Annotated in this window: 48 protein-coding genes and 6 pseudogenes (2 of these 54 only partly in view); 30 read left to right on the top strand and 24 right to left on the bottom strand. The window is 61.9% G+C overall.

The window, feature by feature from the left end:
* Positions 1-745, top strand: partial view of a glycosyl transferase family 90 gene (locus K2U94_RS14260; protein ID WP_243067835.1) — the 3' portion only. The gene continues 218 nt to the left of window position 1, outside the view; the window shows 745 of its 963 coding nt (coding positions 219-963); the start codon falls outside the window, past its left edge; the stop codon is at positions 743-745.
* Between the two features lie 29 nt (positions 746-774).
* Here the strand turns inward: K2U94_RS14260 and K2U94_RS14255 are convergent, their stop codons facing one another.
* The 4 genes and pseudogenes from K2U94_RS14255 to K2U94_RS14240 all read right to left on the bottom strand — a co-directional run.
* The gene (locus tag K2U94_RS14255; RefSeq protein WP_243067834.1) at positions 775-1725 is read right to left on the bottom strand and encodes a sulfotransferase family 2 domain-containing protein; all 951 of its coding nucleotides are present in this window, start codon (positions 1723-1725) and stop codon (positions 775-777) included.
* Between the two features lie 229 nt (positions 1726-1954).
* On the bottom strand, positions 1955-2413 hold the full coding sequence (locus tag K2U94_RS14250; RefSeq protein ID WP_243067833.1) for a hypothetical protein: 459 nt from the start codon (positions 2411-2413) through the stop codon (positions 1955-1957).
* 201 nt (positions 2414-2614) lie between these two features.
* A complete protein-coding gene (locus K2U94_RS14245; RefSeq protein ID WP_243067832.1) occupies positions 2615-6802 on the bottom strand; it encodes a glycosyltransferase family 9 protein in 4188 nt (1395 codons plus the stop codon).
* Between the two features lie 267 nt (positions 6803-7069).
* Positions 7070-7324: pseudogene (locus K2U94_RS14240) on the bottom strand (transposase); the annotation flags it as partial.
* Positions 7325-7399: 75 nt separating this feature from the next.
* On the opposite strand from K2U94_RS14240, the gene K2U94_RS14235 reads away from it, so the two are divergent.
* Entirely contained in the window at positions 7400-8425 is a 1026-nt protein-coding gene (locus tag K2U94_RS14235; protein ID WP_243067831.1) for an IS110 family RNA-guided transposase, read from the top strand.
* A 553-nt stretch (positions 8426-8978) separates the two neighbouring features.
* On the opposite strand, the gene K2U94_RS14230 is transcribed toward K2U94_RS14235, so the two are convergent.
* The 7 genes and pseudogenes from K2U94_RS14230 to K2U94_RS14210 form a co-directional block, all read right to left on the bottom strand.
* Complete coding sequence (locus K2U94_RS14230; protein WP_243067830.1) at positions 8979-9377, bottom strand: transposase; 399 nt, start codon at positions 9375-9377, stop codon at positions 8979-8981.
* A 34-nt stretch (positions 9378-9411) separates the two neighbouring features.
* A pseudogene (locus K2U94_RS20835) lies at positions 9412-9588 on the bottom strand (IS3 family transposase); the annotation flags it as partial.
* Positions 9589-9697: 109 nt separating this feature from the next.
* A pseudogene (locus K2U94_RS20830) lies at positions 9698-10195 on the bottom strand (IS3 family transposase); the annotation flags it as partial.
* 74 nt (positions 10196-10269) lie between these two features.
* Entirely contained in the window at positions 10270-10674 is a 405-nt protein-coding gene (locus K2U94_RS20825; RefSeq protein ID WP_425332526.1) for a transposase, read from the bottom strand.
* A 42-nt stretch (positions 10675-10716) separates the two neighbouring features.
* On the bottom strand, positions 10717-11556 hold the full coding sequence (locus K2U94_RS14220; RefSeq protein WP_243065792.1) for an IS5 family transposase: 840 nt from the start codon (positions 11554-11556) through the stop codon (positions 10717-10719).
* Between the two features lie 541 nt (positions 11557-12097).
* Positions 12098-12239 (bottom strand): annotated as a pseudogene (locus K2U94_RS14215) (IS701 family transposase); the annotation flags it as partial.
* Positions 12240-12323: 84 nt separating this feature from the next.
* Complete coding sequence (locus tag K2U94_RS14210) at positions 12324-13133, bottom strand: CatB-related O-acetyltransferase (RefSeq protein ID WP_243067829.1); 810 nt, start codon at positions 13131-13133, stop codon at positions 12324-12326.
* A gap of 224 nt (positions 13134-13357) precedes the next feature.
* Between K2U94_RS14210 and K2U94_RS20880 the strand changes: the two genes are divergently transcribed.
* Positions 13358-13747: a hypothetical protein gene (locus K2U94_RS20880; protein ID WP_336606167.1), complete on the top strand. Its 390-nt coding sequence runs from the start codon at positions 13358-13360 to the stop codon at positions 13745-13747.
* Here K2U94_RS20880 and K2U94_RS14200 read toward each other — a convergent pair.
* A complete protein-coding gene (locus K2U94_RS14200; protein ID WP_243067828.1) occupies positions 13744-14952 on the bottom strand; it encodes a sulfotransferase in 1209 nt (402 codons plus the stop codon). The two genes, K2U94_RS20880 and K2U94_RS14200, sit on opposite strands and share 4 nt — an antisense overlap.
* Positions 14953-15241: 289 nt before the next feature.
* Here K2U94_RS14200 and K2U94_RS20815 point away from each other — a divergent pair.
* Positions 15242-16048 (top strand): annotated as a pseudogene (locus K2U94_RS20815) (tetratricopeptide repeat protein); the annotation flags it as partial.
* Positions 16049-16069: 21 nt separating this feature from the next.
* On the top strand, positions 16070-18772 hold the full coding sequence (locus K2U94_RS14190) for a tetratricopeptide repeat protein (RefSeq protein ID WP_243067826.1): 2703 nt from the start codon (positions 16070-16072) through the stop codon (positions 18770-18772).
* A gap of 111 nt (positions 18773-18883) precedes the next feature.
* Here K2U94_RS14190 and K2U94_RS14185 read toward each other — a convergent pair whose 3' ends face one another.
* Both K2U94_RS14185 and K2U94_RS20575 read right to left on the bottom strand, forming a co-directional pair.
* Positions 18884-20557: a Hint domain-containing protein gene (locus tag K2U94_RS14185; RefSeq protein WP_243067825.1), complete on the bottom strand. Its 1674-nt coding sequence runs from the start codon at positions 20555-20557 to the stop codon at positions 18884-18886.
* Positions 20558-20951: 394 nt separating this feature from the next.
* Positions 20952-21845 (bottom strand): Hint domain-containing protein, encoded by an 894-nt coding sequence (locus K2U94_RS20575; protein WP_272884870.1) that lies wholly within the window; start codon positions 21843-21845, stop codon positions 20952-20954.
* 590 nt (positions 21846-22435) lie between these two features.
* On the opposite strand from K2U94_RS20575, the gene K2U94_RS14175 reads away from it, so the two are divergent.
* From K2U94_RS14175 to K2U94_RS14160, 4 genes are all read left to right on the top strand, one after another.
* A complete protein-coding gene (locus tag K2U94_RS14175; protein WP_243067823.1) occupies positions 22436-23506 on the top strand; it encodes a helix-turn-helix domain-containing protein in 1071 nt (356 codons plus the stop codon).
* 218 nt (positions 23507-23724) lie between these two features.
* On the top strand, positions 23725-24567 hold the full coding sequence (locus K2U94_RS14170) for a hypothetical protein (protein WP_243067822.1): 843 nt from the start codon (positions 23725-23727) through the stop codon (positions 24565-24567).
* 110 nt (positions 24568-24677) lie between these two features.
* Positions 24678-25535, top strand: a complete 858-nt coding sequence (locus K2U94_RS14165) for a phosphatase PAP2 family protein (protein WP_243067821.1) — start codon at positions 24678-24680, stop codon at positions 25533-25535.
* 18 nt (positions 25536-25553) lie between these two features.
* A complete protein-coding gene (locus K2U94_RS14160) occupies positions 25554-26105 on the top strand; it encodes a GNAT family N-acetyltransferase (RefSeq protein WP_243067820.1) in 552 nt (183 codons plus the stop codon).
* On the opposite strand, the gene metC is transcribed toward K2U94_RS14160, so the two are convergent.
* Positions 26056-27246, bottom strand: coding sequence for a cystathionine beta-lyase (metC, locus tag K2U94_RS14155; protein WP_243067819.1), 1191 nt, complete (start codon positions 27244-27246; stop codon positions 26056-26058). The genes K2U94_RS14160 and metC overlap by 50 nt on opposite strands.
* A 257-nt stretch (positions 27247-27503) precedes the next feature.
* On the opposite strand from metC, the gene K2U94_RS14150 reads away from it, so the two are divergent.
* Both K2U94_RS14150 and K2U94_RS14145 read left to right on the top strand, forming a co-directional pair.
* Positions 27504-27794, top strand: a complete 291-nt coding sequence (locus tag K2U94_RS14150; RefSeq protein WP_243067818.1) for a hypothetical protein — start codon at positions 27504-27506, stop codon at positions 27792-27794.
* A 166-nt stretch (positions 27795-27960) separates the two neighbouring features.
* A complete protein-coding gene (locus K2U94_RS14145; protein WP_243067817.1) occupies positions 27961-28227 on the top strand; it encodes a cysteine rich repeat-containing protein in 267 nt (88 codons plus the stop codon).
* A gap of 32 nt (positions 28228-28259) precedes the next feature.
* Here the strand turns inward: K2U94_RS14145 and K2U94_RS20570 are convergent, their stop codons facing one another.
* The gene (locus K2U94_RS20570; protein WP_272884869.1) at positions 28260-28766 is read right to left on the bottom strand and encodes a methylated-DNA--[protein]-cysteine S-methyltransferase; all 507 of its coding nucleotides are present in this window, start codon (positions 28764-28766) and stop codon (positions 28260-28262) included.
* Between the two features lie 115 nt (positions 28767-28881).
* Between K2U94_RS20570 and K2U94_RS20660 the strand changes: the two genes are divergently transcribed.
* From K2U94_RS20660 to K2U94_RS20565, 5 genes are all read left to right on the top strand, one after another.
* The gene (locus tag K2U94_RS20660) at positions 28882-30363 is read left to right on the top strand and encodes a DNA-3-methyladenine glycosylase 2 family protein (protein ID WP_336606166.1); all 1482 of its coding nucleotides are present in this window, start codon (positions 28882-28884) and stop codon (positions 30361-30363) included.
* A gap of 260 nt (positions 30364-30623) precedes the next feature.
* The gene (gene eat / locus K2U94_RS14125; RefSeq protein ID WP_243067816.1) at positions 30624-32081 is read left to right on the top strand and encodes an ethanolamine permease; all 1458 of its coding nucleotides are present in this window, start codon (positions 30624-30626) and stop codon (positions 32079-32081) included.
* Between the two features lie 25 nt (positions 32082-32106).
* Complete coding sequence (locus K2U94_RS14120) at positions 32107-33495, top strand: ethanolamine ammonia-lyase subunit EutB (RefSeq protein ID WP_243067815.1); 1389 nt, start codon at positions 32107-32109, stop codon at positions 33493-33495.
* Positions 33496-33506: 11 nt separating this feature from the next.
* Positions 33507-34337, top strand: coding sequence for an ethanolamine ammonia-lyase subunit EutC (eutC, locus tag K2U94_RS14115; RefSeq protein ID WP_243067814.1), 831 nt, complete (start codon positions 33507-33509; stop codon positions 34335-34337).
* A 35-nt stretch (positions 34338-34372) separates the two neighbouring features.
* Positions 34373-35377: a helix-turn-helix domain-containing protein gene (locus tag K2U94_RS20565; protein ID WP_272884868.1), complete on the top strand. Its 1005-nt coding sequence runs from the start codon at positions 34373-34375 to the stop codon at positions 35375-35377.
* 9 nt (positions 35378-35386) lie between these two features.
* On the opposite strand, the gene K2U94_RS14105 is transcribed toward K2U94_RS20565, so the two are convergent.
* Positions 35387-35713 carry a hypothetical protein gene (locus tag K2U94_RS14105; protein WP_243067813.1) on the bottom strand — a complete coding sequence of 109 codons (327 nt, stop codon included), beginning with the start codon at positions 35711-35713 and terminating at the stop codon, positions 35387-35389.
* Between the two features lie 260 nt (positions 35714-35973).
* On the opposite strand from K2U94_RS14105, the gene K2U94_RS14100 reads away from it, so the two are divergent.
* The 5 genes and pseudogenes from K2U94_RS14100 to K2U94_RS14080 all read left to right on the top strand — a co-directional run bounded on the left by K2U94_RS14100 (position 35974) and on the right by K2U94_RS14080 (position 41399).
* The gene (locus K2U94_RS14100; protein ID WP_243067812.1) at positions 35974-36501 is read left to right on the top strand and encodes a dihydrofolate reductase; all 528 of its coding nucleotides are present in this window, start codon (positions 35974-35976) and stop codon (positions 36499-36501) included.
* A gap of 85 nt (positions 36502-36586) precedes the next feature.
* Positions 36587-37777, top strand: a complete 1191-nt coding sequence (gene hflK, locus K2U94_RS14095; protein WP_243067811.1) for an FtsH protease activity modulator HflK — start codon at positions 36587-36589, stop codon at positions 37775-37777.
* On the top strand, positions 37774-38664 hold the full coding sequence (gene hflC, locus K2U94_RS14090) for a protease modulator HflC (protein ID WP_243067810.1): 891 nt from the start codon (positions 37774-37776) through the stop codon (positions 38662-38664). Before hflK ends, hflC begins: the two co-directional genes overlap by 4 nt.
* 20 nt (positions 38665-38684) lie before the next feature.
* A complete protein-coding gene (locus K2U94_RS14085; protein WP_243067809.1) occupies positions 38685-40169 on the top strand; it encodes a Do family serine endopeptidase in 1485 nt (494 codons plus the stop codon).
* Positions 40170-40450: 281 nt separating this feature from the next.
* Positions 40451-41399: pseudogene (locus K2U94_RS14080) on the top strand (sialate O-acetylesterase).
* Positions 41400-41680: 281 nt separating this feature from the next.
* On the opposite strand, the gene K2U94_RS14075 reads toward K2U94_RS14080, so the two are convergent.
* The 3 genes from K2U94_RS14075 to K2U94_RS14065 are packed head-to-tail and all read right to left on the bottom strand — an operon-like array spanning position 41681 to position 43747.
* Positions 41681-42202: a chromate transporter gene (locus tag K2U94_RS14075; RefSeq protein WP_243067808.1), complete on the bottom strand. Its 522-nt coding sequence runs from the start codon at positions 42200-42202 to the stop codon at positions 41681-41683.
* On the bottom strand, positions 42199-42783 hold the full coding sequence (locus K2U94_RS14070; RefSeq protein WP_243067807.1) for a chromate transporter: 585 nt from the start codon (positions 42781-42783) through the stop codon (positions 42199-42201). The genes K2U94_RS14075 and K2U94_RS14070 overlap by 4 nt, the downstream gene beginning before the upstream one ends.
* Positions 42776-43747, bottom strand: a complete 972-nt coding sequence (locus K2U94_RS14065) for a hypothetical protein (RefSeq protein WP_243067806.1) — start codon at positions 43745-43747, stop codon at positions 42776-42778. Before K2U94_RS14065 ends, K2U94_RS14070 begins: the two co-directional genes overlap by 8 nt.
* A gap of 326 nt (positions 43748-44073) precedes the next feature.
* Between K2U94_RS14065 and scpA the strand changes: the two genes are divergently transcribed.
* Genes scpA through K2U94_RS20655 form a run of 3 tightly spaced genes read left to right on the top strand, consistent with a single transcriptional unit; the run spans position 44074 to position 47992 of the window.
* Complete coding sequence (gene scpA, locus K2U94_RS14060) at positions 44074-46233, top strand: methylmalonyl-CoA mutase (RefSeq protein ID WP_243067805.1); 2160 nt, start codon at positions 44074-44076, stop codon at positions 46231-46233.
* On the top strand, positions 46230-46703 hold the full coding sequence (locus tag K2U94_RS14055) for a GNAT family N-acetyltransferase (protein WP_243067804.1): 474 nt from the start codon (positions 46230-46232) through the stop codon (positions 46701-46703). Before scpA ends, K2U94_RS14055 begins: the two co-directional genes overlap by 4 nt.
* Complete coding sequence (locus K2U94_RS20655) at positions 46700-47992, top strand: glycosyltransferase family 61 protein (protein WP_243067803.1); 1293 nt, start codon at positions 46700-46702, stop codon at positions 47990-47992. The genes K2U94_RS14055 and K2U94_RS20655 overlap by 4 nt, the downstream gene beginning before the upstream one ends.
* Positions 47993-47999: 7 nt before the next feature.
* Here K2U94_RS20655 and K2U94_RS14045 read toward each other — a convergent pair whose 3' ends face one another.
* A complete protein-coding gene (locus K2U94_RS14045) occupies positions 48000-48572 on the bottom strand; it encodes an HXXEE domain-containing protein (RefSeq protein WP_243067802.1) in 573 nt (190 codons plus the stop codon).
* 129 nt (positions 48573-48701) lie between these two features.
* Positions 48702-49301: a superoxide dismutase gene (locus K2U94_RS14040; RefSeq protein WP_243067801.1), complete on the bottom strand. Its 600-nt coding sequence runs from the start codon at positions 49299-49301 to the stop codon at positions 48702-48704.
* Between the two features lie 197 nt (positions 49302-49498).
* Between K2U94_RS14040 and K2U94_RS14035 the strand changes: the two genes are divergently transcribed.
* Complete coding sequence (locus K2U94_RS14035) at positions 49499-50575, top strand: hypothetical protein (RefSeq protein WP_243067800.1); 1077 nt, start codon at positions 49499-49501, stop codon at positions 50573-50575.
* Position 50576: 1 nt separating this feature from the next.
* On the opposite strand, the gene K2U94_RS14030 is transcribed toward K2U94_RS14035, so the two are convergent.
* The gene (locus tag K2U94_RS14030; protein WP_243067799.1) at positions 50577-52682 is read right to left on the bottom strand and encodes a S9 family peptidase; all 2106 of its coding nucleotides are present in this window, start codon (positions 52680-52682) and stop codon (positions 50577-50579) included.
* Between K2U94_RS14030 and K2U94_RS14025 the strand changes: the two genes are divergently transcribed.
* Together K2U94_RS14025 and K2U94_RS14020 are read left to right on the top strand one after the other, a co-directional pair.
* Complete coding sequence (locus tag K2U94_RS14025; protein WP_243067798.1) at positions 52681-52917, top strand: hypothetical protein; 237 nt, start codon at positions 52681-52683, stop codon at positions 52915-52917. The two genes, K2U94_RS14030 and K2U94_RS14025, sit on opposite strands and share 2 nt — an antisense overlap.
* Positions 52918-53115: 198 nt before the next feature.
* Positions 53116-53532: a Ros/MucR family transcriptional regulator gene (locus tag K2U94_RS14020; RefSeq protein ID WP_243067797.1), complete on the top strand. Its 417-nt coding sequence runs from the start codon at positions 53116-53118 to the stop codon at positions 53530-53532.
* Positions 53533-53867: 335 nt separating this feature from the next.
* On the opposite strand, the gene K2U94_RS14015 is transcribed toward K2U94_RS14020, so the two are convergent.
* Complete coding sequence (locus tag K2U94_RS14015; RefSeq protein WP_243067796.1) at positions 53868-54161, bottom strand: hypothetical protein; 294 nt, start codon at positions 54159-54161, stop codon at positions 53868-53870.
* Positions 54162-54514: 353 nt separating this feature from the next.
* Between K2U94_RS14015 and K2U94_RS14010 the strand changes: the two genes are divergently transcribed.
* The 3 genes in view from K2U94_RS14010 to K2U94_RS14000 are tightly spaced (at most 22 nt apart) and all read left to right on the top strand, a layout consistent with a single transcriptional unit that may run on beyond the window.
* Complete coding sequence (locus K2U94_RS14010) at positions 54515-56329, top strand: sensor histidine kinase (RefSeq protein WP_243067795.1); 1815 nt, start codon at positions 54515-54517, stop codon at positions 56327-56329.
* Complete coding sequence (locus tag K2U94_RS14005; protein ID WP_243067794.1) at positions 56322-57050, top strand: peptidoglycan-binding domain-containing protein; 729 nt, start codon at positions 56322-56324, stop codon at positions 57048-57050. The genes K2U94_RS14010 and K2U94_RS14005 overlap by 8 nt, the downstream gene beginning before the upstream one ends.
* A gap of 22 nt (positions 57051-57072) precedes the next feature.
* Positions 57073-57253: the 5' portion of a DUF1491 family protein gene (locus K2U94_RS14000; RefSeq protein WP_243067793.1), read on the top strand. The gene runs 155 nt beyond the window's last position; the window shows 181 of its 336 coding nt (coding positions 1-181); the start codon lies at positions 57073-57075; its stop codon lies off the right edge, out of view.

The raw sequence follows: 57253 nt of genomic DNA, 5'->3' as shown, positions 1-57253 counted from the left end.
TGAGGAGGTTTATTCGCAAACACCGCTACAATTAACCAGTACCATTATCCAGCTCAACTTGGATGATATTCCTTCTCCAAAGGGCGTCGCCTTCGTTTCTGGTGATGGTGGCGACAATTTTTTGATACCCGATCCAAATTTCATTAGAACCGAGGCATATGCGGCACTGAAAGCCGCTTATGCCAACGTTATTCCTTGGCAGGAACGATTGCCCGTTGTTTTTTGGCGCGGAGGAACTTCGGGGCGGCAGCTCGGCCGCAGCTGGCGTGAATTGCCGCGCATACGTTTGTGCCAGATCGCTTTGCGCGATCCCAAACTCGATGCAGGGATCACGCACGTCGCCCAACTCCCGGAAGGAGCTTCGGGAGAGATATCCGCCGAAGGTTTGATACGTGGGCGCGTACCTGCCGAGCTATTTCGCTACTATCGGGCGTTGCTGGCCATCGACGGAAACTCGTGGCCAACAGGCTTTTATTGCAACTTGCTTGCTGGCGCTCCGGTTCTGAAAGTGGAATCCTCTTTCGGCTATCGTCAATGGTATTATCATCGTCTCAAGCCTTGGGTCCATTACATTCCAGTCCAATCTGACTTGACTGATCTTTCCGAAAAAGCTGCTTGGGTTCTCGCAGATGGGAATCGTGCAGAGAAAATCGGTATGGCAGGACGCGAGGCTGCGATGCAAATGACAGTCGAGTCTGAAATTCAGGCGGCAGCAGAAACGCTTACGAAAGTGCTCCATGTGTGACTTTTATTCGACCGCCTGCCGGAAGGCAGTCATCGGCAGGCATCTTTGATCAGTATCGACCTGGCCCACCGATAGACCGCGACGTCGAGATGAACCCACGACAGGACGTTATCTCGCGTTTTTGTGCTAATCTGCTCGACCGGGGTGCGGTTGTCGTTGGAATTGTCTTGACCTAGCGTTAGGCGCACGCCGCAGGCGGCCGTCAGATCGTCGAGGAATTCCGGCATTCGATCCTGGAATCCGACAACCAGGCATGAAGCCAGGTTTTTGGTCGCGCGATTGACCAGATCGGCGTCGCTCAACGGCGGATTGGCACGGCGATAAGCTATTCGTTCACTTATATCTACGCCATGCAACAATTGCCAGGTGACGGCATTGAACATATCCGTCAGCAAATGCGGATGGTCTTTGATCGAGAGAAAATCGTCCAGCGGGTATTTCTTGGCGAGGGTGGTGCGCTCGCTGACCTCGAGTCCGGCGTCGTGCAGTTTGATGAGGTGGTAATAATAAGAAAGAATCCGATCGACCGGATCGCGCAAAATCGTCACCGCGCGCAACCGCCCACCCTTGTCCTCCGTCATCGCGCGAAATCCGACATGTCCACTGAACACGTCGACGGCAGAATGTTCCGCAGGGTCATATTTGAAATTCGGGTCGATCGAAAAGACATTGTATTTCTGGCGCGCGAAGGCGGCGCGCAGCGATGACCCGGCGGTCTTCGGGATGTGCAAATGTAAAAGTTGGCGCCGTGCTGATGTATAGTGCGCTTCGCGCTGTTCTTGTTTGCCATGTTTTAAATAATGGACGCGACCGTAATGCAAACCGCGCGGCATGGCGACAGCGGACTTGACATCCGGATGTTTCGATAGATACCAGGCTTCGTCAAACTCGGTGATCGTGAATCCCGGACCGGCTTCCGGTTCGTTCGACGGCGCATCTTCGCCTGGTTCGGCGCCGTTTTTTTCTATCTCCATTTCCATATGTGTTCCTTATTTGGCGGTGGTTATTGCGAGCCAAGCAAATCGCAACCGCCCGGATAGCCCGCTTCTTCCGATCTGCTTAAATCAATAAATGTTAGGTCTCAATGGGTTGCTTCTCTATTCCGAAGCGAATGCGTTTAGCTTAATCGCCCAATAAAATGCCGCAAGGCCCCAATCGATTCGCGCCGTTCAGTTAACCGATAACAGAATAGCGCTTCGTCCGCGCGGATCAAAATTTGAAGGGCGCCCGCCCTTCGGCGCGACCGTGAATCTCGAAATGGTCCTGGCAGGATTTGGCTTCCCCAACTTCGATACTTTCGGCAATATCAGGATTTTGCGCAAGGTACCATTGCTCATCCACAGTCACCGGTCCAGATAACCGCCCTTCGACATAACCGTGCTCGACAAAATGCACGCGAGCACTCGGCACGACCCCTTTGGAAACCGCGTCGGCGATATCGGGATATTTCGTCAAATACCAATCCGGGTCGAACGCGACGCCCTTCAGGAGGACTGTTAAAAGCCCGCGAAGCTGGTCTTTGGAAATTGTGAGCGTTTCCGGCAAATCGGTCGAGTCCAAACCCAGCTGCCTCACTGCAACGCTGAAAGGAGCCAGATAGGGCTTCGCAACGCAGTTAAGCTTGCCTGGAGTTGTGGCAGTCTTGGCGGCTTTCGCTTCGTCCGACATCGGAAGTCTTTCCTTTATGACACTAAGTTGACACACCCTGATACCAAGCGTTTCCTCGCGTCGGCCGAGCGATCGGTCTGATAAAGAAATGTTTTACCTTCATTGAGCGCGCTTCTGCGCCGACGCCCCCAGAATTTTTTTGACGCCTCGAACCGTCTTTGTCAATGACCAATCGTCGAGAAAACGAGCGAATACAAGCAACTATTGTTCCATTTTGGCGCCAAGCATTTGCTGGCAGATACGGAACACGTCCGCCGGACGGAGTCCCCTCATGCAGGCATAGTCTCGGAAACAATTGTTCAGCCCCTCGACATAACAAGGGCTGCACGTCATTTCGCGCTGGATCGCGACCGCGGAAGGGCCCAACGGCCCCCATTCCTGTGCGGAAACCACGCCGGAATGCACGCCGATGGTCGGCGTGCCCAAGGCCGCGGCGATATGATGCGGGCCGCTGTTGTTGCCGACGAAGAGCGAAGCCGCCCGCAGCAGCATCGGGACGTCGCGCATGGACGTTTTCCCGACAAGGGACCATACGCGGTCGCGGCGAGTGATTTCGTCGAGCACGAGCTGGGCGATCGGGCGCTCGCCCTCTGTGCCGATGATCACGACGTTGACGCCGGCGATGTCGACCAGAAGGTCAATCAAGGCGGCAAAATATTCCGGCGGCCATTGGCGGAGATCGTTGCCCGAGGCCGGGTGAACACAGACCACCTTGCGATTGAACAGGCCAGGTCGCATGTCGGCCAAAGCCGGAATGTTCAACGCGGCCTCGACGGCGCGATCACGACTTGGAGCGGCGACCACGGACCGGTCACGCTCGCAAGCGAGCGAAATCCGCTCGACCAGGGCGACATAATCATCCGCGACATGGGCGCGTTTGCCGACATAACTGCTGTCGCCTTCCCATTCGAGCGCGACATCGAGGAACGACTGCTCATTGCGAAAATCGAACCCCGCCAGCAGACGCGCGCCGGTCCGCTGGAGAATCTGGCGCGTGTCGGCATGCTTGCGCAGATCGACGGCTATGTCGAACTCATAGGGCAATAGCTTTTCTTCCAGCGCCTGCAATTCCTCTTCTGTTAGTTCGCGACGGCCCTGCTGCGAGACTGCGTGGAAAAAATTGAATTCGATCGTATTGGCGATCGCCGGTTCGAGATAGGCCAGCATGACGGAGGCCTTGGGGGCCAAGAGATGAATCTCCGCTTGCGGGAATCGCATTTTCAGCCGTTGTATAGCCGGCAGCCCGGTGATGAAATCGCCGACATGATCCAGCTTCAAGACAAGAATCCGTTTGACCTTGTCGCGCGCCAACAGAGGACGACCGGCGCAGATCAGCCGCGGCGGTTCGCCTTCGGGGGCATAATTCATATCGTCGCGCGACAGGGCCGGATGGAAATAGGGATCGCCGAGCAGGAAAATATTCCGCCATTCCTCCGTGAAACTGGGATCGAACACGTCCTGCATTTTCGCGCGGCTGGCCATTTCATGATGGATGAGGCGCGTGTGGGGCGTGTAGACGACGACCTTTCCGGCGCGTTGGACACGGAGGCAAAAGTCCAGGTCATTGTTGACGACGCTGTGCTTTTCGTTGAAGCCGCCGACATGTTCAAAAACGCTCCGGCGCACCAGCATGCACGCTCCGGTGACCGCGATGATATTGCGCTGTACGCGCGCTAGCCCAAAGGGGCCAGGTTCGCCCTCGCCCAGAAAACGAAAAATATGACGGGCATCCGAACTAGCGAGGAACATGCCCGCATGCTGAATACGAAAATCCGAATAAAGTAGTTGTGGACCAACGACGCCAACTTCCTCACGGCCTACATGCTCCAATAGGGAATGCAACCAATAAGGATCCAACACTTCAACGTCATCATTGATAAAAAGTAAATATTCTCCTTTCGCCGCCTGAACACCGACATTGTTAAATCGAGACCAATTAAAGGGCTCCAAAAATTCCACAACTTTGTCGGCATTTTCTTGCAGCCACGGCTTCCACTCGGATGCATCATCTTTTATGTTGTCGATACAGATGATTTCGTAATTCTTATATGCAGTATATTTTCGAATGGATTCTATTGATGTTTTCACCAAGCCGCGCGCGGCTATTGTCGGCATGATAATGGAAACTAAACCTTGGGTTGCGACGAACCGGCGCACGCGGTAGCTTCCAACGAAATCTCCCCGAAAAACTTCGCCAGCAAGGCCACGACGCTTGATCGCGCGGTTCAGGGCGTGGATTTCCTGAGTTTCACTATCTCCGACGCCCCGTTCGCGTTCGCTGAGCACCACCGGGATACGGTTGATTTGCTTTGCCTTTTCCGTCAGTCGCAGGACGGTGTCATACTCGCCCAAGCGCGCCAACTGGCCAACGCGCAGGCGCGACTCGGCAACTGCATCAAAGGAGGCGCACCAAGCGGAGCCGATATAATTGGTGGACAGCAGTAGGTCAGGCGACCATTCGGGCTTGAAAAAGGTCGAGAGGGCCTGAGTTGAAACATCATTGCGGCGGTCGTCACTATAGATGAAATCGGCACATGGATGAGTCGCTGCCTCGAGCGCCATTTCGAGCAGGGCGTCAATGCTTAAACGGTCGCCAGCACGCAGTAGCGCGAAATAGGGACGGCCGCCGGTAGCGCGCCACGGCGCCAGCACATCGGAGAGCATCCGTTGGTCGCCCAATGTGCTCATCGATCGCCGCGGATCAATATTGGCGTCGAATTCTGCCGCCAATTCAAAAACTTGGGCGGCAAGCGCAGGCTTTGTCGCCAAGGGGAGCACCCGCCAATCGTCGAATGTTTGACGCCGCAAGGAATCGAGCGTCTTGCGCAGCCGCCCCGACGCTTCTTTTCCGACACCATCCACCAACACGCCGATCGTGAAGACCGGCCTCTTCGCTGAAGCTTCGATCAGATCAAGTTTGAGATCGACTTCCGCCTGCGGGATGCGCTCGCGCAACGCCCCGTAGCGCGCGTCTTCGCCATTTGCGTCAACTAAAACATCAAATTTGATTTCATTAAGCGCACCTTCGTTATCCTTAATTTCAACGCGAATTGTGTGCTGTTCGCCAGTGAATAACTTGCGCGGGAGCATCATCGCGAAGCCGCTGAGCAGCGACCCGCTCCAATCTGGAAACGCCCCGTTGATATCGAGGCGACGCATTCCGCGGGAGGCAGCGCCGACAAGAAGGCTGTCCAGATAGATGTCGATATTTGCAATGCCGGATCGGGCTATTGCCCAACCAGCGATGGAAAACATCCCGCGCACCGGTTCCGTCGCTACGCCTTCCGAGACAGCCGGAACGTCGAGGTGGAAGCGCATTTGGTCACTTTCAGCGCCTGCCGTTCCGCACTCGTCGACTGAACTCACCTCCTGCGCCAACATTGGAAGCGGCAACGCCTGAGTAGTTCCCGCTTCCGTCTCAGCGACCAGCGTGATCAGATGTTCGCCGCTCCATGAGCCCCCAAGTTCTGACTCGAACGAGAAACCACCATCGCGCGCCGAAGGAATCGAAGGGAAAAAATTGCCCACATCTGGTCGCACCAAGCCGAATTTGGCCCGCCCGACATTCTTTCCGTCAACCAAAACGTCGATAGCGGTGATCGCCTCAGCGCTAACGACCCAACCATCGACCTTCAGAAAGCCTCCAGTGGTAAGCAAACTGCGCTCGAAGAAATGGTGAAATTCGTTTTTGTTTTGCTGTTTCCGACGAATAACAGAGGGGATCTGCAACTCCTTCGAAACGGTGCGAGTCACACCACCCAAGAGTCGCGCCGCGACACTGATCTCGGGATGCAGCAAAGCCGCATCATCGATTTCTGCTTTCAGTAAGAATCCGGATGTTCCCGCATTCACGAATTCTGGGTAGGCCTCTTGAACGTCAGGCCGCGGCCCATGCAGCTCCGGTTGCCCTAATATGGATCCTGCGAGGAAAATCTGGAGTTCTTCAATAGCGGAATAGCCGGCCGCCCAGCCACTTACCTCAATTATTCCTCTCGGCGTCACGCGAGCCGACTCTAAGTATATCATAAGAGGATCAAAGTCTAAAATCTCACTCTGAGACCTTGAAGCAATATCCCCATGTCTTTGTAAAAAGTATTCAGTTCCTACTATGCGAATTTGAAAATCAGCAGTCAAGCTAAAGTCGCACAGAATTTCGAAACCGTGTCGACCATCTCCCGCGCCAGCGAGGAACAAATCTCTACGATAACGATCTGCGCACGCGAAACCTACTCGCACACCGTCACATAAAACCTCGACCTCGACCCGGACATCGGGCGCACTTCGATCGCAGGCCCAACCTTCAACTTTGCGCCCATAAATAAGTTCAATACGCCCGTCCCAACGTGGATCTTCCGAAGCGTCTCCGGATAGCTCAATCGCGTTATTCATTTAATTCCGACCGTTTCGCATCATCCAAGCACCAAATAGCGCTTTTTCCTAAATGGAATTTTGTTACGGCCGACCCAAACTATGTGAAAAGTCGGCCAACCACGCTTTTGGCACGCTAGAATTGATTGATCGAGGCGCTGACCTGCCACTGATGTTTCATCCAGCGGCCATTAGAGCCTCGGCGGATTTTACGCCGTCAGGCGCGGTGTGAGCAAGTGAGCTGCTGCCGGCTTCGTGGACGGTCTGTTAAGCTAGAGCGGCCTCCGATCAAACAGGATTGTATCCGCAGGCTGTGAAATAGTTTTCGCATTCTGTGGGCTTGAAGATTTCGGCGCAAGTTTCGAGCGCGCGCATCAATCCGCCGACGGTTCGCTCGGCGATTTTGCGCAGATGCGCCTTGAGCTTGGAGAAGGCTTTCTCGATCGGATTCATGTCAGGGCTATAGGGCGGCAGGTAGGGCAACTCGGCGCCGGCGGCCTTGATCAACTCTTCGACCCGCGGTCCCTTATGGGCGGGCAGATTGATGGGGTGGACGCCCCCTCGACGGCGCCGTTGTGCCAAAGTGGCGACGTCGCGGGTCATTCAAAGGAGGCGTCCGTGGAAAACGTTCACATTGTCGGGCTCGATCTCGCCAAACATGTGTTTCAAGCTCACGGAGCTGACCAGAGCGGGGCTGTGATATTTCGCAAGAAACTGCGCCGCCAACAGGTTTTGTCATTTTTCTCCGATCTTCCTCGATGCACGGTGGCGATGGAGGCTTGCGCCGGCGCTCACTATTGGGGGCGAGAGATCGGCAAGTTGGGGCATTGCGTCAAATTAATTGCGCCGGCCTATGTGAAGCCCTTCGTCAAGCGGCAAAAAAGCGACGCATCCGACGCAGAGGCGATCTGTGAAGCCGCGCAGCGTCCAACGATGAGGTTCGTCGCCGTCAAAACGGAAGAGGCCCAAGCCTCCACCATCATTTTTCGAACACGCGATTTACTCGTTCGGCAACGCACACAGATAATAAATGCATTGCGCGGTCATTTGACCGAGTCCGGCATAATCGTCGCGAAGGGACCGCAGCATGCAGGAAAGCTCATCGCTCTTGTGAACGATTCAGCCACAGACCTGCCGAATGCCGCGCGCGACATTTTGAAATTTCTGACCGAGGAGTTGAACGCGTTGAACGCACGCGTGGCGAACCTCGATCGAGAGATTGCGCGCCGAGCGAAAGAAGATCCGGCAGCGCGCCGGTTGATGACGATTCCGGGCATCGGCGCCATCACCGCAGCGGCGCTATCCGCTCTGGCGCCGCCAACCGAAACGTTCAAGCGTGGACGCGACTTCGCTGCCTGGCTGGGCTTGACGCCCCTCCAGAGGTCAACTGGAGGTAAGGAACGTCTCGGACGAACCTCAAGAATGGGCGAAAGAACGCTGCGGCGTTTGTTGATCATTGGCGCCAGCGCCGTAGCCTCATGGAGGGCGCGCAAAGGCGCTCCAACAGGTTCGTGGTTGGATCGCATGCTAACCCGCAAGCCTCCAATGTTGGTGCGAGTGGCGCTGGCCAACAAAATGGCCCGCATAGCATGGGCAATTCTCAGCAAAGGTGAGGTTTACCGGGCTCCGGTCTTGGCCGTGTAGGTCAAGAGCGCGAGGTTGTCGACGGCGTAAGAAGAACGAACGGAAGGTATGGCGCAACGGTCGCAGAGACGGGGTCGGAAAAACCAGTTCATGGATAAGCGCCGTGAGCGCGCCAGATTGTTTTGGATCCGATCCGCGAACTCCCATACGGGCCGGCGGCATGTAACGCGCCGCATCAGAGGCCGGATACATGTCAGCACTCGACTACGCGCAGCGCTTGCCGAAAGATTCTTCTTGCTCCAACGGGGGCGTCCATACATGTCCATGACGACGATGTCGCCTTGCGAGAGCGTGGGGACGAGGCAATTTTCCACCCATTCTTCGAAGAGGGCGGCGTTGATCGGGCGATCGAAGACCTTCGGCGCGACGAGGCCGCGAAGGGCTGACGCCGGCGACCAGCGTGACTGTCTTGTAATGGCCGTGCGGCACGGCGGCACGTAGCCTCCGTCCGCGCCGGCAGCGGCCGCCTTTGCGAGCCAAATTGGTCGAGGCGCCGGTTTCATCAATGAAGACGAGCTTCGAAGGGTCGAGATCGGGCTGTCCCTCGAACCATTCAAGGCGGCGCTTCAACACGTCCGGCCGTTGCTGTTCGGCGGCATGCGCGCTCTTTTTTGAACGTGACGCCATGCCGATCGAAGAAGCGCCACAAAACCGAACTCGAAAAATGCTCGCCGCAATTCTTGATCAGGCGCTCTTGGATTTCGAGGAGGGTGATGTCCGGCGTGCGCCGGATCAGCCCCATGAGGTAGTCGTGATGGGCTTCTATGCGGCCCGACCGGCGATCACCGCCCACAGGCTTGGGCGAAACCTCTCCCGTCGTCTCGAATTGCTTGACCCAGCGCACGGCGCTGGCGATGCCGATCTTGAAGATCTTCGCCGCCGCATTGCGCGATAGCCCGTCGACAATCACTGCCTCAACCACGCGTTTGCGAAGATCGTCGGAAAGCGCCATTCCCGCCGCCTCCTTCCGCGGCGGGAATCATGAATCAGATTTCAGCCAATTTGGGAATCCCAAAGCGATTCAAATCGTTCGGAGCTCGCTCTAATCCCACCTTCCTTTCGAACTCAACCGGGCTGAGATAGCCGATGGTCGAGTGCCGGCGCGCGGTATTGTAGAAGCGCTCGATATAATCGAACACATCCGCCCTGGCCGCGTCGCGCGTAATCGCGTTTGATCGTGCGGACGAAGGCGTCGGCCATTCCATTCGATTGGGGGCTTTCGACCGGCGTCGTCAGCGGCTCAAGGCCGATTTCGCGGGCAAAATGTTTCGTGTCGCCAGCGATGTAGCAAGACCCGTTGTCGGTCAGCCATTCGATCGGGCTGGGCAGGCGATTGACCGGGCCAAAGCGATATTCGACGGCGCTGACCATCAGGTCGCGGATGTCCTCGCCCTTGACGCCCGCCGTCGTGGCGACATGGCCGAGGGCTTCCCGGTCGCAGCAATCAAGCGCGAAGGCGACGCGGACTTTTTCGGCATTGTCGCAAGCGATCTCGAAGCCGTCGGAACACCAACGCAGGTTGGAGCGCAGAACGGCGATCTTGCCGTCATGCGGGCGGTTTTCGCCGCCGCCGGCATGACGTTGAAGCAACAGGCCGTGCGCCCTCATCACCCGATAAACCCGCTTGCGGTTGACCGGCGCCGCGCCCTCGGCGCGTCTTTTGCGGCGCAGGTCGGCCCACACGCGGGCGTAGCCCCAGGACGGCTGTTCGGCGATGATCCCCTTGATCTCGCAGAGCAGATCGTCTTCCGGCAGGGGCGGTCGGCCCATGCGTTTGGCCGCGCCGCCGGCAATGCGCGCGGCGACATTCGAGCGGGCGACGCCGAGGGTTTCGCAGACGGCCTTCATCGCGAACCGTCCCGTGGATTGAGCGTCGGCAGCGACAACGACCGCAACATCCGTTTTTTTGAGCCTACGGCGACTTCAAGCGCCTCTTTGAGGATTTCGGCCTCCATCGACTTCTTGCCGAGCAGGCGCTGCAGTTCGCGCACCTGGTCGACCAAAGCCCTGTAGGCGGACGCCGGAACGACGTCCTCCTCGGCCTGCGTCGCGGTCAGGGCGCCTTGGTTCGCCAGCCGCCGCCAGGTGAACAGCTGATTGGGGGCGATGCCGTGACGGCGCGCGACAAGGCTAACCGTCATGCCCGGCTCCATCGTCTCGGCAATGATCGCCAATTTCTCCGCCGACGTGCGCCGACGCCGTCGTTCTCGGCCCGGCAGGACCTCACTCTTCGGATTGTCACCAGTCATAAACACCACATTACTCCTACCTCTTAGAACCCGACTCGAATTTCAATTCTGACTGGCTTTTGCCCTCGCCAGCCTTCGCATGAGAAGGAAAGCCAGGGCCAATTGCAGCCACGCGAGGGCGGATTCGATGGTCGCCTCGAAGTCTTTTGACAGACGGCGCGCGCGATTGATCCAACCGAGCGTCCTTTCGACGACCCAGCGTTTCGGCAGCACCGTAAATCCTTTCACCTCTTTATCGGTTCGCTTGACGACGGTGATGGAAATGCGGCTCGCCTCGAAGGCTGCGCGCTTGGCTTCATCACCCTGATAACCCCCGTCGACGAAGGACATTTTCACCCACGGGCTCTTGCGATGCACGGCCTTCAGCAACGGCGCGAGAGCGTCGCGGTCCTGCACGTCGGCGGTCGTGATCTGGCATTCGATGGGCAGACCGATCGTGTCGACGGCGAGATGGCGCTTGCGCCCCTTGACCTTCTTGCCCGCATCGAAACCACGGGGGCCGCCGGCTTCCGTCGTCTTGACAGATTGGCTGTCGACGACGACAGCCGTCGGCGCGGCCTCACGGCTTTCCGCTTCGCGGGCGTCCATCACGAGAACGCTGATGATTTGCGCCCACACGCCGCTGTCGCGCCACGCGTAGAAGCGGTTTTGCACGGTCGTGAACGGCGGAAAATCCTTCGGCAGATATCGCCATGGGCAGCCGCAGCGGATCAAATAAAACAAGGCGTTGAGAATGATCTGGGCATCTGTCGGCTTGCGTCCGCGCCGTTTGGGCGGCGGCAACAGCGGCGAAATCAGCGCCAGTTCGGCCTCCGACATATCGCTTGAATAGCGCGCCCGAATGACTTCATACTTCGCGCGATCGGCCTCGCTCCACGGCATCGCGAATCTCCCAAAGTTGTTGCAAACCAAGGGAATCAAGGGCCGCGAGGCCGGTCAACCAATTTCAGGTCAGGCTCTTAGCGAAGTGGGAGTGCCTGTCCGGCGACTTACGGGGCTATTTCAATCCCTTCGCCGGAGGCCGCCTGTTCTGAGGCGGGCGGCGTGACGATATTGGCGCCCTTGGTGGCGCGGCGATCGTGTCCACTTGTGGGATAATGGACACTATCGACGATGGCGGATCTCGACGCATCGGTCCGGGCGAGGGCGAGCAAGGATCGGCGACGCGTTTGGACGGCGGCGCAAAAACGGCGGATTGTCGCGGAGAGCTTGGCCGGTGTCGCTGTGGCGTTTATCGGCGCGCAATGCGGTTCTCAGACAACTATCTGAGCCGCATTCGCCGGTTCATTGCGTTTCTCGGCGTACATGGCCAGTTCGCGCCGCCGAGCAAACCGGCCACGAATCCTATTGAACCGCTCGTCGTCGATTACCAGCAATGGCTCGAAAGGCATCGTGGCGATTGTGCGCAGACAACCGCCCGCCACGGCAGGATGCTCTTACGTTCCCCCGGCCCAATCAGGCCAGCCACATCAACCGGGCAAATCTGCCGCCGCTTCTTATGGGCCCAGCTTCTCAACGAACGGCTTCAGCCAGTCCTCAAGCGCCGATTTCCCATCATCAGCCATCGCTCTCGCCATCCCATCCGAGCGGAGAGCAAGGTTCGAGCGTCAGATCGTCACCGCAGCGGCGGCGATGATGCGGGGAGCGCCCTACTCGACTTCTTTGATTTTTTGAAGCACATCCATCCATGTCAATGTGCTGACGGGAATCGGCTCTAACGAGCCTTCAGAAAGCGCGTCCTCCATCCGCTGGCAAAAGCGCTCTACGTCCGAAAAACCGAATTCGAATAGAACTCTGGGATGGTAATTCCACCATTCCGTCGCGAGCAGTCTTGAGCATAACTCTGGGGGAAAGCGCGTCCGTATTGGGCGCGCGGGATTGCCGGCGACGATGGTGTAGGGCGCGACATCCTTTGCGACAACAGCACCGGCGCCAACGACGCAACCAGTGTGCAACGTTATGCCTCTTTGTAAAAGAACATTTTGACCAACCCATACGTCGTGTTGAAGTGTCGGCGGGGCAGCTGTCCCTATTCTCGGCGGAGTCGACGGATAGGCATTATTAAATAGCTGATTGTGGGCGCGCAAAAATTGCGGCTTATTGAAATCCGGACGGAAACAATAGGTGAATGATGAGCTGGTGACGTTTTCCAAGGGATGACGTTCTCCCATGACGGATAAATCGTTCGCTATCGAGCAATATCTTCCTACGCTTGCCCGCGTAACCCTGTTTTCCGAGTAACTAAATGCTCCAGATGAATATAGCTCTCCATTGCTGGACGTAAAATTCTCAAAATACGCTGCTTTTGGAATACGAATAAGGAATGAAGGGTTAACTGGAACCTCTAGATTCCAGCCGATAAATAAGTTCAGTTCATAAAATGCCTTCGCCACCCTGTCCGTCGCGCGCAGATGAATCCAAGCCCGATCTTCAAACGCGACGTCCTCGTTGAAAGACATCGGAACACCTCCAAAAAACACCTCGACCGACCTGCCAAGCGCCCACGAAAGCATGGCCACATCATCCGGCCCGGCGCGTCGCCTCTATAGCAAACAAACACACAGTGAGGAACCCGCCAGTGCGCGCTAACGCCGCCGGCCCACGGGTTCAACCGGCTCAGTCGCGGATGCGGCAATGCGTGGAGTGGCGATCCTTAGATTTTCGCCATTGCGCGGCCCGTCCAATGGGTCGTCTCACCGGGCGGTTCGCCAAGTGTCATATCGACAATGCGTTTGACGACCTCGGTGGCCATCGGAGGCTTGCCAGGCGGACGCGTCTTGTCGCGCAAAAGACCATGAACGCCTTCCCACATGAAGCGCTCTTGCCAACGCCAAACGACTGGCTTCGACAGTCCAGACCGGCGGATGATCTCCGCCGTGCCGCAGCCTTCGCCGGTGGCGAGAATCACCCGGGCGCGCGCCGCATGCTTTCGCGGACTGTTGCGATCCCCGACGATCCCATCAAGACGGTTTCGGTCTTCGGGCGTGACTTCGACGATGATGCCTGCTCTCGTCCAGACAGCATGGACCAAATCAGCGCATTCGGGAATCCTACGAATGCGTCACTCCACTAGGTCCGAAAAAGCTTGAGCACAGCATCGACCTCAGCCCATTGATCGTCTGTAAGTCGCGTTTCCCATTCTCGAAGTTGCGCGCTTGACCGCTTCGTTTCAAAGCCCGATCCTGGCGCTTGGCGCGTGTCAATAGATTCATGAACAGAGTCGTCGCAATTCAGTGCGAGAGACGTAAGCAGATCGACGACTTTTTGATGCGGGTTCTCAACCAACTCCTCGTATGTTATCGCTCTGCAACCGTTACGACGCGTCGTCAGTTTGAGTGATTTGTCTAAAACTGCGACTGTCAACGCGATTTTTTCCAGCCGTGTACGGCACTGCGGAATGGACATTCCGCTCAACACGTTTTGACGCACCCATGGATCAAGATGCAAGTCCTCCGGTTCGAAGCCAGCCATCAGGGTCCAACTCGAAATCACTTTACGTAAGTCCCGGGATAGCATGATCACCTCGGCGCCCAACCAGCCTGCGATCACATCTGCGCAAAGAGATGCGTTGACTGTCTTCACGACAAGTTCATCGTCGGGCAAGCAAAGCCGTTGTTCAGAGCCAATTTCGGTCGAGCCGGGGGTATCCACGCGGTGATCTCCGACGATGCCGCGGGTCACCGAGAGGGATTGGCTGCCAAGCGCGCTTTTCTGAGGGTCGTTACGCTCGATCGAGAATCGGCGCGGCTCTTTGAGCGCCAGCCGCCACAACTCCCTGAACTCAGCGCTTGCGCGAGCCGTCGACGCATTGGGATAGTCGCCGAGGCCACGTTTTGCGTGCAATGCCTCGGGCCAACGGTACGCATCGTCGGGCTCCATCGCCAGAAGCCGTCCCGTTGCGCGAGCGAGAATCTCGGCAAGCCAGGTCGACCCGGACCGCGGGACGCCAATCAGCAGCAAAGGAGGAGCGGGATGCATGAGGCGATGGCCTAAATGTGTTGCAGGTCTACAGAGCCAATTCAGGGGCGCAGCACGTAAACGGAGTTTACCCATGGAAACCCAGTTGACCATAGCCGCCAGGTCAAGGATCTGATCGGGCGACTTATTGGGCGACGTGAAAGCGTCGACCGAATAGCGGAAATTTCTGATTCGAGCCGGCGGGCGGAGTTGCACACATTGCGGAGCTTCCCGACGTGCCGGGACGATCACCGCGCCGCCTTCGGTTCTTTTCGACTTGCGAAAGCTTGCCCCATCCGAAACGCGGAAATGATGACCCACTCAGTGATGGCGTTGATCGCATCCCTGGCCGTGGTGAAGGTAAGGCGGGGCCGCCGACGTCGGTGGCATATATGTAATCTCAATCAGTCGGCTCGTCGGCGCCACCCCGCCGGAACAAAATGACAAGTGGCGGTTACAGCGGCATATTCCTATTGAGCTGGGCGTACGCTACAAATCCATTCATAGTGCAAAGTTCAGGTTGCGGTTTCGGGGGACCCTCGGGTGGGCGACGTCCAGTTTGATGCGGAGCACGCAAGGGCAGCGGGCCTAGCGGCGCGCGCGCGGCGACCGCGAGGGGGCGTTGGCGCATTTCCGCGCTGCGGCCGACGCGGACCCCAATCATCTGGGGGTGCGACAAGACGTCGCCATCGAATTGCGCGAACTCGGGCGGCTTGACGAGGCCGAGGCCGCTTTTCGTGAGGTCGTTGCGAAGAATCCCAGCTTTTGCGCAGGCTGGCACGGGCTTGGCGTGATCGCGCGTCGCCGTGGCGACCGCGAGGGGGCGTTGGCGCATTTCCGCGCTGCGGCCGACGCGGACCCCAATCATCTGGGGGTGCGCCAGGACATCGCCAACGAATTGCGCGAACTCGGGCGGCTTGACGAGGCGGAGGCCGCTTTTCGCGAGGTCGTGGCGAAGAATCCCAGCTTTTGCGCAGGCTGGCACGGGCTTGGCGTGATCGCGCGCCGCCGCGGCGACCGCGAGGGGGCACTAGCGCATTTCCGCGCTGCAGCCGACGCGGACCCCAACCATCTGGGGGTGCGCCAGGACATCGCCAACGAATTGCGCGAACTCGGGCGGCTTGACGAGGCGGAGGCCGCTTTTCGCGAGGTCGTGGCGAAGAATCCCAGCTTTTGCGCAGGCTGGCACGGGCTTGGCGTGATCGCGCGCCGCCGCGGCGACCGCGAGGGGGCACTGGCGCATTTCCGCGCTGCAGCCGACGCGGACCCCAACCATCTGGGGGTGCGCCAGGACATCGCCAACGAATTGCGCGAACTTGGGCGGCTTGACGAGGCGGAGGCGGTCTGCCGCAAGATCGTCGCCAAAAATCCGCGTTTTCTCGACGGCTGGCGCGGGCTCGGCCTGATCGCGCGCTGCCGCGGCGACCGCGAGGCGGCGTTGGCGCATTTCCGCGCTGCAGCCGACGCGGATCCCAACCATCTATGGGCGCGACAAGACGTCGCCACCGAATTGTGCCAGCTGGGCCATTTCGACGAAGCGGAGGCGGTCTGCCGCAAGATCGTGGCCAAAAATCCGCGTTTTCCCGACGGCTGGCGCGGGCTCGGCCTGATCGCGCGCCGCCGCGGCGACCGCGAGGCGGCGTTGGCGCATTTCCGCGCTGCAGCCGACGCGGACCCAAACCATCCATGGGCCCGCCAAGACGTTGCCACCGAATTGCGCGAACTCGGCTATCTCGACGAAGCGGAAGCGGTCTACCGCGAGATGGTTGCGAAAAATCCACGTCTTTCCGATGGCTGGCGCGGGCTCGGCCTGATCGCGCGCCGCCGCGGCGACAGCGAGGCGGCGTTGGCGCATTTCCGCGCTGCAGCCGAGGCGGATCCAAAAGCGCTTTGGGCGTTTGAGGCTATTGCGACCGAACTTCGCGAGCTTGGCCGTCTCGACGAGGCAGAGGAAGTTCTCGAATCGATCGTGGCGCGGAATCCGGACTCCGCTCAGGCCCTGACCGCCTATGCCAACGGTATCCGCCACAAAGCCTCGAAAAGTGAATTGGTCGCCATGTTCGAAAAGGCCGTTGCGCTGGAGCCAGGCCATATTTCCGCAAGACACGCCTTGGCTTCCGAATATTTGTGGAACTACCGCCTGGACGAGGCGGAAGCGCTTCATGACGAGATATTGTCGCGCGAGCGCAACCCCGGTTCTTTGATTGGCAAGGGACTGATCGCGCGGCAGCGCGGCGACCGAGCTGCCGCCCTGGATTTTTTCGCCGAAGCGGCCAAATCGCCGGGCGCCACCGCCCAATCGACGATCGAATGGTCAACGGAATTGTTTGACGCCGGCCGAAACGAAGAGGCGCAAAAGGTCCTTCTTGATGCGCTTTCTCAGCGGCCAAATCAGCCGAACATTTACATGCGGCTTGGACACAACGCGCGGGCCAGGGGGGATCATCTTGCGGCGCGCGAGGCGTTCTCGCAGGCTTTGAAGTTGAATTCAAAATCGGATCCGGCGCGGATCGAATTGGCCACGGAGGAATTTCATCAAGGACGGACGAGCCAAGCGGTCGCCGCGCTCGAAGAAATCATTTTGCGGCAGCCGAAGCACGTTCGAGCGATCGAAACCCTGGCGCGATTTTTGGAACAACTCGACGATCTGGAGCGGGCGACTTACCTGCGGCGAAAGGTCCTCGAAATCGAACCCTCAAATCTGGCTGCGCATCTGAACATAGCGCGAGCCCTCGCAAAATTCGGTCAAATCCAAGAGGCTCGACAGGCGTTGGCGAACGCGGCTGCCCGACTTGGACGGCGACCGGAAATCGTGCTTGCCGAGGCCGGCATGTTCAACAATTTCGGCGATTACGCCGCCGCGCACGCGTTGCTGACAAAAGCCTCGGCCGAGTTCCCGACACATTTCGAAGTCCGGAATCAGTTGGCTAGGTCGATGATCTTCCGCGGCGAATTCGAACGAGCGCGTCGGGCGGCCGACGCGGTGTCAGCGCACAATGTCCGCGACAAGGCTCGGCTATGCGCATTGCGCGCCGAAATCGCTATCGCCGAATGGGATTTTGACGCCGCGGAACGGCATTTCGCCGATGCGCTGGCGTTCTGGCCGTCGGAACCCTCGATCAACGGCCGGGCGGCCCAGGTCGCGCTGTATCGTTTCGACCTCAGATCGGCAAAACAGCGTCTGGAAACATCGATGCGATTCAATCCGGTTCACCGGAATCAGCATCAGGGAAAATGGAAAACCTCGCAAAGCTATGTCGGGCAGTTGCTTGACGAATTCAGAATCGATCGGGGGGCTCTTGACAAGCTTCGCGACGCTTTGCCCAGGCAAGACGCGATCCAGGCTCTTGCCAATCTCGTTCGAGAGATGCCCGACTACACGCCGGCTGCCATGTTCCTGACGATCGCTTTGCGCCGCAAAGGGCTCTTGGCGCGATCGGAATGCGCCGCATGCAAAGCGCCCTCCATTCCCGCGAAGATATTGCAATTTTGGGATGACGAGATTCCCGCCGATGTTGGCGCCCTTTGCGAGGCTTGGCGGGCGTCTCATCCGACATATTCATATCAGCTGTTTTCGCTGCGCGACGCTCGGAGGTTTCTGAGTGAGTTGGGGTTTCCAGGCGCCCTTGCCGCTTTCAACCGCGCCATTGAGCCAGCAATGAAGGCTGACCTTTTTAGGTTGGCTTATCTGTTCCGCGAGGGCGGATATTATATCGATGCTGACGACCGTTTTCTGGCGCCACTTTCGACGCTCAATACCGGCGGCCACGATCTCGTTCTTTACCAGGAGGAATACGGCACGGCTGGAAACAACTTCATCGGCGCGCGTCCGGGACATCCGGCGATCGAACGGGCGCTCAAGGCGGCGATCGACGCCGTCAACCGCGGGGACCACGATATGGTGTGGCTTGCAACCGGCCCGGGCCTGTTGACGCGAAGCATCGCATCATATCTTGCGGAAGATGTCGCGAAGCACTTGAAAACAACCTTGATTTTGGAGCGACATGAATTGCGTCAAGCTGTAGCGATTCACACGCTGACGTCTCACAAGAATACGAAAAAACATTGGGTCCGATCAGCATTCAACCGAGCGCGCGCGTTATCGATTGAGAGCCTGGAGACGGCAATCCGCCAAGCATGAGAGCGCGACACCGCACGGCCCGCATGCAACATACTCGCTCAGCCGCCGCTGCCGATCAAAAAAGGCGGCGCGGGCGACGCGCCGCCAGTTTTTGGTCGCATGTGCCTTGCGTCACGCGACAGCGGATTCCGTGGCGCCGATGGCTTGGGCGCGGTCGGCTAGGGCTACCCGGATGTAGGCCGGGACCTGGCGGCGGGCTTTGGCGCGGGGATAGGGGAGTTCCTCGACCGCCTTGCCTTCGGGGTAGAGCGCCTCGAATTCCGCCCAATTGTCGAAATTCATGCGATCGACATTATCGACGAAGGTCTCGGCCGGGGTGTTTTCGGCGAGGATCAGCGAGTGGTCGTCGAGTTCGACGTGGCAATAGACGAAGACCTTGGGCAACTTGGTCTCGCGGATGATCGAGGTCCCGTTAACCAGCGCGCCGGCCTGGATCAGTACGTCCTCCACCAGCAGGGCGTGATCGGGCGAAATCAGAAGATCGCGGCTTGGCGCGTTTTCGGCCAACGCGCCGGCGCGGACACGGATCGGCAGGCTGCGCACGGGGTCGGCGAAGATGGTGGAAACCGTCTGCCGGCCGAGCCAATTCACCGGCTTGGCGGCGCCGTCGACCGTCATGACCAGATCGCCGCGCTTGAGGGTCTCGATTGCGACATCGCCGTCCGGCGTGCGGATCGACGTGCCGGCCATGAAGCAAAGTTGCAGGGTGTCGACGCCGTTCGACTGGGAAATTGTGAAAAATTGCCCCTGCGTGCCCGCCTCGAAGGTGAAGGATTCGGACACGGGGCCGTTGTGTATGGTCAGCTTATTCAAGCTGCTGTCCCAGGAGACCGTGTCGTTTAGCCCGATCTCCTTGATTTGAATCCTGTCGGCCCCACTGAATCCGAAGATCAGCCCGAGATGCAGGCCTCCCACAGAAGCAGCGGTATCGATGAACAGGCCACCATTGCCGGTGAAGGTCAGGGTCGGATTGACGCCGGGCAAGCCGACGTCCGTGGTCGACGTCAATTGCAGGGTCGCGCCATCCTCGATGACCAGGCTCGACGACGTTCCGGAAGTGTCAACCTGGCCGCTCAGCGTCAACGCGCCGCCGCTGGCGGTGATCGTGCCGGCGCCGGTGATAGGGCCATTGACCGTGCCCGTTCCCGTCAGCGAGGCGCCGGCGCCAATCGTCAAGCCGCTCATGTCGGTCAGCGTGCCGCCGTCGATCCTGATCGCGCCATTGGTGACGCTCTCCGCCGCCGACAGCGTCAATGCGCCGGACGCGCCGATTTCGAGCGTCTGGTTGGCGCTATTGATCGTGATCGAGGATTGACTGACCGTCGACTCAAGTTTGAGCGTCGATAGGGAGGCGCTGTCGATAAAGAGATTTATCGTCCCCGGGGAAATATTTCCGGTGAGATCGAGTACGCCGCCCGACGCCGTGATCCCCGGCGTACCAACGTTTTTGGTGAATCCTCCGTCCGCGACGATCGTCCCATAGCCGTCGATGTAAGAGTTGCCATTGGTCAAAGTGATCGTGCTGCTCGTGGTGAGCGATCCGCCATTCATCTGCAGGGTGGCCGCCCCGTAACCGGGGCTCCCGGTTAAGACGAGGTTTTGGATCGAAATGGTTTCTCCGGAATTGACATTGACGGTAATGCCAGCGCCGCCAGGCGAGACCGCAATCGTCGCGTTGTCCGTCGAAAGCTGCGGATAGGTTCCGCCCGACGGCAAAGACGTCCAGTTATTCGCGTCTTCCCAGTCGCCGTTTGTGACAGTGTTATTCCAAGTATAATCTGTCATTTCGTTCTCCCAAATTTCACTTAAATTCTCTATGAAACTGTTAATATTTTACATAATCCACGAACATACACGAACATAGAAGCCCCGCGCGTCGCACGGTCAACTTAAATCGACTCAGCGCCACTGTCCTCGGAACTGAAAACATTGTTACCTCGCAATTCCAGAGCTAGCGATATCAAATGTCGCAGCGCTCGTCGTGAAGACAAGCCTATTTAAAGTTTACGTCACGAAATTCATTCTGTCGATAGATTCTGAAATAGCGGTATGAATACGGATGGATATGGAGCGGGCTTTCGCGCCTTTCGACTGTTTCAAATATAGCGGCGGTAGGGATCGCCAAAAAAAACGGCGGCGCGTGGGGCGCGCCGCCGGCGAAATGTGTGGTGAAAACCGGTCAGGCGACAGCGGATGGCGCGGCGCCGATGGCGTGGGCGCGGTCGGCGAGGGCGACGCGGATATAGACCGGGACCTGGCGATGGGCCTTGGCGCGGGGATAGGGGAGTTCCTCGACCGCCTTGCCTTCCGGATAGAGCGCTTCGAATTCCGCCCAGTTGTCGAAGTTCATGCGATCGACGTTGTCCACGAAGGTCTCGGCCGGGGTGTTTTCGGCGAGGATCAGCGAATGATCGTCGAGTTCGACGTGATAATAGACGAAGACCTGAGGCATATCGGTCTCGCGGACGATCGAGGTCCCGTTCACCAGCGCGCCGGCATGAATCAGCACGCCATCAACCAGCAGAGCATGATCTGGCGAAACCAGAAGGTCGCGCACGGGCACGTTCTGCGCCAAGGCGCCGGCACGAACCCGGATCGGCAGGCTGCGGACGGGATCGGCGAAAAGTCTTGAAACCGTCTGCTTGCCGAGCCAGTTCACCGGCTTCGCGACGACTTCCGACGTCAGGACCAAATCTCCGCGCTTGAGGGTTTCGATCGCTGCCTCGCCATCCGGCGTGCGTATCATCGTGCCGGCGAGGAAACAGAGGTTCTGACTGGGATCCGAGGCGAGCGGACTGCCGGTTGGAAGGGTCGTTGAGTTAACATTGAAGAGTTCTACTGTGTAGGTCCCTGACGGGATCGACGTAGTGGAGGTAATTGTATACGAGCCACCGGCGCCGAGACCCGTCGCTGAACCAAGGAAATACCCAGTCCCGTCCGAAGCAACGGCCCAGGCATACACAGCGTTAGCGGGGTTGGCATTAGAGGCCGTATATGTTCCGGAAATTACTGTATTTGTAGGGTTGACGGCGACTGAACTGATTGTTCCGCTGGTGACTTTATTGTTAGCCATACTAAATGTCTCCTCATTGACCAAACCTGCACATGAAGGTCAATATTAATTAGATACACTCACATACATCGCCATGCCCGCGGCAAACTTAACTAATTTGGAAATGCTGCCGCTGCCTATCATGGCGCCGTTGTCCTGAGTCGAAACGGAGCCCGACTTCCAGTTTGAACTCGTATTCCACGCGCCCAATGTCCCAGGGGATCAAGTCAACTTACTGCGACAGGGCCCGATCCCTTCGATCCCTACGAGCACAACGTTCTCAGCGCTCTCCTCGGAGAAAGGTGACGCTAGCCGAAAATTTGCACTACGGAAGCCACGCAAAACAAATCGCAAATTATATGCGATATTTAGCAAATTTAAATCTGTTACCGACACCCTCGCCTTTCCGACGAGGGCTTATGACGGGCGGCGACATGCGCGAGAAACGGTTTGGCAGGAGTAGAAGGAATTGAACCTGAAGATTTTTCAGAGCTTTGCGATTTATTAAAAAAACGCTACAATTTATTCGATTGACTAGCAGCGCATGTGGTGCCAACGCGTAATTTTAATGTTGCAAGCCCGTGCTGGTTTCGGACAGCAGAGCCCATTAAATGGCTGATCTTTCCTTTTTGACATTCGGCAAGGCGGGAGAAAAGTCATTTTCCGCATGGCGGCGCTTCCTCGCGGGCGTTTATGACATTGGTGGCGACCATGCCGACGGCTCCGACCCCGAGGTCGATTTCCTCGCCCGAGCCACGGGGCGCTTCGTTCTCAGCGAGACGGCGGCGCCGTCGCATCGGCTGGCGCGATCGACCGAAACCATCGCGCGCCGCCATGCTGACGGCTTTGTGATCCGCCTCCAAATTTCGGGCGAAATGAGCGGGCGCGCGGGCGATTTGACGGTCGAAATCCGCTCTGGCGACATTGTCTTCCTCGACCTGCTACAGACGCTCGATCTTCGGGCGCCGGAGAAGCCTGAACGCGCGCGCGACATCTGCCTGTGGGTTCCGCGCTCCGTCATGCTCGCAGCTCTTGGCCACGACAACGCCCTGCATGGTCTCGTTCTCGTCGCCGCCTCGCCCGCGGGCGCGATGATCGGCGGCTGTCTTAGCACTCTGGCGGAACAAGCGGGCAAAATGTCGATTCGAGAGATGGACGCCCTTTGCGACGGGCTCGTCGCCCTGGCCACGAAAGCAATCGGCCCTGCGCTCGCCTCACCGCGCGCTTCCGCCACGTCTCCCTCCGCCGCCTTCGTCACAATCCGCCGCTATATCGACCGCAACCTGCGCTTGCCGAATCTGGACGCCGGTCGCCTCGCCGACACGTTCGGCGTGTCGCGCGCCTCGCTCTACCGCCTGTTCGAGCCGGTCGGCGGCGTCGCCTCCTATATCCGCAAAGCGCGGCTCGGTCTGGCCTATCAGGAGGTCGTGGCGAGCGAGTTTTCTGGCCGTCATATCGGGCCTATCTCATATTCAGTCGGCTTCAAGAACGTCAGCGCCTTCAACCGCGCGTTCAAGGATCAATACGGCGTGAGCCCACGCGAAGCGCGCGCGCGCGCAATGTCCGCAGCGCCGCCGCTCCCGCCCGCAGCGCCCGAGGGAGGCGAGGACCCGGCGCGCACGCTCGCCTATTGGCTGACGCGGATCGGCGCGCCGCCACGCGCCGGTCATGGGGAAAAATGAATCGAAATCAGCGCCACGCCCGCCAGCTATCGCAATTGATTTAAAAAAATCATCCGGGTAGCCCATCTTATTCACGGCCGTTTGTTTTGAGGCTGGCGAGCGTGGCGTAATGTACGGATACAGCGCCGTTTAACATGACCTCAACGTCGCTTGACCCTGTCTCCAAATCGAATGCATAGTCTTGCCGGTGCTTCAACTTCACGTGGTGCGTCTGCACGATGACCGTTAGCAAAGACAGAGCGGATGGCCGGCCGCAAAATCGGGCGGTCATCGAAGGCGCCGTTGGAAGTTTGACGCGCTGGGGCGCTGCGGGGTGGGTTTGGGCGCCTTCGGCGCCGGACAACGCGCTGGAGGTCGAAGCTGTCCTCGATGGGAAAGCGATCGCCAAGACATTCGCCAATCTGCCGCGCGCCGACCTTCGCGACACTGGGAAGGGAACCGGCCAATACGGTTTCGCCATGACTTTCGCGGATGAAGTCGGATCGGATCGGGCGCCCGTGATCCGCGTGACCGGCCCCGAGGGGCTTGTCGATCTTTCCGACGGCAAATGGCCGCCCGTAATCGGTTTTGTCGATATCGTCACCCGCTCCGGCGCGGATGGCTGGGCTTGGCTTCCGACCTTGGGGGAGGAGGTCGCCGAGGTCGAGGCTTTTTTGGACAATAAATCAATCGGACACGCCACCGCCGATCAAATAAGGAGCGATCGCGTTGCCGCGGGCATGGGATCGGGTCGGCTCGGTTTCATGCTGATCTTCGACCAGCCGGTGGTCGGCGACAAGGTTCCCGAATTCCGCGTTTCGACGCGCGGCAAGACTGTGTCTCTGCCAAGCCTGAAGGAGTTCGCGGCCCATGCCTTGCCAGAGGCCCGTCCCGCCGCTCTCGCGGCGGAAGGCGCGAAATCGTCGACGATCGCGACGGCGCCGGGCGATTCCGCCGTCAATAAAGGCATGGTCTACCCGGCGAACGACAAAATCGATTCCTTATTCGTCGCAAAGGCCCATTTGGCGGCGGAAAGAGCGGCGGAGGATCGAACGACGCCGCTGCCCGCCAGGCTGAACTGAGGCGCGATGTCGTCCCAACCGCCGTTTTGCGCGGGCGCGCCGGTACTGCGCCACGTCCGTCCCCAAACCCTGCGCCTTTCGCGGCCATGGTTTGACGTGGGGGGCGTCGTTTGATCTGGGGGCCGGGGGTTGACCGAGCCGGCGGTTTCGCGGCGGTCGGCGACACGGCGGCGCGCGCCTGGCGCGATCTCGCCGGCCATTGGCGCCGGCCGTTGGCGCCGGTGGCGATGTTTTGGCCGTTTTGGTGCGGGCTCGCCTTCCTTGCCGTCACGATCCTGATCTGCGTCGGCCTCGTCGCGGATGAGACGGTCGCCCGCGCCGCCGAGCGGCTCGATCCCGGCCTGGTCGCATTGTTCGGCGTCGTCACCCAGGCAGGCAAGTCGAACTGGCTGTTCGCTCTTTCCCTTCTGGCGATCGCCTTCGCCCTCTACCGGCGCGAAGGCGCCGCCGGCGCGCGGCGTCGCGCCGCCTGGGGCCTCATCGCCTCGCGCGCGTTCTATTTCCTCACCGTGATGGCCTTTTCGGGAATAGCGTCGCAGGTCATCAAACATATCGTCGGCCGCGCCCGTCCCTATCTGATCGATTCCGTGGGGCCATTCCATTTCGACCCGTTCTCGTTCAAAGCGGTGCTGGCGAGTTTCCCTTCGGGCCATACCACGACGATGTTCGCCGCCTTCGGCGCGCTGGCCCTGCTGTCGCCGCGCTTCGGCGCCGGCTTCCTGCTGCTGGCGCTGCCCGTGGCGGCGTCGCGGATCGTCGTCGGCGCCCATTATCCGAGCGACGTCTGCGGCGGGCTTTTTCTCGGCGTCGCCTCGGCGCTGATCGTTGCGCGGATTTTCGCCCGGCGCCGCATCGCCTTCACGGTAACGCCGGAAGCGCTGCTGCCCAGGCCGCGCGGCGGCGGCTTGATCGTCGAAGAGCTGGCGTTGTCAAAGGCGGCGCGCCATGCGAACAATGAACGTCCATGACGGCGACAAGAGGTTGACGTGTCCAAGGTTGACGTGTCCAACTCCCCGAGCGCTCCCCCATCCAGGCGGTTTGGCCGGCTCGGACCCGACGACGCCGATCGCTATGCGGCGCATCTTCTGCGCCTCGACTCCGCGGACCGGCGTTTCCGCTTCTTCAAGGACGTCGCCGAATTTCTGATCCATTTGCACGCGGGCGCGGCGGCCTCCGACGGCCGCATCGTGGCGGTCTGCGAAGAAGGCGGCGAGGTTCGCGCCGCCGGGGAATTGCTCGTCGATCCTGAGCGGCCGGATGTCGGCGAAGTGGCTTTCAGCGTCGAAAAAGACTGGCGGCGCAAGGGCCTGGGCTGCGCCCTGATGCGCGAATTGATCGACGCCGGCGCGCGCGCGGGACTGGCGCGGCTGGAGCTTGAAATCCTGCCCGACAATCAGGCCATGCTCACGCTCGCCAAACGTTTCGCGGACAAGATCGAAACGCGTGAAGGCCATCTCTTTGCGGCGATCGCCTTGCCCGCGGCCGGGGTCACGCCTGGGCGCGCATCCGCGCAAAGCCCTGGTCGAGATCGGCCTTGAGGTCCTCGATGTCTTCCAGGCCGACCGAGAAGCGCAAAGCGGGGCCTTCCGGGCTCCAGACGGTCGCGGTGCGGTAGCTCCGGCAGTCGAAGGGAATGACCAGGCTCTCGTAACCGCCCCAGCTATAGCCGAGGCCGAACAGCTCCAGCCCGTCGAGGAAAGCCTCGACCGCCTGCTGCGAGGCGGGCTTGAGGATCGCTGAAAACAATCCGGTCGAGCCCAGAAAGTCGCGCTTCCATATGGCGTGGCCGGGGTCGCTCTCCAGCGCCGGATGCAGCACCCGCGACACTTCGGGGCGGTTTTCGAGCCAGCGGGCGAGCGCAAGGCCCTGTTTCTCCGCCTCGCGCAGCCGCAAATGCATGGTGCGCAGGCCGCGCAGCGCCAGCCAGGCGTCTTCCGGACCGGCGCAATTGGAAAACAGCTGAAAAGTCTGGCGCAGTCTCTTGGCCCATTTCTCATTGGCGGAAACCAGACCGAGCAGCAGGTCCGAATGGCCCGAGAGATATTTGGTGCCGGCGTCGGCGGAAAGATCGATCCCGCGTTCATGCGCCGGGAAGAACAGGGGCGTCGCCCAGGTATTGTCCATAATGACGCAGGCGTCTCGCGCATGGGCGACTTCGGCGATCGCGGGAATGTCCTGCATCTCGAATGTCTGCGAGCCAGGCGCCTCGACCAGCACGGCCTTGGTGTTGGGTTTGAACAGAGCCTCGATATTCGCGCCGGCCAGCGGATCGTAAAAGGTGGTTTCGATTCCCATACGGGCCAGGAAATGCTCGCAGAACGAGCGGGTCGGACCGTAGGCGGAATCGGTGACCAGCACGTGATCGCCGCTCGACAGGGCGGTGAGCATGGCGAGGCAGCAGGCGGCGAGGCCTGACGGCGCGAGGACGGTGTCGGCGGCGCCGGATATTTCGCTCCAGGCCTTTTCCAAGGCTTCCGTCGTCGGCGTTCCATAAGTGCCATAGCGAAAGCGCGACGACGAACGCCCTTCGAGCGAAGCCGTATCGGGAAACAAGACGGTCGAGCCGCGATAGATCGGGGTATTGACGAAGCCGAACTGCTCGGACGGCTCGCGCCCGGCATAAACCAGCTTGGTGCGCGCGCGCATGCCCTTCCGCGATTGCGGGGTGGATTTGGTCATGGGTTCAAACCTTTCGCCGGCGACCTTGGCGGTGCGAAAGGGGGCGCGTCAAGGGGCGACGCGCGGGCGTCGATGGACGCCTTCCCGGACAGGCCGGCGCGTTCAGGGGTTTGAGCCGGTGAGCGATTGGAGAAAGGCGCATCTATGACGAAATCGGCGCTCCCGCCGGCGAGGATCAGCGCGAAAGACGCGCGGGTTTAGGGACGCGCGGACTGTGCGGAAAGCTTCTGTCGGGAGCGAAAGGGGCGCGAAAAATCATGCGCGTCTATTTCGAGGCCGCGCATCGGCCGTTCCTCATTTCCCTTGCCGGAATCGAGCGCGCCCGTTCAGGGCTCGTCGTTCTCGTCCGAGCAAAGCGCAACGGCGATGTGCCTGAGGAGCGCGTCCTCGGCTTTCGAATTTTTGGCGGACGGCGGGTCCGCATCCATCGTCGGCGCGTTCCGGCCGCCGGAATCAATCTTCGGCCGCAGGTCATCGAGTTCGCTTTGGATTTGAATCCAGTCTCGTGCGATCAACATCGTCTCCAAGCTGTTTCCGCTTTTCCCTAAGGGTATCACGCCCCCCGCGCGCGTTCCGATCGGATCGACTTCTTGGTTAGTTTTTGCTTACGCGCGCCGGCGCTTTCGGCGAGGCGCCGAAGGACGAGCCCTTGCGTTTCGGGGTCGCGGGCGCGCGCCGTCCGGGGGCGCAAAGAATCGAGAAGTGAGAAAGAGCATGAACAAGCTTGCATTCGCCGTCGCCATCCTCTGGACGATGATCCTGCCCGCGCGGGCGCAAAATCCGGTCGAAATCTACCGCATCAAATCGGCCTGCGGCGGCGACGCGGCGGCGCTCTGCGCCGGGGTCAAACCCGGCGGCGGGCGGATGCTCGCCTGTCTCCAAGGCCAGCAGGCCAAAATGAGCGCGCCCTGCCGCGCCAACCTGCCGGAGGCGAAAAAATTGAAGGACGGCGCCGAGGCGACAGGCAAATTGCCGAAATGAATCCGGCGCGCGCCGGCGTCGTCATTCCAAGGCTATAAAATCGCGCCTTCGTGGCGCAGCAGCCAAAGCTTTCGCTCCAGCCCGCCGCCATAGCCGATCAGCGCGCCATTGGCGCCGATCACCCGATGGCAGGGGATGACGATGGCGATCGGGTTGCGGTTGTTGGCCATCCCCACCGCTCGCGCTGCGTTCTTCTGGCCGATTTGCGCGGCGATTTCGCCATAACTCGCGGTCGCGCCGGCCGGGATTTTGCGCAAAGCCGCCCAGACCTGGCGCTGGAACTCAGTTCCCTGCGGCCGCGCCGCCAATTCCTCTATCGCCGCGATGTCGCCGTCAAAATAGGCTTCAAGCGCGCGGCGCGCGCGCGAGGCGGCGGCGGGCGGCGCGATCCGCGCCCGGTCGCGCGGGGTTGAAGGGTCGAGGCCGCCGTCCTCGCCCGCCCAATCGAGCCGGCGAAGGGCGCCATCGCTGTCGGTGACGAGGCGCATTGCGCCAGTCGGCGTCCGCACAAGTTCGAGATAGAGTCGATCTATGGTCATGACTCTGGTTAGCCGATATGGCGCCGCCTGTCTGGCGGCTTTCGGACATGATAGGCGCGACGGACGAGTCCGAAAACCGCGAGACTTTGGCCGACGGAAGGCGCAGATTGCGTGCATGGATATCGACCACGACGCCTGCTATCGCGCCATTTGCGCGCGCGATCCGCGTTTCGACGGCCGCTTTTTCACCGGCGTCAGGACGACCGGGATTTATTGCCGCCCGATCTGCCCGGCGCGCACGCCGCGGCGCGAGAACGTCGTCTTTTTCGCCGCCGCCGCCGCGGCGCAGGAAGCAGGATTCCGGCCCTGTCTGCGCTGTCGTCCCGAAACCGCGCCGGACCTCGGCGCCTGGCGCGGGACGTCGAACACCGTGTCGCGGGCTCTGGCGCTGATCGAACTCGGCGCGCTCGACGACGAGCCGGTCGAAAGGCTGGCCGAGCGCGTGGGCGTCGGCGAGCGCCATCTGCGCCGCCTTTTTGCGCAAAGTCTCGGGGCCTCCCCCGTCGCCGTCGCCCAGACCCGTCGCATCCTGCTCGCCAAGCAATTGATACATGAAACCGCCTTGCCGATGACCGAGGTCGCGCTCGCCTCGGGTTTCAGCAGCCTGCGCCGCTTCAACGAGACTTTTCAGGCGCTTTATCGCCAGCCGCCCATGGCGCTGCGCCGCGCGAGCGCCGGCGAAAAGGCGGCGGCGCCGGGCGAGACCACGCTGCTGCTGCGCTACAAGCCGCCCTATGATTGGCCGGCCATGCTCGGCTATTTCGGTCCGCGCATGATCGCCGGCGTCGAAACGATCGAAAACGGTGTCTATCGGCGCGCGATCGCTTTGCAGGGCGAACATGGAATCGTCGCGGTCGAGCTGGCCGAGGCCGACGCGCTCAAGGTCCGCGTTCGTTTTCCGAAGCTTTCGGTCCTGCCCAATATCATCGCGCGGCTGCGGCGGGTTTTCGACCTTGCGGCCGATCCTCAAGCCGTCGCGCTCGATCTGGGCAAAGACGCGACTTTGGCGCCGCTCGTCGCCCATCGCCCCGGCTTGCGCCTGCCGGGGGCGTGGGACGGATTCGAAATGGCGGCGCGGGCGATCCTCGGCCAGCAGGTGACGGTCGCCGGCGCCGCGCGTCTGGCGGCGCGACTGACGGAACGATTCGGCGAAAAGCTGCGTTGCGCCGATCCCGTCCTGACCCGCGTCTTTCCCGAGCCGGCGGCTCTGGCCGAGGCCGACCTCGCCGGCCTGGGGCTGACGCGCGCCCGTGCCGAGAGCCTGAAAAAACTGGCGGCGGCGGCCGCCGTCAATCCGCATCTCTTCTCGGCGGCTTTGTCCCTGGAGGAAGCACAGTCGGCTTTGCGCGCGCTGCCCGGAGTCGGCGACTGGACGGCGCAATATATCGCCATGCGCCTGCTGCGTGAGCCCGACGCTTTTCCGGCGGCCGACATCGGCCTGCGCCGCGCGCTTGCCGATCGCGACGGCGCGCGGCCAACCCCGAAAACGCTTCTGGCGCGCGCGGAAAACTGGCGCCCGTGGCGCGCCTATGCGGCGCAACATCTATGGACCGCGGAAGGTGCAATGACGGCGAAATCACGTGAGTTTCGGCGATGAGGCTTGCCGATCGTCGCGCTGGAATTCCACCAACCCCTTAACGAGGCGTTGCCGAAACGGGTGAACGCGGGCAGGGGAGCCGCCGAGCTGCATGGCGGAAAGACAGTAAATATAGTAAAAACAATATTTTAAAGTATTTTTGCGCCTGCCGATATGGGATAGCGTCATCGACGTTTCAAGATAGGATTTGACCCGGGGCAAACTGGACAACGCTGTCCGGCGTCGCCATCGCACAAAAATTTACGTTTCAGGAGCGGAAGATGTCGTCAGTCGAAGCAGGGCGCCACCATGGCGTCGTCACCCACCATGAATTGAAGCAAACCTTGAGTACGCTCCAGCTTTGGGGCATCGCCGTGGGTCTGGTCATTTCCGGCGAATATTTCGGCTGGAGCTATGGCTGGGCGACGGCGGGCACGCTCGGCTTTCTCATCACCTCCGTGTTCATCGCCGTGATGTACACGACCTTCATTTTCAGCTTTACCGAACTGACGACCTCCATTCCTCACGCGGGCGGTCCCTTCGCCTATGCCCGTCACGCCTTTGGCGATTTCGGCGGCTTTGTCGCCGGCGTCGCGACCCTGGTGGAATTCGTTTTCGCGCCCCCGGCCATCGCTTTGGCCATCGGCGCCTATCTCAACGTGCAATTTCCCGCGCTCGATCCCAAGATCGCGGCGTCTGGCGCTTTTCTGGTCTTCGTGGCCTTGAACATCGTCGGCGTGCAGATTGCGGCGACATTCGAATTGTTCGTGACCATTCTCGCGATCATCGAATTGCTGGTTTTCATGGGCGTCGTTTCGCCGGGCTTCTCGGTCGCCAATTTTGTCAAGGGCGGCTGGTCGGGCCATGACGCCTTCTCCCTGTCCTCCATTCCCGGCATTTTCGCCGCCATTCCCTTCGCCATCTGGTTCTTCCTGGCGATCGAAGGCGTGGCCATGGCCGCCGAGGAAGCCAAGGACCCCAGGCGCTCGATCCCGATCGCTTATATCGCCGGCATTCTGACGCTGATCGTGCTCGCCATCGGCGTGATGCTGTTCGCCGGCGCCGCGGGCGACTGGACCAAGCTGTCGAACATCAACGACCCCCTGCCCAAGGCGATGAAATTCATCGTCGGCGAAAACAGCAACTGGCTGCATATGCTGGTCTGGATCGGCCTGTTCGGCCTGATCGCCTCGTTCCATGGCATCATCATGGGCTATTCGCGCCAGATCTTCGCCTTGGCGCGCGCCGGCTATCTGCCGCCCTTCCTCGCCAAGGTGCATCCGCGCTTCAAGACCCCGCATCGCGCGATCATCGCGGGCGGTCTCGTCGGCCTCGCGGCGATCTTCAGCGACAATATCGGCAGTTTCGGCGGCCAGTCGTTGACGGCGAACATCGTGACCATGTCGGTGCTGGGCGCGATCGTCATGTATATCATCAGCATGATGTCGCTGTTCGTCCTGCGCCGCCGCGAGCCTGACATGGAGCGCCCCTACAAGACGCCCTTTTATCCCGTCTTCCCGGCGATCGCCCTCATCAGCGCCGTCATTTCACTGATCGCCATGGTCTATTACAATCAGCTCGTCACCGGCGTCTTCCTCGCCTGCTTCGGCCTCGCCTATGTCTATTACGTCGCGACGCGCCGCCGCCGCGAGGAGGCGCCGCTCGACGTGATGCTGGAATCGCCGGAAGAGCTCGCCGAGGACCTCCAGGCCGCCGCGGTTCCGGCGAGCACGAAATAAGCGTCGGACGCGAGGAGGATCGAGCATGGAGATCACCCATTCCGTGCGGGGAGAAACTTTTCGCTTCGGCGATCTCAAGAGCCTCCTCGCCAAAGCCTCTCCCGCGCGTTCGGGAGACCTTCTCGCCGGGATCGCCGCGGCGGATGGCGCCGAACGCGCCGCGGCCCAGATGGCCCTCGCCGACCTGCCCCTGAAGATTTTTCTTCAGGAGCAGGTTGTCCCCTATGAGGAAGACGAGGTCACGCGCCTGATCGTCGATGAGCACGACGCCAAGGCCTTCGCGCCGGTCAGCCATCTGACCGTTGGCGATTTCCGCAACTGGCTGCTCTCCGACGACGCGGACGAGGCGGCGCTCAGGGCGCTGGCGCCGGGTTTGACGCCGGAAATGGCCGCGGCGGTTTCGAAGATCATGCGCGTGCAGGATCTCGTTCTGGTCGCCGCCAAATGCCGCGTCGTCACCCGTTTTCGCAACACGATCGGGCTCGCGGGGCGGATGTCGACCCGCCTTCAGCCCAATCATCCGACCGACGATCCGCTCGGCATCGCCGCCAGCGTGATCGACGGTCTGATGTATGGCAACGGCGACGCCGTCATCGGCGTCAATCCCGCCTCCGACAGCATTCCGGCGGTGATCAAACTGGTCAACATGCTGAACGACGTGATCGCGCGTTACGAGATTCCGACCCAGTCCTGCGTGTTGACGCATGTCACGACAAGCATCGAGGCGATCGAGCGCGGCGCGCCGATCGATCTGGTGTTTCAGTCCATCGCCGGGACCGAGGCCGCCAACAGGAGTTTCGGAATCAGCCTCTCGGTTTTGCGCGAGGGTTATGAGGCGGGCCTGTCGCTGAAGCGCGGCACGGTCGGCGACAATGTCATGTATTTCGAAACCGGGCAGGGCTCGGCGCTCTCGGCCAACGCCCATCATGGCGTGGACCAGCAGACCTGCGAGGCGCGCGCCTATGCGGTCGCGCGCAAGTTCGATCCCTTCCTGGTCAATACGGTGGTCGGCTTCATCGGGCCGGAATATCTCTACGATGGCAAGCAGATCGTCCGCGCCGGGCTGGAAGATCATTTCTGCGGCAAATTGCTTGGCGTTCCGATGGGATGCGACATTTGCTACACCAATCACGCCGAGGCCGATCAGGACGATATGGACGTCCTTTTGACCATGCTGGGCGCTGCCGGAGTGAATTTCATCATGGGCATTCCCGGTTCGGACGACATCATGCTGAATTACCAGACCACATCCTTCCACGACGCGCTTTACGCCCGGAAGATCCTTGGCCTGAAGACCGCGCCGGAATTCGAGGACTGGCTGTTGAAGGTGGGCATTTTCCAGGAGGGGCCGCAATTGCGCCTTGCCGACGCCGTGCCCAGGCCGATCCAGCAGGCCCTGGCGCAACTGGCCTGAGGGAGACGTAGATGAGCAATCCTCCCGTCGTTCCGAGCGCCTGGCGTTCGCTCCGGCAATTGACCCAGGCGCGCATCGCTTTGGGCCGCGCCGGTACGAGCCTGCCGACCTCCGCCCATCTCGATTTCCAGTTCGATCATGCGCGCGCCCGCGACGCGGTTCATCGCGCGCTCGACGTCCAGGCCCTGCGCCCCGGCCTTGCCGATTTCGGTCTCGATCCGGTTCTCGTCCAGAGCGCGGCCGGCGATCGCGCGACTTTTCTCCAGCGGCCCGACCTCGGCCGCCGGCTTGATGAGCCCTCGCGCCAGGCTCTGGCCAAAGTCGCGGCCGGGCCCAGTGCTCGTCGCGATGTCGCGCTGGTCGTGGTCGACGGTCTTTCGGCGCTGGCGATCGAAAGGAACGTCCTTCCATTCCTCGGCGCGCTTCTGCCGCGCCTGAAGGCGGGGGGGGTGAGCCTCGCGCCCGCGACGCTCGTGCTTCAGGGGCGCGTGGCGCTGGGCGATGAAATCGGCGATCTGCTCGGCGCGGCGCTCGCGGTTGTGCTGATCGGCGAGCGGCCGGGCCTCAGTTCGCCGGATTCGATGGGGATTTACCTGACCTGGTCTCCGCGCGTCGGCCGGAACGACGCCGACCGGAATTGCATTTCGAACGTCCGTCCCGACGGCATGAGCTATGAAACCGCGGCCAATAAATTGTTCTATCTGATCGGGGAGGCGACCCGCCGGCGGATCAGCGGCGTTCTGCTCAAGGACGAGACCGAAATGGACGGCGCGACCATCGCCGCCGCATCGCCCGAGGTTCTCGCCACGGCGGAAGGCGCCGGCGCGAAAAGCAAAATGTGAGTTGTCGCGCCGAAGAATTCGGTTAACATCATGAAATGTCTGCGGTCGCCGGATCCAAAGCCGAAGGAAGCTCCGGGTCGAATTTCGGCAATTTGTTCGTCGGCGCCAGCAATGACGTCGACGAGCAGGCGACTCTCCTGCGCGGCTGGAACCAATCCTATGCGCAAATGTCGGCCGGAAAATTTTTCGGGACGGTGAAGGAAGTTCAGCTTCGCGACAGCCGGCTCTTCACCGAATTCACCGGACAGACTCTGCTCCAATACGGCGTTCTGCCGCCGGATTTGATCGCGATCGGCCTGCCCCTGAAAATGTCCGGTCCCGCGTGCTTTTGCGGCATGCCGGACGAGCCCGGGGCGCTGCACGTTTTTTCCGGCGGCGACGGCTTCGAATTCTATTCCCCGCGCGAAATGACCATGGCGGGCCTGGTGGTTCCGCGCGCGGCCCTGGAGGATATGCTCTTCGATGGCGCGCGCGACGGGGTTTGGGCGCAATTCGATTTCGCCCATCTGGCCCGGGTCGATCCCGCCGCCTCGGCCATGATAAAGGACTTCATCGCGGGCGTTCTCCAGATCGCCGAGGCTTCGCCGCATCTGGTTTTGAATGGCCCGATCATGAACACGCTTCATAACGGCCTGGTGTCCAATGTGGCGGCGCTGGTGGAATCGCGCGCCGATCTGGCCCCGGACGCCGCCGCGCCGGCGCGGCGCTGGGCCGTCGTCGCCCGGGCCCGAGAGACCATTCACAGCCGGCCCGACGAACCGATCAGCATAGCCGAATTGTGCCGCGTCGTCGGGGTCAGCCGGCGGACGCTGCAATATTGCTTTCAGGACGTGCTGAACGTCAGCCCGGCGAGTTTCCTGCGCGCCGTGCGTCTCAACGGCGTCCGCCGGATGCTGCGCACCGCGACGTCGGTAACCGAAGCGGCGGCCTATTGGGGCTTCTGGCATTTCGGCCATTTTTCACGTGATTACGCCGCGATGTTTGGTGAATTGCCCTCGCAGACACACCGACGATTCAACCCCCGGCGCAAGGACGGATGAGAAAAACGGTCAATCGCGGCGCATTTCCGGATGCGGGGTGATGGCGTAGCCGTCATAGTCGGCATAAGGCGCCGGCCGCGGATACATCTTGACCGGCCAGCCCTCGCCGCCGGCGTCGCCGTCGCCGTCGAACACAATGAACCGGCTGCGGGCGTTGCGGCCGATCGGATTGATGGAGTTTTCCGGCTCGGGCCGTTTGGCGATCAATTCCCGATAAAAATCGTCGGGCCAGAAATTCGCGAAGGCCATATGCGGATAGGGCTTCGAGTGGACCGTGGCGTTCATGATCGACTGTACGCCATGGGCCACGAGTTCGTCGTACCGGGAATCGCTCATCCGCGGTCTCCACAAGAATCCGATGGGGCCGGCGACGCCAGCGTGTGGCGCGCGACGATCGGTTTCGATTCTGCAGGGAGCATTGATCTGGATCGGGATGGTCAGCACATGGCTTCATTCGTCGGCCTCGCGCGGGGAGCGGGCAAAAAATCTGTCTCCGCCCGTCGCCCGGGCCTATGCTTGCGCCCGGTAACGGCGTGACGCCGATTTTCTTTGGGCTTTGGATGCGATGTGCCGGATGGACGTGAGGGGTGGGCGGCGTGAGCGATGAGATCGCGCTCGTCGTCGTCGCGGCGGTCGCGCGCAATGGCGCCTTGGGCCGGAACAACGCCATTCCTTGGCGCGCTCCGACCGATCTCAGACGATTCCGCAGCATTACCTGGGGGCGGCCGCTGGTCATGGGCCGCAAGACCTATCAGTCGATCGGCAGGCCGCTGCCGGGGCGTGAGACCGTCGTCCCGACCCGCGATCCGGGCTTCCTCGCCGGGGCGAGGCCGGAACATCTTCATTTCGCCCGCGATTTCGACGCCGCCTTGGCTTTGGCCGAAACGCTCGCCCGCGCGATGGGCGCGCGGGAGGCCATACTCGCCGGCGGCGCCGAGCTTTTCCGTCTCGGCCTGCCGCGCGCGCAGCGCCTGCGGCTGACATTCGTCGATTGCGCGCCCGAGGCCGACGTTTTCTTCCCCGAGATCGACTGGAGCCAATGGCGGGAGGAGCGGCGCGAGCGGCCGCAGCTCGCCCCGGAGGACGAATTCGGTCTGGAATTCGGCGATTACCTAAGGATTTGATCGCGGATTGTGCGCGCGGGAAGCGCATTCTATAAAGAGGCGGCCGGCGCGGGCGACGCGGCGGCCGGGTAGATTCGAGGACCATATGCCCTGGAGCAAACCAGGTGGCGACCAGCCGCCCAAGCCGGAGGGTAACGATCCTTCCGACGGAAAGCGCGGCGCGCGCGATGAGGGACGCAGCCCCTGGGGCTCCGGCGGGGGGCCGGGAGGCGGCTCCAACGGCGGCAATCCCTGGGGCGCGCCAGGCGGCGGAAAGCCCTCCGGCGGACCCGATCTCGAAGCCTTGGTGCGCGGGGCGCAGGAAAGGCTGCGCAACCTCACGGGGGGCGATTTTTCGCCGCGCATTCTGGCGCTGATCGTCGCCGCGGTCGGCGCGCTCTGGCTCGCCAGCGGTTTTTATACGGTCGATCCCAACCAGGTTGGGCTCAATCTCGTTTTCGGGCGCTATGTCGGCAAGACCATGCCGGGCCTGAACTATAATTGGCCCGAGCCGCTCGGATCGGTCATCAAACTCAACGTCACGGATCGCAACTCGATCGACATTGGCGCGCTGGGTCGCGCCGACCAGCCCGGCGCTGTCGAATTGCCGGAAGAAAGTCTGATGCTGACCGGCGACGAAAATATCGTCGACTTGAAATTCCGCGTGATCTGGCAGATCGACCCGGCCCATCCGGAATATTTCGCCTTCAACATCAAGAATCAGATCGAGACGATCAAGGCGGTTTCGGAAAGCGTCATGCGCGACATCGTCGGCCGCACCCAGATCCAGCCTCTGCTGACCGTGGCGCGCAAGGTGATCGAGCCCGAGGCGCAAAAGGCCATCCAGAAGGTGCTCGATTCCTACCGCGCCGGCGTGGAGGTCATTCAGGTGCAGCTGCTTTCGGTCGATCCGCCGCCCACCGTCATCGCGGCGTTCCGCGACGTAACGGCGGCGCAGCAGGATCGCAGCCGTTTCGTCAACGAGGCGCAGGCGGAGGCTAATTCGATCGTGCCGAACGCGCGCGGCCAGTCCGCCCGCATCCTCAACGCAGCCGAGGCCTATCGCACTCAGACGGTGGCCGAGGCGCGCGGCCAGACCGCGCGCTATCTCAAGGTGTTCGGCGCCTATCAGAAAGCGCCGGCGGTAACCCGCGAGCGGCTCTATCTCGAAACCATGGAGCGCGTGCTCGGCGCCGGCGACAAGGTCATCCTGGACCGCGCGTCCGGAACGACGCCGATCCTGCCGCTCGCGCCGCTCGATCTGGGCGCCAAATCCGAGACGGGAGGCAAGCCGTGAGTTCTCCCAGGCTGATTGCGCTGGCGGCGGGGCTGGTCGTCGCCGTCGTCCTCGTCCTTTCCTCGACCTTCGAGGTCCAACAGACCCAGCAGGCGCTGCTGCTGCGCTTCGGCGCGCCGGTGCCGCAGCGCGGCCTCGTCACCGATCCGGGGCTGCATTTCAAGCTGCCCTTCATCGAATCGGTGGTTTATATCGACAAGCGCATCCTCGATCTCGAATCGCCCAAGCAGGAGATTCTCGCCTCCGACAACCAGCGGCTCGAAGTGGACGCTTTCGTGCGCTACCGCATCGCCGACGCGCTGAAATTCTACCAGACGGTTGGCGGCGTCTCGCGCGCCGACAACCAACTCGCCTCCGTGCTCAATTCCTCCCTGCGCCGGGTGCTGGGCGACGCCACCCAGACTCAGATCGTGCGCGAGGAGCGCCATACGCTGACCGCGAAAATCCGCGACGAGGTCAATACCGAGGCGGAACGTTTCGGCATTTCGATCGTGGACGCCCGCATCCGCCGCGTGGACCTGCCGCAGCAGATCTCCGAAAAGGTGTTCGAGCGCATGCGCACCGAGCGCCAACGCGAGGCGGCCGAATATCGCGCGCTCGGTCAGCAGGAGGCGCAGCAGATCCGCACCGCCGCGCAGCGCGACGCCACCGTGATCGTCGCCGACGCCCAGCAGAAGGCCGATTCCATGCGCGGCGACGGCGAGGCGGAGCGCGCCCGCATTTTCGCCGACGCCTACAGCAAGGATCCGGATTTCTTCGCGTTCTACCGCTCGATGCAGGCTTATGACGACGCGCTGAAAACCAAGGGCGCGCGTTTCGTTATTTCGCCGCATTCGGAATTCTTCCGTTTCTTCGACGATCCTTCGGGCAAGACGGCCAAGCCGTGACGCCGACTTATGAGGCTGGGATGTTTTTTCGCTGCACTGACAATTTTTCCGCGCGGCGCCTGCTCGCGGGCGTCGTCTTCGTTGGCGCGCTCGCCTTCGCGGCGGCGGCGCCGGTCGTCGCGGCGCCGGTTCCCGATTCCTTCGCCGATCTCGCCCAGACGGTCACAGCCGCGGTCGTCAATATTTCCGCGACCCAGGTCGAAGACGAAAAAGACATGGACATGCCGAAACTGCCGCCGGGCTCGCCGCTCGACGACATGTTCGAGGAATTTCTCAAGCGCCATCGCCGCCACCCCGGCGAGGAGCGCCGGCATCGCTCCACTTCGCTCGGCTCGGGCTTCGTGATCGATTCCTCCGGCATCATCGTGACGAATAATCACGTCATCGACGGCGCCAATGATATCGAGGTGATCTTCACCGACGGCACGAAACTGAGGGCGCAGATCGTCGGCAAGGACGCGAAGGTCGATCTCGCGGTGCTGCGCGTGAAACCGCCCAAGCCCCTGCCGGCGGTGAAATTCGGCGACAGCGACAAGGCCCGCGTCGGCGATTGGGTGATCGCGGTCGGCAATCCCTTCGCGCTCGGCGGAACCGTGACCGCGGGAATCATTTCGGCGAAAGACCGCAATATCGACAGCGGCCCCTATGACAATTACCTGCAGACCGACGCCGCCATCAACAAGGGCAATTCCGGCGGGCCTTTGTTCAACATGGCGGGCGAGGTGATCGGCATCAATACCGCGATCCTCTCGCCATCGGGCGGCTCGATCGGCATTGGCTTCGCGACGCCTTCCGATACCGCACAGCCGGTGATCGAGCAGCTGATCAAATTTGGCGAGACCCGGCGCGGCTGGCTTGGTGTGCGCATCCAGAAGGTCGACGAGGGCATCGCCGAAAGCTTGGGGCTCGGCAAGGCGCGCGGCGCGCTGATTTCCGGCATCGACGAAACCGGCCCCTCGGCCCATGTCGGCTTCAAGCCCGGCGACGTCATCGTGACCTTCGACGGCAAGCCGGTCGACGACGCCCGCGAATTGCCTAAGATCGTCGCTCTGACGCCGGTCGGCAAGGAGGTCGATGTCGTCATCATCCGCGACGGCAAGGAGCTGACGAAAAAGGTCACGCTTGGCCGGCTCGAAGAGCGCGAGGCCAAGGCCGGGAAGGACAAGCAGGAACAGGCCGAGGAGCCGGCGCCGCAGGAGGAAAAGACCCACGTGCTCGGCATGGACGTCGCGGCGCTGACGGGGGATCTGCGGTCGAAATTCCGGATCAGGGACAGCGTCAAGACGGGTGTTGCAATCGTCGCCGTGGACGGCGACTCGCCTGCCGCCGAACAGCATCTTGCGCCCGGCGACGTGATCCTCGAAATCAACCGCAAGCCGGTGAACGCACCGCAGGATGTCGCCGCCGCAGCCAAGGCGATCAAGGCCGAGGGCCGCAAGACGGCGCTGCTCTTGATCGCCAATGCGCAAGGCCAGGCGCGGTTCGTGGCGCTGCCGCTGAATTGACGGTCCTCGCCGCGGAGGACCGGAACGGGCCGGCGCACGCAAGCCTCGCGTGAAGCCGGCGATTGAAGATTTGCGATCTTCGTAAATCGTTCTGCGTCGTTTTACGTCGTCAGGCAACTTGCTTGCGTGATCCAGGTTCCTATGAAAGCGTTCGTCAATTGGTCTTGACGATTTCCGAACCTTTGCGTCGGTGGACGCAAATGCGCCGGCGATCAATCAACTGAAATAACAATTGTTTTGGTCTGGATTTCAGGCATCGGCGACCGTGGGCGTCGGGGAAGATGCGCAAGTCCTTGCTGCTTGGCCTCACGTTGCTTGCCGCATATTTGGTCGGCGGCGAAAGCGAACGACACGATTTCTTCCCGTGGCCGCAGATTTCCGCACTGAAGAGCGGCTCTCCGTCAAAAAGGCCTTCGCGGACAGTCGTTACTTTTTGCCGATGACGGCCGGCACATTGCCGACGAAACGAAAATCGCCGTCGCCTGCCCGAAACAGTCCGATAAAACCGCCGTTCTGCTGGCGCTCGGCCAATCGAGCGCCGGAAACCATGGAGGCCAGCGGTACCGATCCGAATATGGCGCGCATGTCGTCAATTTCTTCGGCGGCCAGTGCTTTATCGCCGCTTCGCCGCTCCTGGGATCGACCGACGCGAGAGGCGAATGTTGGACGAAGTTGGGAAACCTGCTCATCGCGTCGGGCAAGTTCGACGATGTCGTCATCGCGCCCCTGGCCTTTTCCGGCTTCGAGGTCGCGCGATGGGCGCGAGGCGGCGATATCAACAGCCTTCTGGTCGAGACGGCGCGGCAGCTTGAACGCCAGGGCTATCGCGTGACGGATGTTCTGTGGGATCAGGGCGACGTCGATTACGTCAAGGGCGCGAGCGAGGCCGCCTATCGCGAACGCTTCGTGTCCATGGTCGATACGCTGCGCGGGCAGAACATCGACGCGCCTGTCTATCTCTCCATCGCTTCGAAATGCCTCGAACCGAGCAACAACGGTTTCAGGACAGACGCTCCCGACAATGCGATCGTGCGCGCGCAACTGGCCCTGTCCAAGAGCGGAAATGGCCTCAGGCAGGGCGTGAATACCGACGCCTTGCTCGATGAAGTCGATCGCTACGACGATTGCCATATAGCCGGAACCGGCGCGGAGAAGGTTTCACGGGCATGGGCTGATCTTTTGCTCGCCGGTCGCAAAAGCACTCTGTCGCACCGGGCGGAAAGCCAATAAGCGTGACGTTGATCCGCACTGCCGTGATCGCCAGTGTCGGAGCGGCGGCCAGAATGGCGGCGCCATAGCGCGTCGCCAGCGCTCTCAAGCTCTTTTGACTATTCCGTGTATCGCACGACGGACCGCCTCCGTCGCGCGGGCGCTCCCGTGAAGATCCTGGCCCATGGCGCATCACTCCAGCTGTTGGAGAAAATTGCGCCATCAAAGCCCGGGATCAAACACCTCCTGTGTGTTGATGCATACCGAAAAAATTTCAATGCAACGACGCCGTCCTCGGGCGCCTATCGGAACGAAACATAGCCGACGGCCGCGCTGGCGGCGACGAGCAGGGCGGGGTTGATCTTATATTGCAGCAGGATCAGGATCACGCCGGTCGCGATGGCTGCGGTTTCGACGCCGAAGATCGCGCTCTTCGCCATCGTGTAGCAGCCGGCGAGCAGCAGGCCGATGGACACCGGCGCCAGCCCGCGCTGGATCGAATCCCGCCACGGCCAGGATTCCAGCCGCTTCCAGCCGCGCCCGGCGCCATAGGTCAGCAACGCGGTCGGCAGGAAGAACGCGACCAGCACCGCCAAAGCGCCAAGCGCGCCGGCCGCCCAGTCACCGATCGCGACGATCATCATCATGTTCGGCCCAGGCGACATCTGGCCGATGGAATAGAGATGGACCAGTTGCGCCTTGGTCAGCCAGTGATGCACATCGACGCTGAGATATTCCATTTCGGGAAAGGCGGCCATGCCGCCGCCGATCGCCAGCAGCGACAGATAGGAGAAGACGCGGATCAGCGCCGGAATCTGGTTCATGCGTCCGGCGCCTTTTTCGCGCGGCCAGGGCTGCGCCACAAGATGCTGAGCAGTCCGACGACGAGCAGGGTCCACAGGACCGAGATATGGTAGCGGTCCACCGCGACGACCGTCAGCGCCACGAACAGCAGATCGGCGCGGGTCGTGACCGAGCGCCGGCCGAGCTGGATCGCGGTATAGAGCGCCAGTCCCACCGCCGCCGCCGCCACGCCTTTCAGGATCGCGGTCGAGGCGGCGCGTTCGCCATGGCGCCAATAAAGGATGCCGGCGACATACATGATCATGGCGCCGGGCAGGCACATCCCGATGATCGCCGCCGCCGCGCCCGCCGCGCCGCGCAGCTTCTGGCCGACGAGGATGGCGAGATTTGTCGCGTTAAGCCCCGGCAGGGTCTGGCTGATCGACAGCATTTCGACGAATTCCTTGTCGTCAACCCAGCCCTCGGTCTCGACCAGCCGGCCGCGCAGATAGGGCACGGCGCCGCCGAAGCTGATCGCGCCAATGATCAGGAATTCACGGAAAATGCGCGCGACCGATACGGCCGGCCGCGCCGCCGCGCTCGGCTCCGCCAGCTCACTCATGGCTTTGCAGCTCTTGGCCGTTGAGCCGATAGACCATCGCCGTCTTCGTCACGCCGAGCGCCAGCCAGTCCGCCACTTCCTTCTGCAGAGTCATGTAAAAGGCGCCCGCCCGCCGCTTCGGCTTTTCGGCGACGGCCTCCCGCTTGCTGAATTTGACCTGGAAAGCGAATTCGCCGACCAGCGACTTGTGCTCGCCGCGCGTGCGCCATAGCGAAACGTCGCATTTCGCCAGGACGCCCTTGCCGAAATCGAGCGTTCCCAGCGGCAGGAGCACCTCCTCGACGATCCCTTTGTTCACGACCGTGATGCGCTCTTTGTCGGCGACGCCAAGGCGTCGCAAGGCCGGGAAGATCGTCGCCAGCGTTCCCATGTTCAGCCGGTCGGGCCGGCGCGCCTGGCTCAGGCCGAACTGGCAATTATGCGAAAACAGGATGCGGTAGCCGCCCGGCTGGTCCTTCAGTGGCAGCGCCTCGGCCTTGAACTTGATCTTGCATGCGCCGTCGATATTGGGCCGGACGTCCATTTCGGTCGCGGCGCGCTCGTCGGGATGGCGGAATTTGAGGACGACTTCCGGATCGCCCACGGGAAACCCGTCCACATAGCGGATGCGCCGGCGCAGGATGAAGGCATTGTTGTAGAGGCGGAAATCCGGCGTGTCGCCGAAGACGATCTCCCGGATTTCCGGCCGCAGATTGAGCTCCGGTTGTTCGATGAAACCGACGCCGGCCTCTTCGGCCGTTCGTTTCACGATCGCGCCGAAATCCCGGAACGCCTGGATCGAGGTGAAGCGCTCCGGCTTCAGGATGAGCTTGGCTTCGAGATATTGCACCTGGTCGAAGGGCGCGCCGTCGTCATATTTGCCGAGCGGAGACTCCGGCAGCAGCGTGATCGCTGTTCGCTTGGTCGCCTCCAGCGCCTTGTCCTTCGCAAACGTACGGGCTTCACGACCAGAGTCACCGACCATGAACAGGTCTCCTCGATGTGATCCGCCGCGTCATTCTGCGCATCGCCCGGAACCGCCGCAATATGAGGCGGAAGTGTAGCGGAACTGTAAATGAACCTCACCAAAGGCGCGACGCGGGGACCGGCGTCGTCAAGCCAGCCGGCGTTTCATCGTGTCCGCGGCCGATCTTGCGCGGACTTCGATCGTCGGAAAAATGGCCTGGCGGCGATTGCTCTCTGACGGATGACCTATGGCGCCGCAATAATGTCGGGCGTATAAAGGCCGGACGAGTCCTCGCGCGTCCGCGACAAATAGTTTGGCAAATAGTTTGGATGGTGGAAAGTCGAATGAGCCGCATCCCGGATTTCTCTCTCCTTCCCCTCGACAAGGACCAGAGCGCCGCGCCGCCGGCCTTTTCGGCCGAGACATGGCTCACGCCGGAAGGCATCGACGTGAAGAGCGTCTACGGGCCGGAGGATGTCGAGGGGCTGCCGGCGATCGACTCTTTTCCCGGCGTCGCGCCTTTTCTGCGCGGGCCCTACCCCACAATGTATGTGAATCAGCCCTGGACGGTGCGGCAATATGCCGGATTCTCTACCGCCGAGGATTCCAACGCCTTTTATCGCCGCAATCTCGCGGCGGGCCAGAAGGGCCTGTCGGTCGCCTTCGACCTCGCCACCCATCGCGGCTATGATTCCGACCATCCGCGCGTCGCCGGCGACGTCGGCATGGCGGGCGTCGCCATCGATTCGATCTATGACATGCGGACGCTCTTTTCCGGCATTCCGCTCGACCAGATGTCGGTGTCGATGACCATGAACGGCGCGGTGCTGCCCGTCCTCGCGCTTTATATCGTCGCGGCGGAAGAGCAGGGCGTTCCGGCCGAAAAGCTTTCTGGCACGATCCAGAACGATATTCTGAAAGAATTCATGGTGCGGAACACCTATATCTATCCGCCCAAGGATTCGATGCGCATCATTTCGGACATTTTTGCCTTCACCTCGCAAAATATGCCGAAATTCAACTCAATCTCGATCTCCGGCTATCACATGCAGGAGGCCGGGGCGACGCAGGATCTTGAACTCGCCTATACGCTCGCCGATGGCGTCGAATATTTGCGCGCCGGCATCGGGGCCGGGCTGACGGTCGATCAGTTCGCGCCGCGCCTGTCGTTCTTCTGGGCGATCGGCATGAATTTCTTTATGGAAGTGGCGAAGCTTCGCGCCGCGCGCCTGCTGTGGGCCAATCTCGTCAAGCAGTTCAATCCGAAATCGGAAAAAAGCCTGCCCCTGCGCACTCACAGCCAGACCTCGGGCTGGTCGCTCACGGCGCAGGACGTCTTCAACAACGTCGTCCGCACCCAGATCGAGGCCATGGCGGCGACGCAGGGCCACACCCAGTCGCTGCACACCAACGCCCTCGACGAGGCTCTGGCGCTGCCGACCGATTTTTCGGCGCGCATCGCCCGCAACACCCAGCTCTTCCTGCAGCAGGAATCCGGGACGACCCGGATCATCGACCCTTGGGGCGGCTCCTATTATGTCGAAAAGCTCACCGCCGAACTGACGCAAAAGGCCTGGGCCCATATTCAGGAGGTCGAGGCGCTCGGCGGCATGGCCAAGGCGATCGACGCCGGCATTCCCAAGCTGCGCATCGAAGAGGCGGCGGCCAAGACTCAGGCGCGTATCGATTCCGGCAAGCAGACGGTGGTTGGCGTCAACAAGTTCCGGCCCGAGAATGAACGGCCGATCGACGTGCTCAAGGTCGAGAACGCCGCGGTGCGCGCCCAGCAGATCGACAAGCTGAAGCGCCTGCGCGCCGAGCGCGACGAGGCCGAGACTCAGGGTGCGCTCGAAGCCCTGACCGCAGGCGCGAAGAGCGGCGCCAATCTCCTGGCTCTGTCGATCGAAGCCGCGCGGAAAAAGGCGACGGTCGGCGAGATTTCCTACGCGCTCGAAAAGGTGTTCGGCCGCCATCGCGCGGAGATCAAGAGCATTTCCGGGGTTTACAAGCGGGAGGCCGGCGTGAATTCCACCGCCATCGCCAAGGTTCAGGCCCAGGTCGAAGCTTTCATCGAGCATGACGGCCGCCGACCGCGCATTCTCGTCGCCAAGGTCGGGCAGGACGGCCACGACCGCGGCCAGAAGGTCATCGCCTCGGCCTTCGCCGATCTCGGCTTCGACGTCGACATCGGCCCTTTGTTCGCCACGCCCGAGGAGGCCGCGCGCCAGGCGGTCGAGAACGACGTCCATATCGTCGGCATTTCGTCTCTGGCGGCGGGCCACCTGACGCTTGTGCCCGAACTGCGCGCCGCGCTCGAAAAGGAAGGCCGCCCGGATATCATGATCGTGGTTGGCGGCGTCATCCCGCCGCAGGATTTCGACGCGCTCTACAAGGCCGGCGCGTCGGCGATCTTCCCGCCCGGCACGGTGATTGCGGAAGCGGCGGGCAAGCTGATCGACGAATTGAACCAGCGCCTCGGCTATTCCAAAGCCGCCGCCGAATGACGCGGGCTGAATCTCGGGGCCCCCAGGCGGAAGAGGGCGGTTTCGTCGTCGCCCTCGAAAATCCGCCCGACGAGACGACCCAGGTCGTTCTGCTCAGCGGTCTGGCGAATTTCAATGAATCCCGCGTCGGGCCGGACCCGGTGCGCGATCCGCGCAATCATATCTGCATCGTCGCCCGCGACGCGGATGGGCGCGTGCGCGGCGGCCTGCAGGGTTTGATCGTCGGCGCGTGGCTGGCGACGGATCTGGTCTGGGTGGAGGAGGATTTTCGCGGCCGGGGCCTTGGCTCGCGCCTGCTGGCCGAGGCTGAGGCCGAGGCGCTGCGGCGCGGCTGCAAATTCGCCATTCTCGCCACTTTCGATCACCAGGCGCCGGGATTCTATTCGCGGCGCGGTTATGTCGAATATGCGCGGATGGAGGATTTTCCCTGGGGCTCGACGCGGTTTCAGCTCAGGAAAACGTTGGCGTGACGGGCGACGCCTCGGCCTGGAAGAAATTCCGCCATGCTTTGTCGCGCGCCACGCGCCAGGCGATTCGTGAGCCGCTGCGCAAGATTCGCGAGCCCGCGCGGCAATCGCTGCTCAAACTGGTTCCGGGCTTTCCCGTCGTCATTCAATCGGTCGAGACTCTGCCGCTTGTTCCCTATGAGGGCGCATTGCCGCCCCAGGGCGCGCGCTGCCTCGTCTATGATGACGCTCCCGTCGCCATCCGCGCCCATCCCCTGAGCCGGAATTCCTCCGACACCGAGAGCTTCCATTATTCGGATCACACCATGGTTTCGCCCGGGCTGACGCTCGAAAGCCCGGGGCCGCATTTCTGGTTCGCGCGCTCGGGCGCAATGATCTCTCCGCAAGGGAAAATCTGGCCGCATTCCTTCATGGCGCCGTTCCGGCGCGATCGCCTGCGGACGGTGAAATGCATTGGCGTCGCGCATGACGGCCCCGATGAAAAGGGGCTCGTCTTTCACCCCTCGCTGCTCATGGGCGCGCCGCGCGTTTCGGGTCCCCATCTGTTGGCGGCGCAGCCGGGTTCGCCGAATTTCGGTCACTTCCTGCTCGACATCGTTCCGCTCATGGCGCTTGGGCGCGAGATCGGCGCGCCGATGCTGTCCTGGCCGCTGCGCGACTGGCAGCGCGGCATTGTCGCGCGCCTTGGCCTTAAACCCGGCCAGCTACGGGAAATTCCGGCGAAAAATCATTTTGTGGCGCAGCCGGTCGTCAGCAACCGGATGGCGGGGCTCGGCGCCCACATCGCCCATCCGCAGGCGAAAAAGACCTTCGACGCCATCCGCGCCACGGTCGATCTGGCCGCCTACGACCATTTGCCGCGGCGGTTCTTCCTGATGCGCGGCATGAAGCACGGCCGCGCGCTGAAGAACCGGGCCGAGCTGGCGGAAGCTCTCGCGTCGCATGGCGTCGTCTCGGTCCAGCCGGAAATGCTGGGCTTCGAGGAGCAGGTCGCCCTGTTCGCGCGCGCCGAACTGGCAGTGGCCGAATTCGGCGCGGCGATGGCCAATGTCGTGTTCTGCCCGCCTGGGGCGAAAGTCGTGGAGATCATCAGCGAGGGTCAGCACGACCCCTGGTCGGCCCATCTATGCGCAATGCTCGGGCTCGAACATGTCGTGCATTTCCAGAAATTGACGGAAGAGGAGCAGATTTCGCGCGGCGACCGTTTCGCGCCCTCGCCGGATTTCGCCTATCGGGTCGATGTCGGCGCAATCGCCGCGATTGTCGATCAGCTCACCGCCGACCGGGTTTGATCTTGGGTCAGGCCGCGAGCTGTTGCGCCGGCGCGCGCCTCAATTGCCGCAGGACGGGAATGACAATCGCGGCGTGAATCGCCACCGCGACGCCGAGGCCGACCAGATGCTGGGTCAAGGTCGCCGGCACGGCGCCGAGCGCGTGGAAGCCGAGCGGAAAGAACAGGCCGAGCGCCGTCGCCAGGCCCGGATTATATTCGCGAAAACGCAAGGCGACGCCGCAATGGGCGACGGCGTTGACCACGGCCAGATAGGGCGCGGCGAGACCCCAACCCGGTCCGAAACCCAGCGCGGCATAGAGCGCGGCGAGGTTGAGGCCCCAGACGCCCGGCAGGTTCACCCAGAGCACTGTCGCCTTGCTCAGCGCTTCGCGTCCGCCAAAAACTCGCCGGTTGGCATAGGCGCGAAAGCGGTCGCCGGCATGTTCCTCCAATTGATGGAGCATATAGGCCGGCCCGAAGAGGTAGATCAGCGCCAGCGCCTCGCCGCGGCCAGCCAAAGCGAAGGGCGCGTAAAGCAGCGTCATGACGAGCAGAACGGCGGTCGCCGCCACCCAATGCGGATAAAAGCGGTCGGTCATGTCGGAGAAATCCGTTCGCCTGAGACGCTGACATGATGGACGGCGAATGTGGAGCGGGGCTTGCGTCTCGCCAGGGCGCCGCGCCGCGTTTTGGGGCCGCCCTGTCGGGCGGCCCGTTCGGCGGAAAGATCAGCCCATGGCCTTTTCATACTGGGCTTCGACATATTCCCAGTTGATCAGGCTGTCGATGACGGTCTTGATGAATTTCGGGCGCAGGTTGCGATAGTCGATGTAATAGGCGTGCTCCCAGACGTCGATCGTCAGGATCGGGCTCGCGCCATGAACCAGCGGGTTTTCGGCATTGGGGGTCTTGGCGACGGAAACCTTGCCGTCCTTGACTTGGAGCCAGGCCCAACCCGAGCCGAATTGGGTCGCGCCGGCGTTGGCGAGTTCTTCGAGCGCCTTGTCGACCGAGCCGAACGCCTCGACCAGGGCCTTTTCGACCTTGCCCGGAACCTTGCCGCCGCCATTCGGCTTCAGATACTTCCAGAATTCGGCGTGGTTGTAGATCTGGGCGACATTGTTGAACACGCCCGGATTTTTGCCGAACGAGCCGGTGATGACCTGCTCCATCGGCAGGCCTTCCCATTCGGTGCCTTTGATGAGATTGTTGGCGTTGTTCACATAGGCGGCGTGATGCTTGTCATGGTGGAATTCAAGCGTTTCGGCCGACATATGCGGCGCCAGCGCATCATAGGCATAGGGCAGGGGGTCGAGAACGAACGACATTGGTCTCTCCTGATATAGCTTGCGCCGGCTGGAGCCGACGCGGCGGCAGGGTAAAAAGATCGTTTCCCCGACGCAAGGACGCAAAAGCGCCGAATGGGCTGAAATGATGGCATCAATTTTAAGCAAATTGCGGTTATACTGACACTGACGGGCCGCCTCGGCCAGGACAATCTCTTGCGGGAAAGGTTTTCGCCAGCGTGAAAGCGGATCGCACTGTTATAGTCTTCGGCGTCTTTCTGTTCCTGCTCGGCTTTTCCGCTGCCTGGAACGGATATGGTTATATCGAGATCGAACGCGGATGGTCGATGGTGATTTCCGGGACGGTTGCATTCAGCGCCGGCCTCATTCTGATCGCTCTCGGCCTGGTTCTGCGGCAACTCCAAATTATTTCCGCTTCAGCCGCGCAGGTCGCGCTGTTCCTCGCCAAGGCGACCGGAAATGGGGGCGCTGCGGAGCCGGCGCCGCCGCCAACCGCTCCGCCGCCGCCGGAACCGCAAGCCGAGGCCTATCCGGTCGAAGCGCCGGCCGAAGAGGCCCAGGCGCCGGTCGAAAGCTATGTCTCGAAGCCGCCCGCCTGGATGACCCGCGTCACGACCTATGCCGCCTCCTTAGGCGTCGCCAGGGCGACGGAGCCGCCCGTCGCCGAGACGGAATCGCTCGCCGACGAGCGCCGGGCCTGGCTCGAAATGGCCGTCGCCGAACAGATCGCCCAAGAAACATTCGAGCAAGAATCAGTCGAGCACGAATCGGTCGAGCACGAATCAACCGAGAAAGAATCCGTCGAGCAAGAATTCGTTCAACAAGAATTCACTCACGAACAATCGCCTCACGAGGCGTCGCCTCAGGACGAATCGTCTCCGGCAGGGACACTTCACGGGGAAGCGCCTGAAGAGTTCATGCCCTGGCCTGAAGCGTCCGGCGAAGGAACGCATGGCGAGGAAGCGGCCGCGGAGCCGCACGCCGAATGGGAGCCGGCCATAAAGGAGATGGCGGCGGAAGAAGCGCTCCCCGAGAACGCGCCGCATCCGCAAGGCGACGAGGCGCTGGAAATCCACGAAGCGCCGTCACAGCCGGCGCAGGCGCCGGCTGAGGAAATTTCGGCGGAGGAAGAAACCCCGCCCGCGCCGACCCGGGCCATCGTGGGTGAATATGAAGCCCATGGCGCGCGCTACATCATGTATGCCGACGGCTCCATCGACGCCGAGACGTCGCACGGCGTCTTTCACTTCGCCTCGATGGACGAATTGAAGCGTTTCATCGAGCAGGACGCTTGAATCAAACGGTCACATCGGCGCCGACGGCGGCGATGGCGAAGGCCTGGCGCAAGGCGGATTCCTCCAATTCATCGAAGCGGCCGGACGCGCCGCCGTGTCCCGCCTCCATATTGGTCTTGAGCAGGATCGGGCCGCCGCCGGTCATGCGCTCGCGCAGGACTTGCGCCCATTTGGCCGGCTCCCAATAGGTCACGCGCGGATCGGTCAGACCGGCCTCGATCAATATGGGCGGATAGCCCTGGGCATTGACATTGTCATAGGGCGAATAGGACAGGAGCCGGCGAAAAACCTCGGCGTCTTCGATCGGATTCCCCCATTCATGCCATTCGGGCGGGGTCAGCGGCAGGCTGGCGTCGCAGATCGTATTGACCACATCGACGAAAGGCACTTCGGCGATAATGCCGCCGAAGAGGTCAGGCGCCATATTGGCGACCGCGCCCATCAGCAGGCCGCCGGCGCTGCCGCCTTCGGCGACGATCCGGCCCGGCTCCGTCAATCCGAGCTCGCAAAGATGCCGGGCGCAGGCGATGAAATCGGTGAAGCTGTTGGTCTTGTGCTCCAGCTTGCCGGCCTCGTACCAGCGCGAGCCTTTTTCGGTTCCGCCGCGCACATGGGCAATGGCGTAGATGAAGCCACGGTCGATCAGGCTGAAGCGCGACTCGTCGAAGGAATCGGGCAGGGCGACGCCATAGGCGCCGTAGCCATAGAGCAGCATCGGGAGGGGGCCGGGCTTGCGGTCGCGCCGCCACACCATTGAAACCGGGATCTTTTCGCCATCCGGCGCGGGCGCGAAAACCAGCCTGGTCTCGTAATCGGCGGCGTGGTGGCCGCTCGGCACGTTCTGGCGCTTGAGCAAAGTCCGCTCGCGCGCGGCGAGGTCATAGTCGAAAATCTCCTCCGGTTCGGCCAGGGAGGAATAGGAGAAGCGCAAAATCGGTTGCTCGAATTCGAAATTGCTCTGTAAGCGCAAATGATGGCAGGGCGCGGCGAAATGGAGCCGGTGCTCGCCGCCGCCGAGACGTTTCACCGCCAGGGTCGGCGCGCAATCCTCCCGCTCCAGCCAGACGAGGTAATCGGCGAAGACCGTGGCGTTGAAGATCATCCGCCCCGGCCGGTGCGGCTCCTCCTCGCGCCAGTCCTTTGCGTCGAGCGTTTCGAACGGCGCGCTCATCAGCTTGTAATCGGAGGCGCCGTCGGCGTTGGTGCGCATGAAGAGGCGGTCGCGGCCCGGTTCGACGTCATAGCGCAGGCCGGCGCGGCGCGGCAGCACCAATCGCGCGGGCGCTTCCGGCCGGTCCAGATCGACCAGCCAGTTCTCCGCGCAATCGTGATCGCTGACCTGGACTATGCCGAAGCGGCGTGAGCGCGAGGCGCGCAGATGCACGAACCAGGCAGGGTCTTTTTCCGCAAAGATCAGCCGGTCGCTCGCCGGGTCGGCGCCGAGGCGATGCAGGAAAACCGAGGACGACCGGAAGTCCTTGTCCATTCTCGTATAGAGGAAGGCGGAGGAATCGCGGGTCCAGACGATGGTCCCGTCGCTGTCCTCGACCACGTCCGTGCCGAGGGCGCCGCTGGCGAGATCGCGCCAGTAAAGGCGATGCAATTCATTGCCGCGCTCGTCGCAGGCAAAAGCGAGCAGGCGATGATCGGGCGAATGAACGGCGTCGCCGAGGCTGAAGAAATCCTTTCCTTCCGAGAGCTTGTCGCCGTCGAGCAGAACCTGTTCGGGGCCGCCCGCGACCCCCTTGCGGCAAATCAGTTCGTGCTGGCCCTCGGCGCGGAAGCGGCGGTAATAAAGCCAGTCGCCGTCGCGGGCTGGCGGATCGCAGTCGGTTTCATCGACGCGTGCGACCATTTCCGCGTAGATTTTCTCGGCGAGCGGCTCGATCGCGCCGAGCATGGACTCGGCATAGGCGTTTTCGGCCTCGAGCAGCGCGCGGATCTCCTGTGGCAGCGCCGCGGGGTCGCGAATCGCCTCGCGCCAGTTGTCCGCGCGAATCCATGCGTAATCGTCGATGAGTTCAACGCCATGTGCGATGAATCGACGCGGGCGCCTTTCGGCGCGTGGCGCTTGGGAAAGAAAGGTTTTCGCGAAAAGTGACGGCATGGCGGCGATTTTAAACGAAGTTGAACGGCCGCCCAATATTTCCTTCTCTTCGGCGTTCGCCAAGGGTGTTTTTATCGCCAGGCGTCGGCTTTACCATTCTTGCCGAGAACAGGCTGAATTCGTTGAGCCTGGTTGTCTTTCCGCCGGAATCAGCGAAGAATTTCGGCGTGGTCGCGGAACGCGGCGCGGCGTATTTCGCGCCTTTATTTGCGCCTTTGCCAGCTTTACGAGTTGATGTGCGGCGCCAAAAACATCTTAGTGAAGAAATTCGTCGATAAGCCTCAGGGAGATATTGCAAATCGAAAAGGCCTGCTTTATCTAAAAGATTAAGGAGCGATTCAAGCGCTCAGGGCAGGTATTTGCAGCAAGGCACGAGATCGCCGGTCTGTCTTGAGATAAAAATCGGAACGACCTCAAGGAAAGTCACAAAGCCATGAGCGACCCAGGCACGCAGAACTACATTGAGCTGGCGGCGGACATCGTCTCTGCCTATGTCAGCAATAATTCCGTCCCGGTTGCTGACCTTCCCGGGCTGATCAACGATGTCCACTCCGCGCTTATGCGCGTGACGAGCGGGGTCGCGCCGATCGTAACCGAAGCGCCCAAGCCTGCGGTTCCGGTCAAGAAATCGATCACCAACGACTACATCATCTGTCTTGAGGATGGAAAGCAGTTCAAATCGCTGAAGCGCCACCTGCGCACCCAGTACAACATGTCGCCCGAAGACTATCGCGAGAAATGGGGTCTTGGGCCCGATTACCCGATGGTCGCGCCCAATTATGCGAAGGCGCGCTCTCACCTGGCCAAGCAGATGGGCCTGGGCCAGCAGCGCCGCCGCGCCCGCAAATAATCGCGGGTTCGCGCGCGGAATATTTTCGGCTGATCTGAAAAATTCTCTGAACCTGGAGCGGCACGCCGCTCCAGGTTTTTTTGACGCGCCCCCCCCTTGGCGCATCGGTCTCCAGTTGCGCGAATCAGCGCGCGGGAGGGGAGAGGATAGCTGGCGCCCCGGGCCATTCAGGTGGTTTGGCAATGAAAGCGGCCCCCCTTTCATGGGGGCGGCAACGATCATTTTGGCGCGAAGGCCCCGCCAAGGTCGAGCGGCGCGGGGCCGAATGGAAGCGCGTCACAGCGGGTTGCGCCGCCGCCTGACCTGAGCTGATGGGCTTCAGCCACTCATCCGCGCTAATCTATGGCGCGCCGAGGCTTCCAGGGCGGCGCGCGGTCGGCGGCGGTCAGCGTGTCCTTGCTTGTGGCGCCGGCGTCGATCTTCGCCATCACCGACAGGGACGAGGCGAGGGCAAGGCATTGCGCTGGATTGGCGCGGCAATGGTCTCCGGCGGCGCCTGCCGCCATCTGGCCGAGGCCGGCTGTCGGGCCGGCGACAGGGCTGACGAAGGCCGCGGGATCGGGCCCCTCTCTCTGGGCGATCTGGGCGAATACGAGTCCGAGCCAGAACAGGCAGCGCAGCAGGAACATTTTGAAAAGCCTTCGACATCATCTGCGCGAAGGCTAGCGTCGCCATGTCGAGATTAGTTCAAAATCTTCGGTCAAATGCCCCGGAGCGGATTCGCATAAATTTAACCCAGGCGCGAATTCGCTTTTACGCCAAATACTTACCGCTCGTTTGCTCCGCCGGGATTTCGTTCGATGGCCGGGGACGCCTCGAGAAATCCTGCCTGGCGCCGCCGCGTTGGAAACCAAGCTGAAACCATAAGGAAACAATGATGTCAGATATATCGCGCATGCGCGCCTTCGTCTTAGAGGTCACTTAACGGGGCGGGGGCAAAGTGCTTGGCAGAATGAGCATTGTTCGTATCGAGTCCAGTTCCATGTCGCGCGCCCTACGGCAAGAGTCCGCCACGGCCGAAACCGCCGCGCAGCCGGCAGATTTCGAAAGCTGGCGGCGTGATCATTTCATCGCGCTGCGACTGGCGCTCAGCCTGCCCTTCATGGCGCTCGCGCCGGTGTTCCTGCTGGTGCGCGGCGCGCCCAGCATCTGGGACGCCGCCGCCTTCGGCTTTCTCCTCGTTCCTCTCGTCGGCGTTTATATCCTGCATCGTTGGGAACGATTCGATCTGGCGCAGGCGATCTGCACCGGCGCCATCCTGCTGTTCGGGATCGTGCTGACCCTGGCCAATGGCGCCCTCACGCTCGGCGCGGTCGCCTGTTTCCTGCTCGGTCCGCTCGAGGCGACGCTCGGCGGCGTGTCGCGCATCGCCTATGGCGGCGCGGCGGCGTCGATCGCCGCCATGCTCGCCATGGCCTTCGCGACGGCTTTCGGCGCGCTGCAACCGGTCGCCGGCGCCGGAATTGTCGATTTCGTGACCTTGATGGCGGCCATGATCTATGGCGCCCTGCTCGCGGTATGGAGCGCGCACACCGGCGAGATGCACGACCGCTGCGCCCAGGCGAGCGCTGCCGCCTATCGCGAACTGACCGCGACCGTCGGCGATCTCGTGGTCAAGTTCGATCGCGGCGGCGCGGTGGTCGATCTCGTCACAGATCCGGCGAACGCCTTCCGCCATGCGCGGCGGGATCTCATGGGGCGCGGCCTGTTCGAGCGGATCCAGGTCGCCGACCGCCCGGCCTTTCTCAAGACCGTCGCCGACGCGGCGTTCAGCGATCAAGTCGCCCAGGTCGAGTTCCGGCTGCGGGCCGAAGCTGCGGCGGAGGACGAGGACGCGCCGGTCGCGCCGCGGTTCATCTGGGTCGAGATGCGCGCCCATCGCTCGCGCGCGGCGGAAGGGATCGTCATGGCGATTTTGCGCGACGTGACCCTGATGAAGGAGGCGCGCGAGGCGATGGAGGAGGCCCGCGAGGAAAGCGAAAGGGCGAGCGCCTGGAAGGACCGCTTCCTCGCCAATGTCAGCCACGAATTGCGCACGCCCCTGAACGCCATCATCGGCTTCTCCGAAATGCTCGCCAACGCCGCGATGGCGCCGAAGGACCCGGCCCGCGCGCGCGATTACGCCGCGATCATTCATCAGTCGGGTGAGCATCTGCTCAGCCTGGTCAATACGATTCTCGACATGTCGAAAATCGAGACCGGCAATTTCGAGATCGAGCCCGAGCCTTTTGACCTCGCCGGGCTGATCGATTTCTGCTGCGACGTCGTACGGCTGAAGGCGGACGAGAAGGGCATCGATCTGTCGCGCGCCTGCGCGTCCCCGGTCGGCGAGATCGTCGCCGACAAGCGCGCCTGCAAGCAGATTCTCCTCAATCTGCTGTCCAATGCGCTGAAATTCACGCCCGATGGCGGCCGCGTGGCGATCCAGGCGCGCCCGGACGGCGCTTTTGTCGAGATCGTCGTGCTCGACACCGGAATCGGCGTGAACCCGGCCGACCTCGCCCGGCTCGGCGATCCCTTCTTCCAGGCCCGGGCGACCTATGACCGCCCCTATGAAGGCGCGGGCCTCGGCCTTTCGATCGTGCGCGGCCTCGTCGGCCTGCACGGCGGCTCGCTCGTCTTCGAAAGCGCGCCGAACGAGGGGGCCTGCGTCACCGTGCGCCTGCCGCGCGACTGCCGCGACCGGGGCGACTTCGCCGAGAGCCCCGTGAAAATCGAAACGCTGGCGCGCCGCAGCTATCTGACGGCCGCGCCGGACCTCGCCCGCTCCAACGATCAGGTGAAGAAAATTGCGTGAGATCGCCGCCGCTTCCGATTTCGATTTCGTCGCCCTCGAACCGCGCCGCGCCCGCAAAGGCGCTGCGTCCAAGGCCGTCAAAGGGCAGAAGAACGCCGCGCCAGCAAAATCCTCGCAATTCGCGGTCGTCTGGCGTTATCGCACGCCCGCTTTCGGCGCCCTGCTGCTCGGAGGGCTGCTCGTCGCGATCGTGGTCAACGCCATGTTCCTGCAACATGGACACCACCCCGCGCCCCTGTTCGGCGCGACCTTCAGGATCGCCCCGCCGGCGCCGCCGCATCGCCCGGCGCCGCTCGAGGCCTTGCTGAACGAAGCCATTCCCCAGGGTGCGCTCAAGCCGGTGGATCCGGCGCCGGCCGCAGCCTTTGCCGCGCCCGTGGTCGGTGAAACGGCGCCCGCCGCGGCCGAGGCGCCTCAACGGGCCCCGGCGGCCGCGCCGCCGGCGAAGAAAACGCACGACCTGATCGGCGCCCTGATCGCCGACAATGGCGTCGTGACGCCCGCCATGCGCGGCGGCCACGGCGGAGCGCACGCCGTTCTCTCGGCGCAGAAGGCGCTGGAGAAGCTGGGCATGGCGGTGAAGGCCGACGGGGACTTCGGCGCCGCGACCCGCAGGGCGGTCGAAGCCTTCCAGCGGCAAAATCATTTGCCGGTCACCGGCGAACTCAACGCCAGGACGCGCCACGCACTGTCGGCGCGATCCGGCCTGCGGGTCGAGTGACCGCGCGAAGGCAGGCCTGACCTTGCGCCTGCGCACCGACATCTGGGTTTCGGCTTATCTGCGCCGCTGCGCCAGCGCCGACGTCGCCGCTTATCTGCGGCGGCGCGGCGCGCCGGAGGCGGGCGCGATTTTCGTAAAGATCGACCGCCTCGACGGCAGCGCGGCCCTGTTCGCCCCCGCGCCGCAAAGCGAAGCGCGCGAAG

Source organism: Candidatus Rhodoblastus alkanivorans, assembly GCF_022760755.1.
In the GTDB taxonomy this organism is placed as follows: domain Bacteria; phylum Pseudomonadota; class Alphaproteobacteria; order Rhizobiales; family Beijerinckiaceae; genus Rhodoblastus; species Rhodoblastus alkanivorans.
Note: the sequence above shows the minus strand (reverse complement) of the source record. Positions and strands in the feature narration are given on the sequence as shown.

Bases quoted from the DNA above. Each gene is read 5' to 3' on its own strand.
- K2U94_RS14210 (WP_243067829.1), bottom strand. From the start codon at position 13,133: ATGTCTTTCAACGAGGACGTCGCGTTTGAAGATCGGGCTTGGATTCAT.
- K2U94_RS14020 (WP_243067797.1), top strand. From the start codon at position 53,116: ATGAGCGACCCAGGCACGCAGAACTACATTGAGCTGGCGGCGGACATC.
- K2U94_RS14185 (WP_243067825.1), bottom strand. From the start codon at position 20,557: ATGACAGATTATACTTGGAATAACACTGTCACAAACGGCGACTGGGAA.
- K2U94_RS14025 (WP_243067798.1), top strand. From the start codon at position 52,681: ATGGCGGCGATTTTAAACGAAGTTGAACGGCCGCCCAATATTTCCTTC.
- eutC (WP_243067814.1), top strand. From the start codon at position 33,507: ATGAGCAATCCTCCCGTCGTTCCGAGCGCCTGGCGTTCGCTCCGGCAA.
- K2U94_RS14245 (WP_243067832.1), bottom strand. From the start codon at position 6,802: ATGAATAACGCGATTGAGCTATCCGGAGACGCTTCGGAAGATCCACGT.
- K2U94_RS20660 (WP_336606166.1), top strand. From the start codon at position 28,882: ATGGATATCGACCACGACGCCTGCTATCGCGCCATTTGCGCGCGCGAT.
- scpA (WP_243067805.1), top strand. From the start codon at position 44,074: ATGAGCCGCATCCCGGATTTCTCTCTCCTTCCCCTCGACAAGGACCAG.
- K2U94_RS14045 (WP_243067802.1), bottom strand. From the start codon at position 48,572: ATGACCGACCGCTTTTATCCGCATTGGGTGGCGGCGACCGCCGTTCTG.
- K2U94_RS14120 (WP_243067815.1), top strand. From the start codon at position 32,107: ATGGAGATCACCCATTCCGTGCGGGGAGAAACTTTTCGCTTCGGCGAT.
- K2U94_RS14070 (WP_243067807.1), bottom strand. From the start codon at position 42,783: ATGAGTGAGCTGGCGGAGCCGAGCGCGGCGGCGCGGCCGGCCGTATCG.
- K2U94_RS14075 (WP_243067808.1), bottom strand. From the start codon at position 42,202: ATGAACCAGATTCCGGCGCTGATCCGCGTCTTCTCCTATCTGTCGCTG.
- K2U94_RS14170 (WP_243067822.1), top strand. From the start codon at position 23,725: ATGACCGTTAGCAAAGACAGAGCGGATGGCCGGCCGCAAAATCGGGCG.
- K2U94_RS14250 (WP_243067833.1), bottom strand. From the start codon at position 2,413: ATGTCGGACGAAGCGAAAGCCGCCAAGACTGCCACAACTCCAGGCAAG.
- K2U94_RS14065 (WP_243067806.1), bottom strand. From the start codon at position 43,747: ATGGTCGGTGACTCTGGTCGTGAAGCCCGTACGTTTGCGAAGGACAAG.
- K2U94_RS20825 (WP_425332526.1), bottom strand. From the start codon at position 10,674: ATGACTGGTGACAATCCGAAGAGTGAGGTCCTGCCGGGCCGAGAACGA.
- K2U94_RS14055 (WP_243067804.1), top strand. From the start codon at position 46,230: ATGACGCGGGCTGAATCTCGGGGCCCCCAGGCGGAAGAGGGCGGTTTC.
- K2U94_RS20575 (WP_272884870.1), bottom strand. From the start codon at position 21,845: ATGGCTAACAATAAAGTCACCAGCGGAACAATCAGTTCAGTCGCCGTC.
- K2U94_RS14255 (WP_243067834.1), bottom strand. From the start codon at position 1,725: ATGGAAATGGAGATAGAAAAAAACGGCGCCGAACCAGGCGAAGATGCG.
- K2U94_RS14085 (WP_243067809.1), top strand. From the start codon at position 38,685: ATGTTTTTTCGCTGCACTGACAATTTTTCCGCGCGGCGCCTGCTCGCG.
- hflK (WP_243067811.1), top strand. From the start codon at position 36,587: ATGCCCTGGAGCAAACCAGGTGGCGACCAGCCGCCCAAGCCGGAGGGT.
- K2U94_RS14150 (WP_243067818.1), top strand. From the start codon at position 27,504: ATGCGCGTCTATTTCGAGGCCGCGCATCGGCCGTTCCTCATTTCCCTT.
- K2U94_RS14040 (WP_243067801.1), bottom strand. From the start codon at position 49,301: ATGTCGTTCGTTCTCGACCCCCTGCCCTATGCCTATGATGCGCTGGCG.
- K2U94_RS20880 (WP_336606167.1), top strand. From the start codon at position 13,358: ATGGGTCGTCTCACCGGGCGGTTCGCCAAGTGTCATATCGACAATGCG.
- K2U94_RS14230 (WP_243067830.1), bottom strand. From the start codon at position 9,377: ATGGCGCTTTCCGACGATCTTCGCAAACGCGTGGTTGAGGCAGTGATT.
- eat (WP_243067816.1), top strand. From the start codon at position 30,624: ATGTCGTCAGTCGAAGCAGGGCGCCACCATGGCGTCGTCACCCACCAT.
- K2U94_RS14220 (WP_243065792.1), bottom strand. From the start codon at position 11,556: ATGCCGTGGAGCGAGGCCGATCGCGCGAAGTATGAAGTCATTCGGGCG.
- K2U94_RS14175 (WP_243067823.1), top strand. From the start codon at position 22,436: ATGGCTGATCTTTCCTTTTTGACATTCGGCAAGGCGGGAGAAAAGTCA.
- K2U94_RS14145 (WP_243067817.1), top strand. From the start codon at position 27,961: ATGAACAAGCTTGCATTCGCCGTCGCCATCCTCTGGACGATGATCCTG.
- K2U94_RS20570 (WP_272884869.1), bottom strand. From the start codon at position 28,766: ATGACCATAGATCGACTCTATCTCGAACTTGTGCGGACGCCGACTGGC.
- K2U94_RS14015 (WP_243067796.1), bottom strand. From the start codon at position 54,161: ATGTTCCTGCTGCGCTGCCTGTTCTGGCTCGGACTCGTATTCGCCCAG.
- K2U94_RS14010 (WP_243067795.1), top strand. From the start codon at position 54,515: ATGTCGCGCGCCCTACGGCAAGAGTCCGCCACGGCCGAAACCGCCGCG.
- metC (WP_243067819.1), bottom strand. From the start codon at position 27,246: ATGACCAAATCCACCCCGCAATCGCGGAAGGGCATGCGCGCGCGCACC.
- K2U94_RS14030 (WP_243067799.1), bottom strand. From the start codon at position 52,682: ATGCCGTCACTTTTCGCGAAAACCTTTCTTTCCCAAGCGCCACGCGCC.
- K2U94_RS20565 (WP_272884868.1), top strand. From the start codon at position 34,373: ATGTCTGCGGTCGCCGGATCCAAAGCCGAAGGAAGCTCCGGGTCGAAT.
- K2U94_RS14105 (WP_243067813.1), bottom strand. From the start codon at position 35,713: ATGAGCGATTCCCGGTACGACGAACTCGTGGCCCATGGCGTACAGTCG.